This window comes from Yokenella regensburgei (assembly GCF_051486985.1).
Taxonomy (GTDB): Bacteria; Pseudomonadota; Gammaproteobacteria; order Enterobacterales; family Enterobacteriaceae; genus CBFFRJ01.
On the sequence record NZ_JAHVDV010000017.1, the window covers coordinates 51,929 to 103,066 of the forward strand.

47 protein-coding genes, 3 tRNA genes and 1 pseudogene (1 of these 51 running past the window's edge) are annotated in these 51,138 nt (G+C 52.6%); 26 read left to right on the forward strand and 25 right to left on the reverse strand.

The genetic code is table 11. The features are described 5' to 3' along the window. The 11 genes from fliI to rcsA form a co-directional block, all read left to right on the forward strand. Positions 1 to 91 carry the 3' portion of a flagellar protein export ATPase FliI gene (gene fliI / locus KXR87_RS13280; protein ID WP_437432716.1) on the forward strand. Its footprint begins 1,280 nt before the window's first position, so the window shows 91 of its 1,371 coding nt (coding positions 1,281–1,371); the start codon falls outside the window, past its left edge; it ends in the stop codon at positions 89 to 91. Between the two features lie 21 nt (positions 92 to 112). Then, entirely contained in the window at positions 113 to 556 is a 444-nt protein-coding gene (gene fliJ / locus KXR87_RS13285; RefSeq protein WP_437432717.1) for a flagellar export protein FliJ, read from the forward strand. Beyond that, the gene (gene fliK, locus KXR87_RS13290) at positions 553 to 1,788 is read left to right on the forward strand and encodes a flagellar hook length control protein FliK (protein ID WP_437432718.1); all 1,236 of its coding nucleotides are present in this window, start codon (positions 553 to 555) and stop codon (positions 1,786 to 1,788) included. Before fliJ ends, fliK begins: the two co-directional genes overlap by 4 nt. A gap of 104 nt (positions 1,789 to 1,892) precedes the next feature. Next, positions 1,893 to 2,369: a flagellar basal body-associated protein FliL gene (fliL, locus tag KXR87_RS13295; protein ID WP_437432719.1), complete on the forward strand. Its 477-nt coding sequence runs from the start codon at positions 1,893 to 1,895 to the stop codon at positions 2,367 to 2,369. 4 nt (positions 2,370 to 2,373) lie between these two features. Further along, entirely contained in the window at positions 2,374 to 3,378 is a 1,005-nt protein-coding gene (gene fliM, locus KXR87_RS13300; RefSeq protein ID WP_437432720.1) for a flagellar motor switch protein FliM, read from the forward strand. After that, positions 3,375 to 3,794, forward strand: a complete 420-nt coding sequence (gene fliN / locus KXR87_RS13305; protein ID WP_437432721.1) for a flagellar motor switch protein FliN — start codon at positions 3,375 to 3,377, stop codon at positions 3,792 to 3,794. The genes fliM and fliN overlap by 4 nt, the downstream gene beginning before the upstream one ends. A gap of 8 nt (positions 3,795 to 3,802) precedes the next feature. Continuing rightward, positions 3,803 to 4,177, forward strand: coding sequence for a flagellar biosynthetic protein FliO (gene fliO / locus KXR87_RS13310; RefSeq protein WP_437432722.1), 375 nt, complete (start codon positions 3,803 to 3,805; stop codon positions 4,175 to 4,177). After that, a complete protein-coding gene (gene fliP, locus KXR87_RS13315; RefSeq protein WP_437432723.1) occupies positions 4,177 to 4,914 on the forward strand; it encodes a flagellar type III secretion system pore protein FliP in 738 nt (245 codons plus the stop codon). Before fliO ends, fliP begins: the two co-directional genes overlap by 1 nt. A gap of 9 nt (positions 4,915 to 4,923) precedes the next feature. Beyond that, positions 4,924 to 5,193 (forward strand): flagellar biosynthesis protein FliQ, encoded by a 270-nt coding sequence (gene fliQ / locus KXR87_RS13320; protein WP_437432724.1) that lies wholly within the window; start codon positions 4,924 to 4,926, stop codon positions 5,191 to 5,193. Between the two features lie 6 nt (positions 5,194 to 5,199). Then, positions 5,200 to 5,994, forward strand: a complete 795-nt coding sequence (gene fliR / locus KXR87_RS13325) for a flagellar biosynthetic protein FliR (protein WP_437432725.1) — start codon at positions 5,200 to 5,202, stop codon at positions 5,992 to 5,994. Between the two features lie 271 nt (positions 5,995 to 6,265). Next, complete coding sequence (gene rcsA, locus KXR87_RS13330) at positions 6,266 to 6,889, forward strand: transcriptional regulator RcsA (RefSeq protein WP_437432726.1); 624 nt, start codon at positions 6,266 to 6,268, stop codon at positions 6,887 to 6,889. A gap of 41 nt (positions 6,890 to 6,930) precedes the next feature. Here rcsA and dsrB read toward each other — a convergent pair whose 3' ends face one another. Continuing rightward, positions 6,931 to 7,119, reverse strand: a complete 189-nt coding sequence (gene dsrB, locus KXR87_RS13335) for a protein DsrB (RefSeq protein ID WP_437432727.1) — start codon at positions 7,117 to 7,119, stop codon at positions 6,931 to 6,933. Positions 7,120 to 7,247: 128 nt separating this feature from the next. On the opposite strand from dsrB, the gene yodD reads away from it, so the two are divergent. Together yodD and KXR87_RS13345 are read left to right on the forward strand one after the other, a co-directional pair. Then, positions 7,248 to 7,472 carry a YodD family peroxide/acid resistance protein gene (gene yodD / locus KXR87_RS13340; protein WP_437432762.1) on the forward strand — a complete coding sequence of 75 codons (225 nt, stop codon included), beginning with the start codon at positions 7,248 to 7,250 and terminating at the stop codon, positions 7,470 to 7,472. A gap of 304 nt (positions 7,473 to 7,776) precedes the next feature. After that, positions 7,777 to 8,616, forward strand: a complete 840-nt coding sequence (locus KXR87_RS13345; protein ID WP_437432728.1) for a mannosyl-3-phosphoglycerate phosphatase-related protein — start codon at positions 7,777 to 7,779, stop codon at positions 8,614 to 8,616. Here KXR87_RS13345 and dgcQ read toward each other — a convergent pair. From dgcQ to KXR87_RS13360, 3 genes are all read right to left on the reverse strand, one after another. Further along, positions 8,571 to 10,286 carry a cellulose biosynthesis regulator diguanylate cyclase DgcQ gene (gene dgcQ / locus KXR87_RS13350; protein ID WP_437432729.1) on the reverse strand — a complete coding sequence of 572 codons (1,716 nt, stop codon included), beginning with the start codon at positions 10,284 to 10,286 and terminating at the stop codon, positions 8,571 to 8,573. The genes KXR87_RS13345 and dgcQ overlap by 46 nt on opposite strands. 95 nt (positions 10,287 to 10,381) lie before the next feature. Further along, a complete protein-coding gene (locus KXR87_RS13355; protein ID WP_437432730.1) occupies positions 10,382 to 10,564 on the reverse strand; it encodes a YodC family protein in 183 nt (60 codons plus the stop codon). A 79-nt stretch (positions 10,565 to 10,643) separates the two neighbouring features. Beyond that, entirely contained in the window at positions 10,644 to 11,555 is a 912-nt protein-coding gene (locus KXR87_RS13360; protein WP_437432731.1) for a DUF808 family protein, read from the reverse strand. Between the two features lie 186 nt (positions 11,556 to 11,741). On the opposite strand from KXR87_RS13360, the gene yedA reads away from it, so the two are divergent. Beyond that, complete coding sequence (yedA, locus tag KXR87_RS13365; protein WP_437432732.1) at positions 11,742 to 12,653, forward strand: drug/metabolite exporter YedA; 912 nt, start codon at positions 11,742 to 11,744, stop codon at positions 12,651 to 12,653. A gap of 7 nt (positions 12,654 to 12,660) precedes the next feature. On the opposite strand, the gene KXR87_RS13370 is transcribed toward yedA, so the two are convergent. Further along, the gene (locus tag KXR87_RS13370) at positions 12,661 to 13,122 is read right to left on the reverse strand and encodes a very short patch repair endonuclease (RefSeq protein ID WP_437432733.1); all 462 of its coding nucleotides are present in this window, start codon (positions 13,120 to 13,122) and stop codon (positions 12,661 to 12,663) included. A gap of 18 nt (positions 13,123 to 13,140) precedes the next feature. After that, on the reverse strand, positions 13,141 to 13,842 hold the full coding sequence (locus tag KXR87_RS13375) for a phosphohydrolase (RefSeq protein WP_437432734.1): 702 nt from the start codon (positions 13,840 to 13,842) through the stop codon (positions 13,141 to 13,143). Positions 13,843 to 14,432: 590 nt separating this feature from the next. On the opposite strand from KXR87_RS13375, the gene KXR87_RS13380 reads away from it, so the two are divergent. Then, on the forward strand, positions 14,433 to 15,512 hold the full coding sequence (locus tag KXR87_RS13380) for a porin (protein ID WP_437432735.1): 1,080 nt from the start codon (positions 14,433 to 14,435) through the stop codon (positions 15,510 to 15,512). Positions 15,513 to 15,806: 294 nt separating this feature from the next. On the opposite strand, the gene KXR87_RS13385 is transcribed toward KXR87_RS13380, so the two are convergent. Next, a tRNA-Ser gene (locus KXR87_RS13385) sits at positions 15,807 to 15,896 on the reverse strand. A gap of 93 nt (positions 15,897 to 15,989) precedes the next feature. On the opposite strand from KXR87_RS13385, the gene mtfA reads away from it, so the two are divergent. After that, positions 15,990 to 16,787 (forward strand): DgsA anti-repressor MtfA, encoded by a 798-nt coding sequence (mtfA, locus tag KXR87_RS13390; protein WP_437432736.1) that lies wholly within the window; start codon positions 15,990 to 15,992, stop codon positions 16,785 to 16,787. Between the two features lie 100 nt (positions 16,788 to 16,887). Further along, a tRNA-Asn gene (locus tag KXR87_RS13395) sits at positions 16,888 to 16,963 on the forward strand. 27 nt (positions 16,964 to 16,990) lie between these two features. On the opposite strand, the gene KXR87_RS13400 is transcribed toward KXR87_RS13395, so the two are convergent. Further along, positions 16,991 to 17,938, reverse strand: coding sequence for a LysR family transcriptional regulator (locus KXR87_RS13400; protein ID WP_437432737.1), 948 nt, complete (start codon positions 17,936 to 17,938; stop codon positions 16,991 to 16,993). A gap of 91 nt (positions 17,939 to 18,029) precedes the next feature. Here KXR87_RS13400 and KXR87_RS13405 point away from each other — a divergent pair, with 91 nt between their 5' ends. Further along, the gene (locus KXR87_RS13405) at positions 18,030 to 18,506 is read left to right on the forward strand and encodes an N-acetyltransferase family protein (protein ID WP_437432738.1); all 477 of its coding nucleotides are present in this window, start codon (positions 18,030 to 18,032) and stop codon (positions 18,504 to 18,506) included. Between the two features lie 54 nt (positions 18,507 to 18,560). Here KXR87_RS13405 and cbl read toward each other — a convergent pair whose 3' ends face one another. Both cbl and nac read right to left on the reverse strand, forming a co-directional pair. Continuing rightward, positions 18,561 to 19,511: an HTH-type transcriptional regulator Cbl gene (gene cbl / locus KXR87_RS13410; protein WP_437432739.1), complete on the reverse strand. Its 951-nt coding sequence runs from the start codon at positions 19,509 to 19,511 to the stop codon at positions 18,561 to 18,563. 101 nt (positions 19,512 to 19,612) lie between these two features. Then, positions 19,613 to 20,530, reverse strand: a complete 918-nt coding sequence (nac, locus tag KXR87_RS13415; protein ID WP_437432740.1) for a nitrogen assimilation transcriptional regulator NAC — start codon at positions 20,528 to 20,530, stop codon at positions 19,613 to 19,615. A 331-nt stretch (positions 20,531 to 20,861) separates the two neighbouring features. Between nac and KXR87_RS13420 the strand changes: the two genes are divergently transcribed. Continuing rightward, a tRNA-Asn gene (locus KXR87_RS13420) sits at positions 20,862 to 20,937 on the forward strand. 1,047 nt (positions 20,938 to 21,984) lie between these two features. On the opposite strand, the gene KXR87_RS13425 is transcribed toward KXR87_RS13420, so the two are convergent. The 15 genes and pseudogenes from KXR87_RS13425 to tssB all read right to left on the reverse strand — a co-directional run bounded on the left by KXR87_RS13425 (position 21,985) and on the right by tssB (position 41,515). Continuing rightward, positions 21,985 to 22,464 carry an Hcp family type VI secretion system effector gene (locus tag KXR87_RS13425; RefSeq protein ID WP_437432741.1) on the reverse strand — a complete coding sequence of 160 codons (480 nt, stop codon included), beginning with the start codon at positions 22,462 to 22,464 and terminating at the stop codon, positions 21,985 to 21,987. A 2-nt stretch (positions 22,465 to 22,466) separates the two neighbouring features. Further along, a complete protein-coding gene (locus KXR87_RS13430; RefSeq protein ID WP_437432742.1) occupies positions 22,467 to 23,846 on the reverse strand; it encodes a VasL domain-containing protein in 1,380 nt (459 codons plus the stop codon). Positions 23,847 to 23,856: 10 nt separating this feature from the next. Continuing rightward, positions 23,857 to 27,381, reverse strand: a complete 3,525-nt coding sequence (gene tssM, locus KXR87_RS13435; RefSeq protein WP_437432743.1) for a type VI secretion system membrane subunit TssM — start codon at positions 27,379 to 27,381, stop codon at positions 23,857 to 23,859. An 18-nt stretch (positions 27,382 to 27,399) separates the two neighbouring features. Further along, complete coding sequence (tssA, locus tag KXR87_RS13440; RefSeq protein ID WP_437432744.1) at positions 27,400 to 28,803, reverse strand: type VI secretion system protein TssA; 1,404 nt, start codon at positions 28,801 to 28,803, stop codon at positions 27,400 to 27,402. Positions 28,804 to 28,807: 4 nt separating this feature from the next. Then, positions 28,808 to 29,566 carry a type VI secretion system-associated protein VasI gene (vasI, locus tag KXR87_RS13445; protein WP_437432745.1) on the reverse strand — a complete coding sequence of 253 codons (759 nt, stop codon included), beginning with the start codon at positions 29,564 to 29,566 and terminating at the stop codon, positions 28,808 to 28,810. Further along, a complete protein-coding gene (gene tssH / locus KXR87_RS13450) occupies positions 29,563 to 32,226 on the reverse strand; it encodes a type VI secretion system ATPase TssH (protein WP_437432746.1) in 2,664 nt (887 codons plus the stop codon). Before tssH ends, vasI begins: the two co-directional genes overlap by 4 nt. A 9-nt stretch (positions 32,227 to 32,235) precedes the next feature. Further along, positions 32,236 to 33,045: a type IVB secretion system protein IcmH/DotU gene (gene icmH, locus KXR87_RS13455; RefSeq protein WP_437432747.1), complete on the reverse strand. Its 810-nt coding sequence runs from the start codon at positions 33,043 to 33,045 to the stop codon at positions 32,236 to 32,238. A 4-nt stretch (positions 33,046 to 33,049) separates the two neighbouring features. Continuing rightward, complete coding sequence (gene tssK, locus KXR87_RS13460) at positions 33,050 to 34,393, reverse strand: type VI secretion system baseplate subunit TssK (RefSeq protein ID WP_437432748.1); 1,344 nt, start codon at positions 34,391 to 34,393, stop codon at positions 33,050 to 33,052. A gap of 2 nt (positions 34,394 to 34,395) precedes the next feature. Beyond that, entirely contained in the window at positions 34,396 to 34,893 is a 498-nt protein-coding gene (gene tssJ / locus KXR87_RS13465; protein ID WP_437432763.1) for a type VI secretion system lipoprotein TssJ, read from the reverse strand. 32 nt (positions 34,894 to 34,925) lie between these two features. Next, on the reverse strand, positions 34,926 to 36,221 hold the full coding sequence (tagH, locus tag KXR87_RS13470) for a type VI secretion system-associated FHA domain protein TagH (RefSeq protein ID WP_437432749.1): 1,296 nt from the start codon (positions 36,219 to 36,221) through the stop codon (positions 34,926 to 34,928). 16 nt (positions 36,222 to 36,237) lie between these two features. Continuing rightward, positions 36,238 to 37,284: pseudogene (gene tssG / locus KXR87_RS13475) on the reverse strand (type VI secretion system baseplate subunit TssG). Next, a complete protein-coding gene (tssF, locus tag KXR87_RS13480) occupies positions 37,251 to 39,068 on the reverse strand; it encodes a type VI secretion system baseplate subunit TssF (protein ID WP_437432750.1) in 1,818 nt (605 codons plus the stop codon). Before tssF ends, tssG begins: the two are co-directional and overlap by 34 nt. A 5-nt stretch (positions 39,069 to 39,073) precedes the next feature. Then, positions 39,074 to 39,493, reverse strand: coding sequence for a type VI secretion system baseplate subunit TssE (gene tssE, locus KXR87_RS13485; protein ID WP_437432764.1), 420 nt, complete (start codon positions 39,491 to 39,493; stop codon positions 39,074 to 39,076). Positions 39,494 to 39,501: 8 nt separating this feature from the next. Further along, positions 39,502 to 40,986: a type VI secretion system contractile sheath large subunit gene (tssC, locus tag KXR87_RS13490; protein ID WP_437432751.1), complete on the reverse strand. Its 1,485-nt coding sequence runs from the start codon at positions 40,984 to 40,986 to the stop codon at positions 39,502 to 39,504. Between the two features lie 22 nt (positions 40,987 to 41,008). Then, positions 41,009 to 41,515, reverse strand: a complete 507-nt coding sequence (gene tssB / locus KXR87_RS13495) for a type VI secretion system contractile sheath small subunit (RefSeq protein ID WP_437432752.1) — start codon at positions 41,513 to 41,515, stop codon at positions 41,009 to 41,011. 679 nt (positions 41,516 to 42,194) lie between these two features. Here tssB and KXR87_RS13500 point away from each other — a divergent pair. From KXR87_RS13500 to KXR87_RS13530, 7 genes are all read left to right on the forward strand, one after another. Then, complete coding sequence (locus tag KXR87_RS13500; protein WP_001142965.1) at positions 42,195 to 42,713, forward strand: Hcp family type VI secretion system effector; 519 nt, start codon at positions 42,195 to 42,197, stop codon at positions 42,711 to 42,713. A gap of 359 nt (positions 42,714 to 43,072) precedes the next feature. Next, positions 43,073 to 43,717: a hypothetical protein gene (locus KXR87_RS13505; protein WP_437432753.1), complete on the forward strand. Its 645-nt coding sequence runs from the start codon at positions 43,073 to 43,075 to the stop codon at positions 43,715 to 43,717. Then, entirely contained in the window at positions 43,699 to 44,097 is a 399-nt protein-coding gene (locus KXR87_RS13510) for a hypothetical protein (protein ID WP_437432754.1), read from the forward strand. The genes KXR87_RS13505 and KXR87_RS13510 overlap by 19 nt, the downstream gene beginning before the upstream one ends. Before the next feature lie 173 nt (positions 44,098 to 44,270). Beyond that, complete coding sequence (locus KXR87_RS13515; protein ID WP_437432755.1) at positions 44,271 to 44,507, forward strand: hypothetical protein; 237 nt, start codon at positions 44,271 to 44,273, stop codon at positions 44,505 to 44,507. A 359-nt stretch (positions 44,508 to 44,866) separates the two neighbouring features. Further along, the gene (gene tssI, locus KXR87_RS13520; RefSeq protein WP_437432756.1) at positions 44,867 to 46,858 is read left to right on the forward strand and encodes a type VI secretion system tip protein TssI/VgrG; all 1,992 of its coding nucleotides are present in this window, start codon (positions 44,867 to 44,869) and stop codon (positions 46,856 to 46,858) included. A gap of 10 nt (positions 46,859 to 46,868) precedes the next feature. Further along, on the forward strand, positions 46,869 to 48,044 hold the full coding sequence (locus tag KXR87_RS13525; protein WP_437432757.1) for a DUF2169 family type VI secretion system accessory protein: 1,176 nt from the start codon (positions 46,869 to 46,871) through the stop codon (positions 48,042 to 48,044). Positions 48,045 to 48,046: 2 nt separating this feature from the next. Then, on the forward strand, positions 48,047 to 51,138 hold a 3,092-nt coding region (locus KXR87_RS13530), incomplete at its 3' end, for a PAAR-like domain-containing protein (RefSeq protein WP_437432758.1).

Here is a 51,138-nt window from a genome sequence, read left to right on the forward strand (position 1 = left end):
ACTGGAAGCGTTTTTGCAGCAAGGTATTTTTGAACGTGCAGGATGGGAAGATTCTGTTCAGTCCCTTGAACTTATCTTCCCGACGGTCTAATCCACCTGGAGAGCGACGATCATGACGCAAAATAGCGCGTTAACGACGCTAAAGGATCTGGCAGAAAAAGAAGTAGAAGACGCGGCACTGAAGCTTGGAGAAATGCGCCGCGGTTGTCAGCAAGCGGAAGAGCAGCTGCGTATGCTGATGGATTATCAGCATGAGTACCGTAATAACCTCAATACCGACATGAGTCACGGGATTGATGCTCAGCGCTGGCAAAACTATCAGCAATTTATTCTGACGCTGGAAAAAGCCATCGAACAACACCGTCAGCAGTTAGCGCAGTGGTCCCAGAAAGTGGACAGCGCCCTGGACTGCTGGCGAGAGAAAAAGCAACGCCTTCAGGCCTGGCAGACGTTGCAGGACAGACAGGCAGCCGCCCTTCTTCAGGCGGAAAACCGACTCGATCAAAAGAAAATGGATGAATTTGCCCAGCGCGCATCCCAGAGGAAATTTGAATGATCACCCTGCAAACAATGCTTACAACAGATGGGGATGCAACCGCAGGAAGCCTTAGCGGGAAAGCAGGCGGCGACGCAGCCCAGGATTTTCTTGCCCTGCTTGCCGGAGCGCTCGGCGGTGTAAACGCGGCCGGTGAAGATGCCGGTGCGACGCTTTCACTGACGGACCTGCAAAATGCGGGAGGAAAATCTGCGAAGAATCTGCGTGCGCTTGTTGCTGATAACACCGGCACACCGGCGCAAAAGCTGGCTGCATTGCTGGCCCGCGAGACATCAGACGCAGCGTCGCTGTCAGCCGATGAATCCGTCCAGATGCAGCATTTGTTGTCGGGTCTCTCGCCGACCGCGAAGAGTGATGTCCTTGCTGCGCTGACCAAAAACAGCAAGAGCAGCGATGACACGAAAACCACATTAAGTGACGAAGAGATGTCCGGCCTGAGTGCATTGATGGCGATGTTGCCTCATCAGCAAACGGCCCAGCTGACGCCGAAAGTCCAGACCACTGACGCCTCCGTGAGCGCCACAGTGGCGGCCTCCGGCACCCCTAATGCCTCCTCTCTGACCGGTAAAAACAGCGATCTCTCCGGACTTGCGACCCAGTCAAAAGCAGAGGGTGCACAAACGCAGCAAACCTTCTCCTCTCTGGATGATGCATTCCAGTCGGCCGCTGCTCTGGCGGTAAAGAAAGAGGCGGATAGTGCCAGCCAGACGGTGAACACAACCACCAGCCTTGCGCCGGTCATCAGCCAGGCATCATCAGCCCAGGCCAGCGCCCCGGTGTCGGCCGCGGTACTCAGCGCACCGCTTGGCAGCAATGAATGGCAACAGACATTGAGCCAGCATGTGACCCTCTTCACCCGTCAGGGGCAGCAAAACGCCGAACTGCATCTGCACCCGGAAGAGTTGGGCAAAATTCAAATCTCGCTTAAAATTGATGATAACAATATGGCGCAGTTGCAGATGGTGTCACAGCATAGCCATGTGCGCCAGGCGCTGGAAGCGGCCCTGCCCACCCTGCGCACCTCTCTGGCGGAAAGCGGGATCCAGTTGGGCCAGAGTAATATCAGCAGCGAAAGCTTTGCGGGTCAGCAGCACGCTTTCTCCGATCAACAACAGTCATCCCGGTCAGGCCGCAGCACGCCTTTTGCCACTGAAGATGATGAGCCGCTGATTACTCCGGCAAGCCTGCAATCTGCGGCTCGTGGTAACAGTGCGGTTGATATCTTTGCCTAAACGCCAGAGGTAGCATGATTATCCCCGTCTTTTCCACCCTTTGACGCGAACAGGACACGGGATAATCAGCCTATCAGCAGTACCTAACAGGAAGCATGTATCAGATGACTGACACCGCTATAACCAAAAAACGTAAGCGTTCAATCTGGATCCCGCTGTTGGTGTTAATCACCCTTGCTGCATGTGCCACGGCGGGCTATAGCTACTGGCGCATGCAACAGCACCCGGATTCGGATGCCAAAGCAGAAGCCGAAGCGCCACCACCGCCCCCGGCACCGGTCTTTTTCGCTCTGGATACTTTTACGGTCAATCTGGGCGATGCGGATCGTGTGTTGTACATCGGTATCACGCTGCGTCTGAAAGATGACCTGACGCGCGCAAGGCTGAGTGAGTATCTGCCGGAAGTTCGCAGCCGTTTGCTGCTGCTCTTCTCCCGTCAGGATGCGTCACAGCTAGCAACCAATGAGGGGAAAGAAAAACTTTCCGCCTCGATTAAAGAAGCGCTCGCAGCACCGTTAGTGCCAGGACAGCCGAAACAGGAAGTCACTGACGTGCTTTATACAGCTTTCATTTTGCGGTAAAGACATGGGCGATAGCATTCTTTCTCAGGCCGAAATCGATGCGCTGCTCAATGGAGACAGCGATAAGAGTGATGATCCGAAACCGGGTGTAGGTGGCGACACGGATATTCGCCCCTATGACCCTAATACCCAGCGTCGTGTCGTTCGTGAGCGACTGCAGGCGCTGGAGATCATCAACGAACGTTTCGCGCGTCAGTTCCGTATGGGGCTGTTCAACCTGTTGCGTCGTAGCCCGGATATTACCGTCGGTGCCATTCGCATTCAGCCGTACCATGAGTTTGCGCGTAACTTACCCGTACCCACTAACCTTAACCTTATCCATCTCAAACCGTTGCGCGGGACCGGACTCTTTGTCTTCTCTCCAAGCCTTGTGTTTATTGCCGTGGATAACCTGTTTGGTGGTGACGGACGTTTTCCGACGAAAGTGGAAGGTCGTGAGTTCACCCACACTGAGCAGCGCGTCATTAACCGTATGCTGAAGCTGGCGCTGGAAGGCTACAGTGACGCATGGAAAGCGATTCACCCGCTGGATGTTGAGTACGTTCGTTCAGAGATGCAGGTGAAATTTACCAATATCACCACCTCCCCTAACGATATTGTTGTCAACACGCCGTTCCATGTGGAAATTGGCAACCTGACCGGTGAATTTAATATTTGTTTGCCTTTTAGCATGATCGAACCGTTGCGCGAAGTGCTGGTGAACCCGCCGCTGGAGAACTCCCGTTCTGAAGATCAGAACTGGCGTGATAACCTGGTTCGCCAGGTGCAGCACTCCGAACTGGAGCTGATTGCTAATTTTGCTGATATATCACTGCGACTGTCGCAGATACTTAAGCTCAAACCCGGTGATGTCCTGCCGATCGATAAACCCGATCGCATCATTGCGCATGTGGACGGAGTGCCTGTACTCACCAGCCAGTACGGCACGCTTAACGGTCAGTACGCCTTGCGTGTCGAGCATTTGATAAACCCGATTTTGAATTCGCTGAATGAGGAACAGCCCAAATGAGTGATATGAACAATCCGTCCGATGACAACAACAATGCAATGGACGATCTGTGGGCTGACGCGTTAAACGAACAAAAAACCACCACCAGCGGCAACAAAAGCCCTGTAGATGCCGTGTTCCAGCAACTGGGCGGTGGTGATGTCAGCGGCAGTCTTCAGGATATCGATCTGATTATGGATATCCCGGTCAAACTGACTGTCGAACTGGGCCGCACCCGGATGACCATTAAAGAGCTGCTGCGTCTGACGCAGGGGTCAGTGGTCGCCCTGGACGGTCTGGCCGGTGAGCCTCTGGATATTTTGATCAACGGTTACCTTATCGCGCAGGGTGAGGTTGTGGTGGTGGCAGATAAATACGGTGTTCGTATTACCGATATCATCACCCCGACCGAACGTATGCGCCGTCTGAGCCGCTAAGTCCCGATATGAAAACCCAGGCCACGGTGACACAACCGTCTGCCGTACCCGGTTCGCCACTGCTGCAAGTCAGTGGCGCACTGGTGCTGATTATTGCCCTGATACTCGCTGCGGCCTGGATTGCCAAACGCACCGGCTTTGCGGGTAAAAACGCAGGCGCTCGCGGGTTGAAAATCAGCGCCAGTACCTCCGTTGGCCCGCGCGAGCGAGTGGTCATCGTCGATGTCGATGATGCGCGACTGGTACTGGGGGTCACGGCCGGGCAAATCAATCTGCTTCATAAACTGCCTCCTGCACCTGTCGAACCTGAGAAGGTGAACGAGAAGACCCCGGACTTTCAGTCCGTGATGAAGAATTTGCTTAAGCGTTCCGGGAGATCCTGATGCGCCGTTTGTTACCTTTCGCGCTGGCCGGCTTAGGCCTGGTCGCCCCTGCCGCTTTTGCCCAGCTTCCCGGACTCGTCAGCCAACCCCTCGCAGGCGGAGGCCAGACCTGGTCTTTACCGGTGCAGACGCTGGTTTTTATCACCTCCCTGACCTTCCTGCCCGCCATTTTGCTGATGATGACCAGTTTCACTCGCATCATTATCGTCTTTGGCCTGCTGCGAAATGCGCTGGGTACGCCTTCTGCGCCGCCAAACCAGGTATTGCTCGGACTGGCGCTGTTTCTGACCTTTTTTATTATGTCTCCGGTCATCGATAAAATTTATACCGAGGCCTATCAGCCTTTCACTGAGAGCAAGATTTCGGTGGATGTGGCACTGGAGCGCGGGGCACAGCCGCTGCGTGAATTTATGATGCGCCAGACCCGCGAAGCTGACCTTGCGCTCTTTGCCCGTCTGGCAAACAGCCCGCCAATTCAGGGCCCTGAAGCCGTGCCGATGCGGATACTGCTCCCCGCCTATGTGACCAGCGAACTGAAGACGGCGTTTCAGATTGGCTTTACCATTTTTATTCCGTTTCTGATTATTGATCTGGTTATCGCCAGCGTGCTGATGGCGCTCGGGATGATGATGGTGCCTCCGGCCACCATTGCGTTGCCCTTTAAGCTGATGCTGTTTGTGCTGGTGGACGGATGGCAACTGCTGGTCGGTTCACTGGCCCAGAGCTTTTACAGTTAGGAGTAAAGAATGACACCCGAATCAGTCATGATGATGGGCACCGAGGCCATGAAAGTGGCGCTTGCCCTCGCTGCCCCGCTCCTGCTTATCGCGCTGGTGACCGGTCTTATCATCAGTATCCTGCAGGCTGCGACCCAGATTAACGAAATGACGCTGTCATTCATTCCAAAAATCATCGCGGTATTCGTGGCGATCATCGTTGCCGGCCCGTGGATGCTGAACCTGCTGCTGGATTACATGCGCTCCCTGTTTACTAACCTGCCGTACATCATCGGGTAAGCGGCAATGTTGCAGGTTTCCAGCGATCAGTGGCTTGCCTGGCTCAGTATGTATTTCTGGCCATTCGTTCGCATCATGGCGTTAATTATGACCGCCCCTATTCTGAGCGAGCGGAGTATCCCGAGGCGGGTGAAAGTGGGTCTGGGCCTGATGATTACGTTTATTGTCGCCCCGACGCTGCCTGTCAATAACACCACTATCTTTTCCGCAAGTGCCGTCTGGATGATCTTCCAGCAAATGCTGATCGGCATTGCGCTGGGCTTTACGATGCAGTTCGCTTTTGCCGCCATTCGTACCGCTGGGGAGTTGATCGGCTTGTCGATGGGCCTCTCCTTCGCCACCTTTGTCGACCCCACTAACCACCTCAACATGCCGGTTCTGGCGCGACTGGTAGATATGCTGGTGTTACTGCTGTTCATGACCTTTAACGGCCATTTATGGCTCATTTCGATGCTGGTGGACACCTTTCACACGCTGCCTGTCGGCGGCGATCCTATCAACAGTAATGCGTTTATGGCACTGACGCGTGCGGCTGGCATGATTTTCCTGAATGGACTGATGCTGGCGTTGCCCATTATTACCTTGCTGCTCACAGCTAACCTTGCGTTAGGTTTGCTCAACAGAATGGCCCCCCAGCTGTCCGTGTTTGTGATCGGCTTTCCCATTACCTTAAGCGTTGGCATGTTGCTCATGATGGCAATGATGCCGCTTATTGCTCCTTTCTCCGAACGTTTATTTAGCGAGATATTCAATCTGTTAGCGGATATTGTGAGCGAGTTACCCCGAAATACTATTCCCTGACGACCTCATGGACATCTTGAGGATAATCCTAAAGTGAAACTGGCGTAATACCCCCCACGATATACCCCACGCGGTTTAATTGTTTTTAGCACTCTCACATAACCTAAGATTTACTTTACTTTAAGATGATTCCTGGCAAATTATACGTAACTTTACGGGATAGTGGTTTCGCCTGAGGTCTACATCCTGCTCATTGTTATTACTATTTTGTTTTGTGATTCAGACCTTTGGCGAGGGTGAATTATCGTTACGCATTGAGTGAGGGTATGCCATGTCAACGATTATCATGGATTTATGCAGTTATACCCGCCTGGGACTAACGGGGTATCTGGCGAGTCGGGGGGTTAAGAAGCGAGAAATCAACGATGTAAATACCGTTGAAGAACTTGAATCAGTATGTTCCGCGCTACAGCCATCGGTGGTGTTTATTAATGAGGATTGCTTTATTCACGACCCGGTAAGCAGTCAACATATCAAAGAAATCATTAATCAACATCCTCGTACTTTATTTATCGTTTTTATGGCAATAGCCAATATTCATTTTGATGAATATCTGTTAGTCAGAAAAAACTTATTGATCAGTTCAAAATCTATTAAGCCTGAATCTCTGGATGTCTTTTTAGCCGATTATCTTAGTAAAGAAAAAAAGAATATTGCCCTTGCTAATTTACCTACGCTTTCCCTGAGTCGCACGGAATCAAGCATGCTGAAGATGTGGATGTCCGGGCAGGATACGATTCAGATTTCGGATCAAATGAATATCAAGGCAAAAACGGTCTCATCACATAAGGGAAATATTAAAAGGAAAATTAAAACGCATAATAAGCAAGTGATCTATCACGTGGTCCGCCTGACGGACAATGTTACCAGCGGTATTTTCGTCAATATGCGCTAAACCCAAGGGCTTCACCCTCCTTGCCGGGAGGGCGAATTTAACTATTCGACTTTTTCGACAAAAACCCCGTCCGGATGGTCCTTTTCATTAAAGAACCAGATACCGAGCGGGTAATCATCAAGCGAAACCAGGTACATTGTCCCTTCACTGAATTCTTCTATCGCCAGCACCACTCCCGGGCGGCGTGGACCACCGTCCGTCTTGACCGTCACACGATCGTTAACCTTCATAACGCTCCTCCTGTCTGATTTGTGCCAGTGTAGAACAATTCTCATTACCTGACAGCGTCCTGGCGTTCAGCTGGCTATTTTTTCTACCGACTATACTTAATCCTGGCTCAGCCGATGAGGTAAGCATGATGAAAACCGACAAAGCGAACAACGGCACCGTCAAAGGTGACGTGGACGTGGATGCGTTGCTGGCTGCAATCAATGAGATTAGCGAAAGTAACGTCCGGCGCGTGGACGACAGCGAAGGAGAGCGGGTCAGCGTCGATGGACGGGAGTTTCATACCTGGCGTGAACTGGCGGAGGCTTTTGAACTGGATGTCCATGATTTCAGCATCAGCGAGTTAACCCGCTGAAATAAAAAATCCCGGTCATGAGTGACCGGGACAAAGCTTGCTCTCGCAAGAAGCACTTAAAAATTCGTTACATCAGGGAATCTGATGTAGCACGCACTGTATCCGCAAACTATTTGCAAGACAAGGATATATTTGGGGTCTCAATCATTAGTTTTGAAATATATTTCAGGCACATAATTACGCAAACGTAAGGCTGGCGCGTCCTCCAACCCGCATCTTGCTAAGGCGGGCGGAAAGCGGCGTGGCTAAATTGAGATTTGTCTTAGCAGTAAATGCCTGGCTGATAACAACTACAGGAGTTTGTATGCCCACATTACACGATGCGCTGCTGGTATTTTCCGATGTTGATGGCACCCTGATGGACAATCATACCGGGGAATGGCAGGCGGCCGCCCCCTGGCTTACACGCCTGCGCGACCAGCAAATTCCGCTCATTCTCTGTAGCAGCAAAACGGCGGCTGAGATGGTCGCGATTCAGCGCATTCTGGGTCTTCAGGGCTTGCCCTTTATTGCCGAAAACGGGGCGGTTATCCAGCTGGATGAACACTGGCAGGACAGCGCTGATTATCCACGTATTATTCAGGGCGCGTCACACGACGAAATCTTTAGCGTGCTGTCTCAACTGCGCGAACGGGATGGGGTTAAGTTTACCGCCTTGAGCGAGCTGGATGAGCATGCGCTGGAAGAGGTAACCGGACTTCCCCCTGCTCAGGCGGGGCTGGCACGTTTGCAGGAGGCGTCGGAAACGGTCATCTGGCGCGACAGTGACGAACAGCTGGAGACATTTAATACTACGCTGGCAAGCCTGGGTCTGCGCTTCGTACAGGGGGCGCGATTCTGGCACGTACTTGATGAACGCGCCGGGAAAGATCGGGCGGTGAACTGGCTGACGCGTCAGTATCACCATTATCACAACCGCGCTTTCACTACGCTTGGACTGGGAGATGGGCCTAATGACGCCCCCTTACTGGACAACGTCGATTTTGCCATTGTGGTTAAAGGATTAAACCGTCAGGGTATTGAGCTGCGGGATGACACTCCCTCGCGCGTTTATCACACCACCCTTGAAGGCGCGGCAGGCTGGCGCGAGGGGATGGATCACATGCTGGGTGGCGCGGACGATGCGTCCTGCGCACAAACCTGATTACGACCAGAACGTTTGGCGACGTATAAACGGCTGTCGGCAACGGATTGCAGGTACTGAAAATCATAGTTACTGGTTTCCTGGGCGCTGCTCACCCCGAATGAGGCGCTGATACGGATGGTCTGACTTTTGGTCACCAGGATCTCTTTGCCACTGATGCGCGCCCGAATGCGCTCTGCAATGCGGGCAGCCTCCTCAAGGGTACTACCGGGGAGAAGAACGCAAAACTCTTCCCCGCCTACCCGACCTGCCATGTCAGGCTCGCGCAGGGAGCTACCGATCAGGCGTGCGGCATGCGACAGCACCAAATCCCCTGCCTGATGACCGTAACGGTCATTAATATGTTTAAAGTGATCCAGATCGATTTGAATCACCGAGAAAGGAAGCTGATTCGCCACGCCTTCGGCAGAGAGCACCTTTGCCCGCTCGAATAGCGCCCCCCGGTTCGGGAGCCGGGTGAGCGGATCGTACCAGGCCTGCCACTGCAATGTGTGCTGCAGGCGGTACATATTGCTGACCATCCTGCGGATAACGCCCCAGGCAATCAGCAACATACAGGTAAAGAGCAGCCATAACAGGGCCAGCGCAATGCTTATCGAACCAAAATCCCCCCCGAGTCCTTCCCGCAGGGTGTGAACGCGCAGCATGACACCCTCAAAATGCCTTAGCTTTTCCCAGCTGACAAAACGCGCTCCCACGCGCATCCAGCCCGTCATTTCACGACTCATCGCCTGGTTGAGGGTGTGACGTTCGTCAGGGGTGAAGCCATGAAGCTGCTCATCCGCGGAGGAGAGCGAGCTCGCCAGCAGTGACCATTGACTGTCATACAGCTGATAGTCACCATCTTTTTCCGTCTGTCGCGCCTCGACCAGAATCTGGCGCAATGATGTAACGGTGAAACTCATGGCTAGCACGCCATACCAGTAATTTTGGTAATCGAGCGGCACACTGGCGGTGACAACGGCGTCATTATTGCCAGCCTGATGAGCCTGATCGGTAAACCAGCGCACGCCGCGCCCCGTATTACGCGCTTCACGCTGTTGGCTAAACCACGCCCGGGTCAGCAACTGGTAGTACTCGCGGGTAATAGTGTCACGGGGCGTGACCGGGTTCGTAGAGAGATAGAAGCCCGCGCGGGAAACGTACCAGGCCTGACGCGGGCGCATCACCGATGTCGAGGCCAGCCGGAACAGATAACCCAGCTCAAGGGCGGCGGTGAGTTCGTTATGCAGGAGTTCGTTATCGCGGCTCAGTAAGGGGCTCTGATCGACAGAGTAATCTGACACGCCATACAGCGGGAGTGTTCGTCGGTTATCCAGTTCAATCTGCCAGTCAGGAAGCATTCTCTGACCTTCAAATTTTCCCTGCACATTACGTAACACCTCAAAGGCGAGCGGCGTTTGCAGCGCGCCCTGCATACCGTTGCGGAAAAAAATCAGGCGATCGACGCCGACCTGTAACTGCCTGTCCAGCTCATTGCTGACGTTATCCAGTGCATTGCGCTCGCTGGCAATATAGGCATCCCGGAGAACCACCACTTCTCGCCATGTGAGGAGAGTGGAGCAGACGAGGACGATAACGAAGCAAAGGTTAACCACCCAACTGGGATCGAACCCTTTTTTTAGCCTCTCAAGCCTCGAAGGGCTTTTTACGACGCTGGTCTGTCGCACAGTCACTCCCTGGGATGGTGAAAGGTAGCATTACGTTGCCCGCAGACGATGCGACCCTAAATGAAAACGCCCGGGCATGCCGGGCATTTCAATGGCTATGCTTGTTCGCAAGCGCACTGTCGGGTGCCAGAAACCAGCTCCTCTTCCCGAAAGGCTTCACGTTTTACGGCATATCCGTCATACCAGCGGCATTCAACCATGCCACTGGCATAACCGGTCACTATCATGGCAGGGCCGCCGTTTTTCGCTGTCACTTCATCACTGACCAAAAAGACCATTATTGCCTCCGGCATCAGGGTGAAACGTTTTCACCTTAGACGACATTGTCATGAATTGCGTAACAACGGACCTCCCTTTTTATGATTTTCCTTTGCGCAGTCCGGAGACGGCTTTGACCGCCAGCAGCACGATGGCGCCTACCACCAGCCCCGTTAACAGGTTTGCCAGCATGGGCAGCAGGGCCTGTAAAATGGCAGGGTAACCGGCAGCAAAGGACTCGATAGCATGGTGCAACGGTGCTATACCATGTACCACGATCCCCCCGCCCACCAGAAACATAGCCAGCGTACCGACGACCGATAAAACTTTCATCAGCCAGGGGGCGACAATTAACAGTCCCTTGCCGATGACCTGCGCCAGCATGGCTTTCTTTTCAACCAGCCAGTAACCCATGTCATCCAGCTTAACGATGATACCGACCAGGCCATATACTCCCAGCGTCACTATCAGCGCAATGCCTGACAGCACCAGAACCTGGTTGAGCAGAGGCGCCTCCGCCACAATACCCAGCGTGATAGCGACGATTTCGGCTGAGAGGATAAAGTCCGTACGTATTGCGCCTTTCACCTTGTCACGCTCAAATACTTTAGGATCCTGCGCGGCTATCGCCTGAAGACGCTGTTGTCTCACTTCCGGGCTTTCGGGGTGCTTACGCGCATGGAGGGTATGAACCACTTTCTCCAGCCCTTCAAAACACAAAAAGGCCCCGCCCACCATCAATAAAGGCGTAACCGCCCAGGGGATAAACGCACTGATGAGCAACGCCAGCGGAACCAGAATGACTTTATTAAGCAGCGAGCCTTTCGCTACGCTCCAGACCACCGGCAGCTCACGGTTTGCACGTACCCCCGTCACCTGCTGCGCGTTCAGGGAGAGATCATCCCCCAGTACACCTGCTGTCTTCTTTGCCGCCAGTTTACCCATCACTGAAATGTCATCCAGCAGTGTGGCAATGTCATCCAGAAGAGTTAATAAGCTACTTCCTGCCAAAATATCCTTCCTTATTAAAAGCCGTCATGATCGATTCACCACCTAAGTATGATGTAAAAAGCGAGGTACGAAAATCGCTTGAGCACTGGCAACAGAAATTTAACAGTAAAACACCACTCGCCTCTCGCAAGTCCGATAGTTTTCGCGTTAACTATATGCTTCCTTTTTATTTCGCAGTGAGGGAGTATGCGATTCCGGCACGTTCTACCGCTTCTGGGTTCACTTTTTGCACTTTATATTATCTGGGGTTCCACCTATTTTGTTATCCGCATAGGCGTTGAGAGCTGGCCACCGTTTTTGATGGCAGGGACACGTTTTCTCTCAGCCGGACTGTTGCTGACCGCCTTTTTACTGCTGACCGGACACAAACTTCCTCCGCTTCGGCCCCTTCTGAATGCCGCCCTGATTGGCGTACTGCTGCTTGCTGTAGGTAATGGTTTTGTCACCGTGGCCGAACATCAGAATGTGCCTTCCGGTATTGCTGCGGTGGTCGTTGCGACGGTGCCCCTGTTCACGCTCTGCTTTAGCCACTTCTTTGGTATCAAAACGCGCAAGCTTGAGTGGATGGGGATTGCGATTGGTCTTGCCGGCATCATTTTGCTTAACAGCGGAGGTAACCTCAGCGGTAATCCCTGGGGTGCACTGATGATCCTTGTCGGATCCATGAGCTGGGCCTTCGGCTCTGTCTACGGTTCACGTATCACACTGCCCATCGGTATGATGGCTGGTGCCATCGAGATGCTGGCGGCAGGCATTGTACTGCTGGCCGCCTCGTGGCTGTCCGGTGAACGCCTGACGACACTGCCGACCACCGAAGGGTTTTTAGCCGTGGGCTATCTGGCGCTATTTGGTTCTATTATCGCCATTAATGCCTACATGTATCTCATCCGTAATGTCAGCCCGGCCGTGGCGACCAGCTACGCGTATGTTAATCCGGTTGTGGCTGTGTTACTGGGCACAGGTTTCGGCGGAGAATATCTCTCATCAACCGAGTGGATAGCGCTGGGCATTATTATCATGGCCGTCGTGCTGGTGACCCTTGGGAAATATCTCTTCCCGGCTCGTCCGGTTATCACTGCCTGCAAAACTGAGAAATAAGCCCCGGTTAGTGAATGCCCTGAGTGTCGATCTGCGCGGCGTCACCGCCTTCGCAGATCCACTCTTCAACGCGTTCTGACAGCGCCGGGGCTGACAGTTTCAGACGCCCACGTAATGCACACTCCCAGACCACCATCACCCGCCAGCCTTGTTCGCGCAGCAGGGCGATGTCGCGCTTGTCACGCTCAACGTTTTTACCAATTTTCTCCAGCCAGAAATCCGTGCGCGTCGCCGGCACCTTAAAGAGATAGCAGTCATGGTGATGCCAAAAACAACCGTGGGTAAAAATGACGCAGCGCTGCTCATCCAGCACAAAATCGGGCCGCCCTGCGAGATCCGCCGCCTGAACACGGTAGGCCAGTCCCAGATCATCGAGTAACGTGGCGAGGCGCTTCTCAATAGCCGTATCACGGGTCGCAATCGCGCGCATATTTTTACTGCGTGTCGCTTTATCATGAACGTCAGCCATCACCTGCCTCGCTATCACTCATTCAGAGTATGAGGGACGAAAGCGTGTGAGTATGCTCTCGTCCGTGCCGTAAAAATCGCCGCGCAGTTCAGCGGCCAGTTTCGCCATAAACTGCACCAGATACCCGGCGTTATGGCGAGCCAGCTCACGCCCTTTTGCTGTCTGCATCGTCTGCGGAAGCGAGAGCAGCTTGGTGCGAAAGTGGTCCAGGGCATACTGTTTATCGTTCAGCACACGATGGTCCGCAAAAGGATCATTGCCGTCGAATAAGGCTACGCCAAGTGCGCCGGACACGGCAAAAACTCGTGCCAGCCCTATTGCGCCCAGTGCTTCAAGGCGATCGGCATCCTGTACTATTCTGGCCTCCGGCGTTTGCGGCACAATGCCGGCGCTGAAGCTGTGCGCCTCAATGGCATGCATTATCCCGTCGTAGCATTCGCAGGGAAAATCAGGGAAGTCGGTTTGCAGAATGTCGCGGGCTTTGCGTGCAGCCATTTGCGATGCCTGATGGCGTTGCGGATGATTTTTGGGCAGGCTCACGATGTCGTGAAAGTAACAGGCAGCCAGAATGATCCGCTCGTCCACGGATTCCCCTTCACATAAATGCTGCGCCGTTTGCCATACCCGGCGAAAATGGGTCACATCGTGCGCGGCATCGGCCCCGGTATAATGTTGATGCAGCCAGGCGTCAAAACGTGGCTGCCACTGCGTTACCGTCATTATCTTTCCGTTTTATCAGCACCTTCACCCCTTCTTTTTTGTATCCGCTCAGGCGGGTGAAACAGCCTGAGTGCATTTTCGGTGGAGCTTATCTGTTTTAATATTTTAATGAATAATTTCAGCCTTTGCATTTGAAGAATGAATTATTTAATTTTCAGACACAGATCTGTATTTTTCCGCCAACCTGTGACATTATTTGCAGGCTAACTGCATTGAGTAGCTTCTGATTTATTAACACTTACTTTTGCCTTCCTCAGGAATACCCGAACGTCAGTTCGGGTTTTTTTCATATAGACCCAGCAAATAGTTCATAAAAATATATTCACAACCAACATTTCATACATTAAGGCATTGTAAAATTCGCCATCCATAACTTAAATCACATTTGATTCAATCATTGCATGAATATGCTTAATTATTTGAATTCATGGCAAAAATATAACTCCTTGATGAAATATTTTGCAATATTTAAACCCATTTAGTTACATCTTTGTCGTAAATTTAAATGAACTTCATAGAATAGTATCAAGCTGTAATTTCGGATGAAGTTACTGACATTCATAAAAATTATGATCTTAAGGGAATAGATTATGAAAAGAAAAGCACTGGCACTGGTAATTCCAGCGTTATTAGCCGCAGGCGCAGTTAACGCAGCAGAAATTTATAATAAAAACGGTAATAAAGTTGATTTTTACGGCAAAGTCGTTGGTGAACGAGTCTGGACAAACACCGATAACAGCAATAGCGAAAATGCCGATACCTCTTATGCGCGTATTGGTATTAAGGGTGAAACCCAGATAAATTCCGAACTCACAGGCTTCGGTCAGTGGGAATATAATATGAAGGCGAATACCCCTGAAGGCACCCAGGATGAGAGCACCCGTCTGGCGTTCGCAGGGCTGAAGTTCGGTCAGTTTGGCTCATTTGATTATGGTCGTAACTACGGCGTGGCCTATGATGTGGCGGCCTACACCGATATGCTGGTCGAATGGGGTGGTGACTCCTGGGCTGCAGCCGATAACTTTATGAATGGTCGTACCAACGGCGTTGCCACCTACCGCGTGACCGATTTCTTCGGTGAGGTTGAAGGCCTGAACCTGGCGCTGCAGTATCAGGGTAAAAACGATAGTGATCATAGCGTGACCCAGCAGAATGGCGACGGCTACGCGATGTCTGCCTCCTATGATTATGAAGGCTTTGGTGTTGCTGCAACCTATGGCAAATCCGATCGTACCGACGAGCAGTCCTTAGACCGTAAAGGCGACAACGCTGAAGTCTGGTCAATTGCTGCGAAATATGATGCTAACGATATTTATGCCGCAATGATGTACGGCGAAACCCGTAACATGACCGTCGAAACAGATAAACAGTTCGCCAACAAAACACAAAACTTCGAAGCCGTTGTGCAGTATCAGTTTGACTTCGGTCTGCGTCCATCACTCGGCTATGTTTACTCTAAGGGCGATGATCTGAGCCGTCGCGGTAAATTCAAAGGCGGCGATGCCTCGCGCGTGAATTACATTGAAGTGGGTACCTGGTACTATTTCAATAAAAATATGAACGTTTACGCGGCCTATCAGTTCAATCTGCTGGATGACACTCACTACGTCAAAGAAACCGGCACCAATAAAGATGACCAGTTCGCGCTGGGTATCGTTTACCAGTTCTAAACTTATCCCCGCTCACTCAAGCCCGCAGACTGCGGGCTTTTTATGCCTGCCCCTGCATCGCCCTCTTTACTCTGGCACCCTCGTCGGATTTGCACTTCATTACGCTACCGGTTTTCTGGCTACGCTTTAAAAAAGAAGAGAGGCCACAAAATGAGAAAAAGGATTTCACTTCGCGGCGAATAAAAGCGTAGATTGCGTTACGTTTATGAGAGCTATGCACATGACAGGTTTGTCCATGATGTGTAACATTCATGGCCTTCAGGCGGGAGATTTCGGAAGGAAATCAATAAGAAGTGGCGGAGAGAGGGGGATTTGAACCCCCGGTAGAGTTGCCCCTACTCCGGTTTTCGAGACCGGTCCGTTCAGCCGCTCCGGCATCTCTCCGTTTCAATGGTTGCCATCATGCCAGGTTATTTGGCATTTTAACAGCCCCTCTCCCGTGAATGGGGTTCAAGTGGCGAGTTTGCGAGCAAAGCGATGATAAAGTGGCCCTGGAAAACGAAAGAAACTTCCCAAGACGCTGAATTTCCGTGGGAAGATGCGCTGAATATCCCTCTACTGGCGAGTCTGACTTTAGAAGAGCAAACGAAGCTGGTGCATCTGGCTTACCGTTTTTTGCAACAGAAACGGTTGGTTGCGCTGCAGGGTTTCGAGCTTGATGCCCTCAAGAGCGCCCGGATTAGCCTGATATTTTGCCTGCCCGTGCTCGAACTCGGTCTCGAGTGGCTGGACGGCTTTCATGAAGTCCTCATCTACCCTGCCCCGTTTGTGGTGGATGACGAATGGGAAGATGACATCGGGCTTGTGCACAGCCAGCGCATGGTCCAGTCAGGCCAGAGCTGGCAGCAGGGTCCTGTTGTCCTCAACTGGCTGGATATCCAGGACTCTTTTGATGCTTCGGGTTTCAACCTGATCATTCACGAAGTCGCCCATAAACTCGATGCCCGCAACGGCGACCGTGCAAACGGCATCCCTTATATTGCGTTGCGTGAAGTTGCCGGATGGGAACACGACCTGCGTGCCGCAATGGACAACATTCAGGATGAAATCGATCTGGTGGGAGAAAGCGCGGCGAGTATCGATGCTTATGCCGCAACCGATCCCGCTGAATGTTTTGCGGTCTTGTCCGAATACTTTTTCAGTGCCCCGGAACTCTTTGCCCCTCGTTTTCCGCTGCTCTGGCAACGGTTCTGTGCCTTTTATGGTCAGGATCCCTTAACCCGGCTGCGCGACAGGCCCCATGCACCAGATACGCATGAGAAACGCGTACATTAAAACCACAGCCTGCGGTTTAATTAATCAATTGAATCAGCAGGTTAAATTTAGCGTTGACACACCCCGACGTGGCAAGTAATATGCGCCCCGTTCACACGATTCCTCTGTAGTTCAGTCGGTAGAACGGCGGACTGTTAATCCGTATGTCACTGGTTCGAGTCCAGTCAGAGGAGCCAAATTTTAAAAAGCCCGCTTAAGGCATCTTAAGCGGGCTTTTTGCTCTCTTTCGCGCAAATTTCCTGTCTCAGTACCAGCAACGTCTGCTTCAGCCAGTCCGTTACCGCCCGTTTACCGCTGCGCTTATGTGAATAAATTCTCACTTCAAACGCCGGTACGTTAAAGGGTAAAGGAAATATCTTCACCGGAGCGGCGGAAGACAATTTTTCTGCCGCATAGCGCGGCATCGCCATCAGCAGGTCACTCTGCGCAACCATAAAAGGCGCACTGAGCATAGAGGGTGTTTTTACCGTCACCTGACGCGCATGGCCCATCTGCGCAAGCTGCAGATCCAGTATCCCCATTTTCTCATTCCAGGGGGTCACCACTACATGCCGCGCGGCGAGATACTCATCCAGCGTTAACCCGTTGCGGGCACGATTGCTGATAACCACATATTCATCCTCAAACCAGCCTATCTCATCGAGTTCAGGATGACCCCTGTCATCAGGGGCGCTGAAACCCAGCGCCAGATCGATCTCTCCGGCCAGTAATTCGGTAAGCGCCGGGCTGTGGGGTAAATAGCGGAGCTCAAAACGCAGACCCGGCGCCTGCTTCTGTAAGTGGTTCATCAACGCAGGGAAGATACAAAATGCCGTAAAATCCGTAATGGCAATCTGCAGGCAGTCCGTACTGGCCGAAGGAACAAATGCCGGTTGTGGCGTCAGCTCCTGATTAAGGAATTTGAGGGCGGAGGCAATCGACGCTGCGAGCGATGTTGCATACACGCTGGGGCACATGGTGTGGCCCTCACGGAAGAAAAGCGGATCGTTAAGGCTCACCCGCAGTCTCGAAAGCGCATGGCTCAGTGCTGACGTGCTCATCGCCAGCTCCTCTGCCGCCAGCCTTACCGAACGATGTCGGTAGATGGCATCGAACACCAGCAAAAGGTTTAAATCGAGACGCCGCAGAACTGAATGCATAATATTCATCAACCAGTGATTTCATTGCACTTAATTCTTTTAACGATAACGCTTATGCTTGGCGCTATCAATGTTGACCACCCATGAAAGGACAGAAATATCAATGAGTACCCTCATCCGCCAGGCACGCCCGGCTGACGCCCAGGCCATTTACGACATGATTTATGAGCTGGCCGTGTATGAAAAAGCCCCAGAAGAGGTTGTGACGACGCCGGATGAGATCGCCGCCACCCTGTTTGGTGAAGGCAGTAAAACGGAAGCGTTGATTTGCGAAATCGAAGGAAAAATCGCGGGCTATGCCGTCTTCTTTACCAGTTACTCAACCTGGCTCGGTCGCAACGGTATCTACATGGAAGATTTATATATTTCTCCGGATTTTCGTGGCAAAGGGGCCGGCAAGGCGCTACTTAAGCACATTGCGCAATGCGCCGTACAACGAAAATGTGGCCGCCTTGAGTGGAGCGTGCTGGACTGGAATCAGCCGGCCATTGATTTTTATCTCAGTATCGGTGCACTTCCCCAGAGTGAATGGGTGCGTTATCGCCTTGACGGTGATGCGCTACGCAAATTTGCCGAATAACGCCAGTTCATTCATACCCGCCCGCGACAGCATAGCTGCGCGGGGAAAAGGTTATTAGATCTGGTAATCAATGGCCTCTTCATCGGCTTCCATAACCTGGCGTTTTATATCCTCAACGGACAGGCCCGCATTACAAAGCTCAATAAAGCGCCAGACATAGTTACGTTGTAACTGACCCCGTTTTAACCCAAGCCACACCGTGTTGGCATCAAACAAATGACGGGTATCGAGCCGGACAAGTTTACCCTCCTCATTCTCGCCGCTTGACTGCTCGGCAACCAGGCCCACCCCCAGCCCCAGCTCAACATAGGTTTTGATAACATCTGAATCCTGCGCGCTCAGTACCACATCCGGTAGCAGCCCTTTTCGGCCAAACGCTTCATCAATACGGGAACGCCCGGTAATGCCCTGACGATAGGTTATCAGCGGCCAACGGCTGATCTCCTCGAGTGTGAGCGGCGAACATTGCACCAGCGGATGATCCTGGGGCACCAGTAGGCTATGATGCCACCGGAACCAGGGAAATGCCGCCAGCGAAGGGTCCGTGCTCAGGCGTTCACTGGCAATGCCAATGTCTGCACCACCGTTGTGCAATAACGCCTCAATCTCCTGGGGCGTCCCCTGGATGAGTTCAAGACGCACTTCAGGAAACAAAGCGCGGAAAGATTTTATCACCGACGGCAGGCTGTAACGCGCCTGGGTATGGGTCGTGGCGATAGTCAGAACGCCTGAGGTATCGTTGGTGAAGAGATCGGCAAGGCGACGCACATTGCTGGCTTCATTGAGAATGCGTTCGGCAATGACCAGTAGCGCTTTACCCGGCTCGGTCATGCCCAACAGACGTTTACCGCGACGGATGAAAATCTCAATCCCCAGCTCTTCTTCAAGCTCCCGGATATGACGACTGACACCCGACTGTGATGTGTAAAGCATATTGGCAACGTCGGTAAGATTAAAATCCCGGCGCGCCGCTTCCCGGATAATTTTCAGTTGCTGGAAATTCACCCTTCCCTCCAGGGCCATCAGACATGACGGTATTGTTAAAGTCTGAGGCCTGAGAGAACAAATAATAAAAACCCGCATCTTATTCCGTTATGGAATAAAACTTAACTCACCAGCTGTAGTTCATGGTTATCCAGCGTCGGACGGCTGACCAGAGACATAAGAATTTCTTTTACCGCCTGTGCCTGGGGAGAGAGCGCGCCTCGCGCGGAGACATTGAGCGATAAGGGCAGGCTCATTGATGGTGTGGTAATTCTCGCCATCCAGCCTCCTGCCGCGCTGCTCAAAGAACGCGCAGCGGACTCCGGCAGAACCGTAACGCCCATCCCGCTGGCTATCGCCGCTGTCAGCGTAGAAATAGATTCGATTTCGCCGATGATTTTTGCCGTCAGGCGGCGCAGGGAGAAGGCTTCATCCACCCGCAGGCGAACGGCACTGTAATCACGCGGCAGGAACAGATTCATTTCAGCGACCGCGGTTAAGTCCACACTCTGCCCGGGGCAGTCCCGCGTTCCCACCAGATAAAGATCCTCCTTCAGTAGCGGAAGGCTGGTTATCCCCGTGCCGGGTGCGCGCTCATACAGTACGGCCATGTCCAGTTGGCCGCTCAACAATTTTTCGTTCAGCACCGCACCGCTATTCTCATGCAGATAGACCGTCACCTCCGGCAGTTCATTACGCACCGCCTGCAACAGCGGCATGGTGACAGAAGAGGCCGCCGTACCCGGTGCAAGGCCTATAGAGACCTGCCCGCGCAGACACTGCCCTACATTATTTACCGCCATCTGGGCCTGCTCACATTGCCGCAGGATAGTACGCGCATGGGTATAGAGAATTTTTCCCGCTTCAGTGGGGGTAACGCCGCGTTTGGTGCGGATGAGTAATTGCTGGTCCAGCTCACCTTCAAGCGTGGCCACCTGCTGACTCAGCGCTGGCTGTGCAATGTGAAGTACTTCTGCAGCCTGCGTCAGGCTTCCGATATCAACGATTTTGACGAAGTATTTCAGGCGTCTTAGGTTCATTTTGCCTCCTGTTCGGGATACCAGTGCCACGGTGGGCATTTATGTTGTCGGAGGAGTTGCAAGATGCTTGCCAGTTTTTGGCAAGAATTTCCGTTATGCCTAAGGGGCTGGATAATAAGAGATTCTGATAAAAGCAGCGATAGTGATAACTGAAACACGGGTTCGTTATTTGCCCCATAAGAGACGCTTCTGCTTCATGATGGTGCAATACCGGGCCAGATGCTTAACCTGCGCGCGGTTTGCTGAAATTGTCAGCAAACAGTTCGCGGGAAACGTTACAGCCTTTGACAAGGTTTAATGGCATCGCTAATATGCGCCCCGTTCACACGATTCCTCTGTAGTTCAGTCGGTAGAACGGCGGACTGTTAATCCGTATGTCACTGGTTCGAGTCCAGTCAGAGGAGCCAAATTCTTGTTTTCATGCCACTTTGCGAATCACTAACGATTCAATAAGTTAGCCTGAAAAACCTTCCCGGTGTATTTTCACTTCTCTCTCCGTTTTAAGCAAAGCTGTTGGTTTGAGGCAGTGTCACGTTCCTCGATGACGAAGTGATCGCTGCTGTCTCTAGCGGCTCAAAAACACGCAACTTAACCGCACCCGCACGATCCTTTAGCGTAACCGGCTCAGGCGGTCCGTAGTGCGAGTCACCCCGGTGTTACACGCCTCTGTTCACCTGAGCGTCGCTTTAAATGAAGAGAAGGTGCATCATTTCTGACATAAAATCTGGCCGGGCCCACCCATACGAAAGGAACTGAGATTATATTGATGTATACAACATTGACGTCGTTACTTGATGCAATATTAAATCATTCAATCTTCAAGTAATAATAAAAGAATATTTTTAAAACACCCATGATAATGTAAGTGTAACAGCTTTCGATATCAATATGGATAATTCACTACTGCAATCTGATAATAAAAGATGAATAAAATAAAAACGTTGTAAAATTGCAAGAAAACACATAGCGCTACGAAGCCTCCATATATCTCCTTAAAAGAAATCTTTAATAACCTTTTCATTTCAACATTGCCTGCAACAACCGAACTGCAATATCCCCCGACATTGTTAAAAGCGATAAATAATATATTCCCGGGCAAGCCACACCCTATCTGGAGGGAAAGCACCTCAGATGATTAACATATCTGTTTTGACGACACTTCTGGTTTATCCTTTTTAAAGGCCTGCATCGTGAACGCTTACAATAGCCTAACAGGATATTGAAAAAGCCAACCAGACTCCGCTTTTATCAAGTGATTTCTGACAAAAATCGTCAATGACAGACTCCTCCTGATAGCAATGTAAACATGCATAATTTCAGGACCAACGTGCAGCCTCATTTAAATGCAATCATCCCTCTGTCGGACGTCAGAGCAATAATGTCTTTACTGTTAGGTACTGTTTTGGCATAAGCTGAATCATCCCTGGAGGCTCCACGGCAAAAAAGAGTATTTCTCAGAAAAGCCGCTCTTCCCACAGGCTGTAGGTGCTGGTTCCGGCGATACAGTGCTCCCAGCTAATACTCTCATAGGTCAACGATAATGACTCTTCGGGTTGTCCGTGACTATCGGTAACGGCGTGAGGAACGATCAGATCAATTTTTGCTATCCGGGCGTTAATCAGTTTCAGGTTATAGTACAGTTCATTTATCCCGAAACGGTTAGTACGGTAGAAATCAAAATCACAGGTCAGGCACTCATTTTCCGAGATGGCCTTATTCAGCAGGGGAGAAGATTTATCCATCGGCTTACGCACCGTCATCATCAGATGATTGACGTTTTGCGCTCGGCTCAAACTATGATTCATGCTCAGCACCATAATCTGGTCCATGTGGTCAATCTGCGCCTTATTACCAATAGACGCCAGTGATGAGCAGCCCGCTGAAATCAGCCCCTGAAGTTGTCCGTTCAGCGTCAGATACGTTACGTTTGCCATAATTATTTCCTCTCCATGTGTGGTACCTGTTTGCCGGAGCCGTCATTGTTCTCCGGGTCTTGCAATATGTTGTTTTTCAGCAGCAGCCAGCGACTTAATACGCCCTCCAGCCGTTCATTAATCTCTTTTTCGAGCGCGTCAGTGCTCTGCCCTTTGGCATGAACATCCTGGAACTGCGTTAATAGTGACTCCAGCGGAGTTTCCTGACCCAGCCCCCGCTCCGCCTGCCAGATAACATTTTTGATATACGAAAGCGTCAGCCCCTGTTTTTCCCGCTGCATCACCAGATCGGCGAAAGCATGCAAATCCTGACGGGTCTGTAGCCATCCACGCAGTTGCGGACTGTGCTGTGCGCGGGTTTTCAGCGTTTCATTCCACTGCGCCGTAGCCTGTTGCTGCTGCAGACTCTCTGGCCAGCGGCTGTCCGCTGCCTGCGTCATTTGTATGCCTGTCTCCAGCGATTGGAGCGGCGAGGCATCAGGAAGCTGTTGTAGCCTTTGCCCGTAGCTGTTCAGATCAGGGGCGACCAGCCAGGCGGTGGCAGCTCCCTGCGCAGTATCTTTCACCCGCGCCAGTTGTTGCTGCATCGGGTATACCAGCCACCACCAGAGCGCGGCAGCAACCACTACCGTAAAGGCCGCCCCCGCAATAAATTCTTTAACGCTATGGCGCGACACGCGCCGCGCTTTGCCATCGGCGAAAGCATGATGATGCACTGCTACCTTCATTTCCGGCAGGTCAGGCAAGGGCGGGAATATCTCCGCTACGGTCGATGTGGAAGGGGGGGCGCTTTCCGGGGCATACACCAGCGTTCTGACCGTGGTTTTCGCCTGTGAGTCCATGCCGTTGCGGGGTTGTGGCTCCAGTCGCTTACGCGTGTTTTGCACAAAATAGAGCAGATTTTCTACCCGCGGCTGACGTTTCAGTTCTACCTGCTGGAGTTTGTCACAGATAAGCTGCAATGCCCTTTCAGTACGGTACAACAAGGGCAAATCAGCTAAAGCAAAAGAGAGTTGCTGGCGCAATATATTGCCGGTACGGGTATTAAACCAGTCCAGCATCTCAGTACGTGCCGAATCGCCCTGCGGCCAGAATTTGTCCCAGTCATGGCTTATCATCGCCGCCAGCAGTTCCGTACCTTCACTGAAACCCGCCAGTCCCTGCGTGCGGGTACGCGCCAGGGTGTAATAAATAGCGGTATGTAAATCCACACCACTGGTCTTAAAGATGGTCAGCGCCAGCGACTCCACCAGTTTCCAGTTCAGTTCCGGCTGCGACGGGTGGCTGGCTTTGTTAATCTCTTCACGGATAGCACTGAACTCCGGCAGATCACGTGGGTCGCTGCCGGTCACAATCCTTTGCGTGAGTGCATCATTGCTCATCTCTGTCTCCTTAGTACAGCGTATCCGGCAGGCGGAACTGACTGAATAGTCCACCGCTGAACGGGTTATCATGGCTGTCGGTATGCACCCGATACACCATTGCCCCACCGTCCACGTTAAAGCGCACGCTGAAAGTGCCGGACTGCACGCCTGTGAGCTGACCAGCGCCAAAAAGCCTGAACTGTGCCCATGGCCCGCCAAAAGCGATGCTGCGCGGAGCGCTGCCGCTGGTGCTAATTAGCGTCAGCTTGCTTTCATTCCCCTCGCGCATATTATTTGGCCAGACCAGATGCGCCGTATAGTGACGTCCCTGGCTGTAATCAACCAGCTGACCGTCCAGGTTCAACACGCTGCGCCGTTTGTTGCCGGAAAGAGACACGGTTTCCACCGCAAACTGCGCGCCCAGGCCGTTCTGCTTGCTGAAGAAAGTGTCGCGGATTTTTTGCGCGGTCTTCAGTTGCGCCCGAATATCCTCACGAATAATCACCCTGTTATCCCCATCCTCCAGATTGAGATCGTTTTCCATAAACAATTTCAGGTTCTGCTGGTAGAACTTGTCCAGGATGCCCTCCGGCTCAAAGAAACGTTCAAAAGCCTCGAGCGAAGCATCCTGGGGTGAATGTGGATTGAACGGATAGCTTCCAGCCAACTGCTCGTTGAACGGTCTTACCACGCTATCGCGCCAGTCAACTTCCATGTAGTGAACGGCTTCCACCATCACGACATGCCAGGCCTGGTCTGCAAGTTTGCCTATCCAGCGGTTAAGCGGTGCAGGCAGGGTTTTCGCCATCTGCCGGGCGGCAAAAATGGGATCGCTGCTGTTCTGATCCAGCCGAAGCTGTACGGCCTTCAGCGCCGATTTGCCCGGCACTGGCGCGTTCTGTATCGCCAGCAGATAACGGTGTAATTCTGTCAGTTGCCGGTAGACAGCCTGTAGGGTGCTTTCTTTATTCTTTTGCCCCTCCAGAGCGCTGTTTTCAGAAGAAAATTCATGGCCCAGGCGGGCCAGAAGCTGATAGTCTGCTGCGCGCCCGGCATCTTCCCGCTCCTTATCATTCAGCTTTTCCGATAGCACAATGGCCTGTGTGTTGTCGCGCAATGCGCTCAAGGCCCGCTGGAGCGGCTGGTCGCCACTGATGATCTGTTCCAGCGCGCCGGTCAGTTGCGCAATGGATTCATAGTCACGCACGTTCAGGTTATCCATTCCGGCGCGCCAGGTGGCGGTATAGTCGCTGAGATACTGTTCGGTAAGCTGACGCTGGATTTCTGTCCGATCGGCATCGCTGTAGTGCACACTGTGGGTGAGATCCAACACCCAGGAGTCCAGCGCGGTCACTTCCACCAGTTCATCACGCTGCTTCACAAAATAGCGTTGCAGGCCATAACGGGTAAGTATCTGCGGCACAATCAGCCTGGCGTCATCCGCCGAAATAAACACCTGGTCAAATGTCGGCCCCACCTGAAAACGCAGGTTCAGGTCTGCAGGAAGCAGCCCCACCGCCCGCGTTTTCAGGCTCTGGTAAACACGCTGATAAGCCGGCAGTTTGCTCAGTTCATGCTGTGCGTCAGTGACGCGTTTTTCATACGGTGCCCAGCGACTGATGGCATCGCTTTCACCCTTCTCACGCTGTGTGTGCCAGTCGGTGTGCTTCAACGCATAGTCCAGATGGGAGATAAGTTGCGCCTGAATATCCCGTTGGCCATGAAACTTTTCGCTCCAGCGCTTCGCCATATACTGTTTCACCACCTCATCATTACGCCCGCTTTTATCCTCCAGCATCCGGATCACGCGCAGCACGGCCAGTTTTTGTTCGCCCCCCTGCGGCGCGGCCGCCAGATCCTTCATCAGGCCATTTAAGAGAGCCGGAAGATAGCGCTGTTCCAGCAGTTGCAGGTAGGTCTGCTCCACATACGGGCCAATGTTTCTGCCCTGATACAGACCGAAATCGGCAAGGGGGCTGCGGCTGCCCCAGTCGCCGTAAGCCAGGGTGGCATCGCGTACCGGGTTAAGCAGAGACAACTGAAGGTTGCCATACTCATCAATACCCTGTGGGGGCGGGACAGCCATAAAGGCCCTGGCCTGTTTAAGCACCTTGATACCAGACTGCCAGTTCTGGTTGTAGTAATGATGCCAGCCGCCTGTCAGCAGAACCACAAGCACGGCGCTACCCAGGGTGAACGCCATCATCCGACGGCGGGTGTTGCTAAGCCACACGCTGTTCTCCCCGGACAGATTGGGTTCAGCCAGCAATGCCTGCGGAAAGAGGTTGCGGGTAAAGTACGGGACGGAATCCACCAGAGGCCAGGCCGTGAGGGGGCTACTACCCAACCGGTACTGGCGGGCAGCAGACTGGATAAAAATATCATCCATCTGACCGCGTTGTAGCGAGGAAGTGAGGTATACACCACGCAGCATAACGTCCATATTTTCGCCGTCCAGCAGGTTGCTCAGCAGTGAGGCCAGCAGGTCATGACAACCCTGCATCTGGCGGACAAAGCTGAACAGCGCACTGCGGTTGTGGTTTTGTGCGAGCATCAGATCCGGCATGGCATTGTTGAGTTGTTCGCCCCATGTCTGCCAGAAGCTACTCAGCTGCGCGCGCCAGTCATCACTCTCGTGGGCGTGACGAGTGAAGGTGACGCCAAGAATGGCATCGCGTCCCTGCCTGTCCAGCGTCTCAAACAGCGTGGCGAAGCCAGCCAGCAGATCCAGCCGGGTCAGCACAACATAGACGGGTAACTGGCAGTGAAGATGCTGACGGATGTCCTGCAAACGGCTGCGCAGAAGTTGCACCAGTTGCTCCTGGCGACATTTATCGGCGGTCATCAGGTCAGGTAAGTCCAGGGTCAGGATCAGGCCGTTGAGTGGCTGGCGGGCGCGTTTTTGTCCCAGCCAGTCCAGCCAGTTTTCCCAAAGGCGACGGTGCAGTGTATCGGCATCTGTTTGTCCGCAGAGGCCGCCATCTGTATCAAATATTACGGCCTGTTTGCCAACGTGTGGCGTTATATACAGACGCTGTTCTGCTCCTCGCACGACTTCCGGGGTATAAATAATATCGGATGGGAATCCCTCACATAGCAGCGCGGTTTTACCGCTGCCTGCAGGGCCGATAACCATATACCAAGGCAACTGCCACAGGTAACGGCGGCTGTCGAGGTGGCGTTGCAGGCGCAGCAACCAGCGGTCGAGGTAGCGCTGCTGGAGGTTCAGTTCCACGCTTATGGGGTCCAGAGTTTCCTCACGCTGCTGCTTTTGGTGCCGTTCAAGCTGTTGCAGACGCCTCATCACTCTGATGATTATCCAGATCAGGGCAATCAGCCCCCAGGCGGCGGTCGCCAGCCAGCGGTTCACCAGTGGCTGCAGCCACTGTCTGTCATATATTGTCCACGTCGGGCCTTTCCACCATATCCATACCAGCAGAAAAATCCACGCCAGCACCAGCAGCCAGAGAGCGGAAACCTTAAACCGGGGCATCGCCGGTCGAAGCGTGGAACGCAGCCCGCTGAAGAGTCGGGGTGTCGGTAATCTGAACACAAAAGCTCCTGTTATTTCTTACTGTTCTGCCATGAATTTGCTTTCAAGCTGTTCCAGAAGGAGAGGTTCCCAGTCGGCCAGTTTCATCTGCAATCCCAGCCTTAACAGCACCCGGTAATGCTGTTGCGCCAGTTTTTCCATGCCCACCTCTTCCATGAACTGCGCGCCCATAAACTGGCGATAAAACTGGTCGCGGGGGGAGCCCTCTGGCAGCGCGTCCAGATAGCGCAGCGCGGCCTCCAGCCCCTGTCCGTTAAAACACTCGCGGGCGGCCTGCTGTTGCTTGCTGGGCGTTGCCACCGACGTGGCCTGGCGGTGATTGTCAGAAGAGGATGCCAGCCACTGTTTTGTCGTTTCGGCGATAAACGGCGTATGGTCGTTAAAGAGCAGAGTGGAAAGCCGGGGGAGCCGCGCCAGGAAACGGGCGACTTCATCGCGGATCGCCTCCGATACGTCGGTATAGCCAAGGCGTTGCGCAGCCTGTGCTGACAGGTGATGCCCGTCCAGCCAGTAGGGTGCCAGTAGCAGGCTTTTCTCCAGCTGCTGCCATAGCGCCACATCGGCACTGGCAAGCCGCATCTGGTAGTCTGCGACCATGTCGGCAGACACCGCCGCCAGCGGTGTTCGTCCGCTGCTCTCCGCCTGAGGCACGCTGGTAATGTTCTGCCACAGCGCGTGGCGACGCAGGCGGTAGCCTTGCGGGGAACCCGGTTGCCGCTCGCAGAGAATGGCAGCGACCTGCAGCAGCGTGTCGCGCCAGGCTTTATCGTCATGGCTGTCAATGTTCACGACTGGCGCGGGCGCGGCGGCTGGCGGAGCAGTGGGAGGCGCAACGGTTGCAGGGGGAGAGGCTGGCGATGCAGAAACAGGGATCGCCGGCGTGCAGTCGCGCAAAACCCGCTGACACAGTGAAAAGAGATCCTCCGCCGCCTTCGCCAGTTCCGGCGCATTATGCTGCTGCCAGCACCGTGCGAGTTTCGAAAGCTCTGCCAGCAATAAATCGCGTTGTGCCGTCCCTGCACTTTTTGCCAACGCCTCACTGGCTGCTTCAAAGCGTTTGACCACCTGAAGCGCAATGCGTTTCTTCTGTGTGGCGTTCTGCGGCGCGCCCACCGTCCAGTAATGTTCCACATATAAATTCAAAAGTCGTAAAGCGAGCAGCGGCTCGCCTGTATGTTGCAGGGTACGCAGCAGGTGTGCCAGCAGGCGAAAATCCTTGCTTTCTGATGCCAGAAGATCCAGCCCCTGCCGCTGGATTTCCGGGATATTAAGCTGGCTATGAGCCAGCGAACCGAGCTTGACGATTTCGCCGTCTATATACTCCCACGCGGGATTGTCATCTTTCAGGGGCGCAACCAGTTTTTCTTCCGGCAGGTTTTCCAGCAGGTGCGATATCCATATATCAGGATTACGTAAGTCCATATTGTTATTCTCCCGTCCAGTGGCAGGCATCGCGTAGCGGAACAATGGTTTTCGCCAGTCCGTCAATATTAAAAGTCAGTTTTCCACCATCGCTGCCCGTACCGATATCAATCGTCAGCGTTTTGCTGCCAAAAAGCTGCTTAATCTCATCAATACCGGATAAACCCCGACTGGACTCCAGCAAAGAGCCGTTTTCGCGGATAAACCAGTGGCTGCGAAACTGCCCGGTATCGGTATTCAGCGTCACTGGCAGGTCGTTTTCGGTCCGGGCATGGGTCAGCGCCACCTGCATCCGGGTGATGTTGTCTACACAACTGAACATCAGCACCGGGCGCGGTGGCACGCTGCCGATAGCGGGAGTGGTGATAATCACCATCGGGTGCTCACCGGGGCTTTGGGTCATCATCAGTGCCGTGGAGTTGTCCGGGCGCTGCTTCTCCTGGGCGAAGGCCCGCTTCCACTGTTCTCCTTCATAGCGAGCCTTCGACAGCGCACCAGTGAAGCCTTCCGGCTGCGCCGGTGCCAGAATGCGGTCATAGCAGTCCAGACGCTCCAGTGCTGCAGGCTCTTTCCTGCACGCGTTCATGGCGTTTACCGTAACCCGTGCATCTGCACCAGCAACGGCCTTAATATCCGCCGCCGTTGCCGCCGCGACGATAAGGGCGATGCCTGGAACCTTCTGCTGCGGCTGCGCCAAAGCCTGCTGCCCGGCAACCAGTGCGGCCAGCAGGGCAACAGACCGGTAAACCTGTGCGTGATTCACAGAGCGACGTCCTCTGTCTCAGGTTCCGGCGCATCATTGCTGGCAGCCGCCTCGTCGATATCGGCGGTAAATGCGCCCTTCGTCACACCGAGGCTTATCTTTGTGATCACCGCGTTTGCCGCCATTTTCTGCAATAGCAGAAGCGACAGCGGCGGCAGCATCTCGCCATCAATAACCGATTCCAGCATTCGCGCGCCGTTTTCCGCGCGGGTGACGCGCTGCATGATTTCGTCTGTCACCTCCGGCGCAATCACTACGTCTGTGTTAAAGCGCGAACGCAGTACGTTATCGAGGTGCGCCAGCTTGTCGGCGATAATGGTGGAGAGCGTCGCTCTGGAAAGCGGCAGGTACGGCACCACTTCCATGCGTGCCAGCAACGCAGGTTTGAAGAAATCCGTCAGTACCGGGTACAGCGCATCGTGCATTTCCTCAGGCCTGTCTGCATGGTCGACAATCACCTGGTAACCCAGGTTTGAGGTCAGGAAGAAAACGATATTCCTGCAGTCAATCAGGCGCCCTTCTCCGTCTGCCATCTCCCCTTTATCAAAGGCCTGGTAGAACAGGTTGAGCACATCCGGGTGGGCCTTTTCCACTTCGTCGAGCAGTACGACGGAATAGGGCTTCTGACGAATTGCTTCAGTGAGTACGCCACCCTCGCCGTAGCCGATATAACCAGGCGGTGAACCAATCAGCCGGGAAACGCTATGCTTTTCCTGGAATTCAGACATATTGATGGTGGTGAGATACTGACGCCCGCCGTAGAGCAGTTCAGCCAGCTGTAAAACGGTTTCGGTTTTACCCACACCACTCGGACCCGCAAGCAGAAACGCCCCCAGCGGTCTTCCCGGACGACGCAAATCCGCGCGCGCGGTCAGCAGGTGCTTATGCAGGTGTTTAATGGCTAAATCCTGGCCTTTAATGGTGCTGCCCAGCCACTGTGGCAGATCGGTTATCACCGCCATCTCATTCCGGGACAGACGATTAAGCGGCACGCCGGTCCATTCGGCAATTACCGCCGTAATCTGATGCTTATCGACGTGCGGAGAAACCAGCAATTGCGTGTTGTGCAGGGCATTAAGTTCGGCAATCAGCTGCGACAGGCGTTCAGCTGGAGAAAGTGCTGATGCTGCGTCGCGCGTGGTTTCAGTCTCTTCCAGTAGCCCCTTACGCAGCGCAATAATCTCCTGCACCAGCGTCCGCTGCTGACGCCAGGCTTCGTCCACCAGCTGAAGCTCTGTTTGCGCGTTTTCATACTGCGCGTGGACTTCCTCCAGCCGCGTGGTATCTGCGCGTAGACCAATACGAATTTCGCGTTCAAGCTGGCGGGTTTCCGCCTCACACTGACGACACAGAGTGGTCAGAGCCGAAATCTGCTTTGGTGGCGAGGAGAGATTAATCGCCACGCGGGCGCAGGCGGTATCCAGCACATCAATAGCCTTATCCGGCAACTGACGACCGGAGAGGTATCGCTCGCTTAACACTGCGGCAGCCTGCAAGGCTTCATCGTCAATCAACACGCCATGAGACTGCTCATACACCGCCGACAGGCCGCGCAGGATAATGGTCGCCTCAGCGGCATTCGGTTCACTGACTTTTACCAGCTGGAAGCGGCGCGACAGGGCAGCATCTTTCTCAAAGTATTTTTTGTATTCGCGCCAGGTGGTAGCGGCGATAGTTTTCAGCTCGCCACGCGCCAGCGCAGGCTTCAGCAGGTTGGAGATATCCAGTCCACCCTGCGCATTACCCGCACCAATCAGCGTATGCGCCTCGTCGATAAACAGGATAATCGGCTTCGCTGACTGAGTGACTTCCGCCATTAGTCCCTTAAAGCGTTTTTCAAACTCACCTTTTACCGATGCACCCGCCTGCAACGCCCCCAAATCCAGGGTCATGATCTCAGTATCGCGCAACGTGTCCGGCACCTGACCGGCAATAATGCGCAGCGCCAGCCCTTCGATTAAGGCGCTCTTACCGACACCCGCCTCTCCCACCACCACCGGGTTGTTCTTACGGCGACGGCAGAGAATGTCGATCATCAGATCAATTTCGTTATCACGGCACAGCACCGGATCGAGTCGTCCCTGACGGGCATCTTCGGTCATATTCCTGGTATAGCGGACAAGCAGGCTCTCGCCATCAACCACTGCGGCACTAAGGGTCTGATCGTTGGTATCCTGTATGACAGATTCGGCAGACGTTTGCGTCCATCCAGCAAAATTCTGCTGAAGCTGATCCCGGTTAATAGTAGTCAGTAACCGTGCAGCGGCAGGGGGTACGTAGCGCAGCGGCGAATGAAGCAGAGCGAGCAACAAAGCGCCGCCACGCAGCTCTGTTTGTTGCATTTCGGCCGAGGCCAGCAGCCAGGACTCTTTCAGCCACTCAACCAGCAGGGGCGAAAACGCGGGATAACCGTCAGCGGAACGGCTGGTGGCATCATTTTCCACTTTCAGCGCCTGGCGCAGCGCTTCTTTCCTGATTTCCGCTTTTTCTGCTATCACTCTGACGTCACTGCGTGGGATAGCGAGCATCTGGTCGAGAACGTGAGCAACGGTAATTTCCATCGCCTGCTGACTCATGCACTCTGACGCAGCCTGCTCCAGCGCCTGCCGTGAAAAAGTGTTGAGTCGTTTTACCAGAGTGGCTAAATCAATGTGGATCATGGGATGTCCTTATCGGAGTAACCTATTGAGCTGCAGCAGAATATCCTGCGTCTGGCTCTCCAGCCGAAGCAGGTAGAACAGATAAGCCGCTGTCAGAACGACGATGCTGCCGAGCAGCACATGTTTGATGGTAAGTCGTTTGATGAGGTGATAACGTCCGTCCTGGATTTTCTTATCCTGATGCAGTAGCGGGAAAGGGGCATCACCCCGCAGTTGATGCAGAACGTGGTGCAGGCGTCGATATATCTGCTCAAACTCACCCGGATCCTGCACCGCCACTTTGTAGCGTCCACGAAAACCGAGCGAAAAGCAGATGTATAAAAATTCAAGCAGATGCTGGTAACGTGCAGGCTCACGCATCAGCCGCTCCAGCAGGATAAAAACCTTCTCCCCGCCCCAGGCTTCATTATGGAAATGCACCAGCAACGACTGCCTGATCCATTCATTTTTATTTGACCAACCGTTGCCCAGCGCGGCTTCGTCAATAAAAGTGCACAGGATGTAGCGAAACGAAACAATCACACCAGGCTCATAGCCCTGCTCCTGAAGCAACTGCTCAACGGCCTGCACGTCAGTCACCACCTGGGTAAAGAGATGTTCCGGCATGGCGTTGCTGGTCATGCCAGCCACGCGCATAACCATGCCCAGTAGCGGCGTAGCAGCATCGATCATCGGGTTGAGGCTATGGCCACGAAGGGGGAGCCGATACTGGCGACGGCTCGTTTCTCCGTCTCGTTCAGGCCGCGCGGCACTGTCGTGAAGGCGGCTTTCCGCCAGATAATGATCGCTGCCGGACGCAGGAGCATGCTGTTCACTCATGCCATTAACCTCTTATCGCCCAGAGCTGCATATCAAGATCCGGGAAAGTGCCAGAGATATGTAGCCCCAGCGCACCGGCCTTCACCACGTCATTCCATGCAGCGGTGCCTTTTTCCAACTCGAAGTAAACGTACCCATCATGATAAGGCAGCTGCCGAGGCGCTGCGCTGAGCGGACGTAACGGGACACCTGGTACCTGGACGCTGACCACATTTCGTATCTTGTCGGTAGCTGCAATTTTCGACTGCTGAGTGAACTGAAGAATAATCTGGTTGCTCGGCATCCTCGCCCGAACAGCCAGCACAAAGGAGCCGGACTGTAACAACGTCGGATCGTTAATAGTGGCAAGATACACGCCGTCTGAAAAAATCAGCGGCAGGTTCTGTGCGCGTGGCATCAGGACAGTATTGAGTGCCCGGCGCAGTTCAGGGATCACTGTTTTAAATGACTGAGTAAGGTCCCGGTGGTTATAGACCTCCACCTCACAGGGCAGCCGGTTATTTTCGGTAAAGGTCATCAGCTCGCCCAGTAGCCGGACCAGATCCAGGTAAAAGGTCTCCGGATGCAGAGTATGCAGATGCGAGCAGTGGGTAAAGTGCATGTTATTGCGGTTGAGCATCTGTAACATCATGAACTCTGCCACATCAGCGATGCCACGTTGCTCAGGAGAACCAATACGTTTTGCCAGCTCGCTGGCACGGTTCTGAATAAGTCCCTGTACATCACCGGCAAACCCGGCTAAGACACGGCTGACCCGAATGGCCTGGCAGGTCGGGATAAAGCTGTCATCCAGCACCAGCGCACCCGTTGCCTGCGTGTTGCGGATACGGCACAGCGGCAACGTCACCATCGCGCTGAGATCTTCCGCACCGCTGACAATTCTGGGCATCAGACTGGCAACTACGATCTGCTGAACGTCGCCCTCATCAGAGTGCAAATCGCGCGCATCCACGCGGGTCGCGCTGTAACGTTCTGTGCCTTGTCCAGCGCTCTGGCGGCCACTGATTTCGCAGGTGATATCACTGACTACTGGCAGGGCGAGATAGATATCATGACTGCCCGGTTTTGAAAAATCGACCGGCTGGAAAGGAACGGGAAGATTATCCTGTTCAGGGATACTGAACACCGTGCCGTCCGGCATACAACCTGACGCGCTCGCGATCATGATTTTTCCCTGAGCCAGCAGCTCTGTATTGAGCACCAGCGAAGTGAATCCCCAGGCAAAATCGCCCTGCGCGTCCATACGTTGCTTCAGGTGGTATTCGTGATTTCGCTGCTGCTGCTGAAAATGCTGCGGCAAGGCGAACAACCCCTCCTGCCAGATAACCCTGTTCTTCATGGTTGCCATCGTCAGTAATCCTCTTGTTTCATTTCGATGCTGCTTTGTCTTACATGCACCAGCAGGCGGTAGCTGTGACCGGTGCCTTCCACCGGTACAATCTGCTTCCAGACGCTTACCCGATCATCTGAGAAGTACGCCACCACGCCGATAAACTGTGTTTTCTCATCCAGTTTCACTGGCGGCAGCGTTTTAACGGTGTCTGGCAGCAGGTTGAAATCCTGGTGGTCAAGATAATTTTTCCCCAGCACATCAGGCAGCGGCGTACTGGCTATCTGGTCATAGTCGGCGGCCTGAAGTTTCGAATCATCGGTCAGGTAAATGAGTTGCACGTCCACCGGTGCGGCTTCACCGTCTGCGTTCAGGTTGGTATCCGGCTCGGTCAGCAGCATGACGACCACTTCAGATGGCTGTGATTTCAGATCACCCACCTGGATATTTGGGTTGCTGATCACCTGCCCCAGCTTTTTGGCCGTTTCGCAACCTGTCAGGGTGACGGTAAATAACATCACCACCAGACAGAGACGAAAAAAACGCCCTGTCATGCTTCCGGCTCCCGCTGTTTTTCCCGCAGTACCCGGTCATAAACCTGAGCGTATACTTCGTTAAACAGCATCTCGAAACCCTGTTGGCGACTGGAGGCCAGCTCGTTGTAGTAGTGGCTGTACATCTGCCATGCCCCGGCATCATCCAGCTCCTGTCGCAACTCATGACTGCGGCGGTATTGCACAAAACGCTTTATCAGACTCTGCGGCGAGAACGCATCCAGCAGCACGCGCAACGACTCCACAATCGCCGCCCGGTTCGCCTCTTCGTGGTTGCGAATGTTACGCAGGCTTTCGCTTACGGCGGCAGGCGCAGCCAGATGTACCGGACTCTTGCCCTCAGAAAACATCACATCCAGCGCGCTGGCATAGTCCATATTCAGACGCAGCGGGTTATCCTCCAGCGGGCGCAGGTGTTTGTCTGACAAGCTGTTACGGCATTGCTGTAAATCGAGCAATCCTTTGATGGCTGCCTGTAATGTCCTTCCGGCCTCTTCAAGAAAATCATCAGCTTCTTGCGAGTTACGCACGGCAAGTGATGAGCCCAGCCCGCGTAACAGCGGGGCGACGGCAAGGTGGCGCTGTTTCATTTCCTCTGTAGAAGTTGCGCTGTCGCTTCTGCTCTGTGGGTCGGTATACTGCGGCGGTAGATCCATAAACGGTGTATTAATCGTATTGTCCTTTAGCGGCTCTGAGACTGGCACCGTAGAACCGGAGGGGGTCCCGGAAAACAGATCGCCCGGCGTTGTCAGGCTTTCGGCTCGCAACGCCTGCAGTGGGTCGGTGGAAAAACCGTTTATCACGGTATCGGCAAGCAGATGACGCTGGGGCATTCCCGGATAGGCAGGCTGACCATCGGTGCTCAATAATGTGTCGGCCAGGCGATCGCGGTTGGTAACAATGGTTTCCGGAGCGGCCATCTGCTCACGGTAGCTGACCAGATTGCCCTCATGGATAAATGCCTTCAGCGCCAGTGCGCCCAGACCGATTTCATCCCCCTGCCGAAGACGCACCAGGCCAGTATCCGCGGAGACCGATGCCAGGTTGATCATCAGCCCTGGCATCAGGCTACGCAGGCAAAATGCGCCATCATGCATGACAATCTGGCAGGCGCGACCAGCAATCGAACCGACCCGGTCCTGCACTGGCCAGCGGCATGTAGGGGCATGACCAATATCCCCGCCTTCAGCAGAGAAGAGGCATTTTGCGGCGCGTCCGCTCTCCAGCTCATTGCCGTTCATCACCTGCAACGTCAGTGATAACGCGGCAGGCTGTGGTTTTTCCTCAGCCATATGCGGCTCCATATAGTTAGTCCCTGATGTGGAGAGTGATGGAGGGTGGCGTTTTCGGTTTACCGATAAACGCCGTGCGTTTAATACAGGTGCAGCCAGGATCACCCAGCCGCATCCCCTGCGCCTGTTCCGGCGCCATACCCAGCTGTAAATCCTAGGCAAGCTGGTCGCGCAGCAAAAAGGAGATGAACATTTTCAGTGCGTCATGGTTATCGCCATCTGGTAAAAACGAGAGGTAGCGTGACATTGACAGGTTGCCTATTCGCAGCAGAAATTTACCGCTGCGATCCTGGACTCTGGCACCCAGCGTAAAATTGACGCCGACTACTGAGCGCCCGGGGACATACCCGGCGGTTTTCTTCTTCGGATGACGCACACCCAGCCGGTTTTGCTGGGCAGGATCGATTGACACTTTACGCAGAAGCCAGCTCTCAATAGCGACATCCGGCAGATCAAAGCAGTGGGAGACCAGATTGCAAACCACGTCTGGCGAGCGCCCGGGGGTAGCCAGAATACCAGCGTAGGCCAGCATCCGACTGTGGTTGATGGCCAGTTTGTCGCGCACGCTTTTATTACCCAGCCCAACCAGCGCGTACATGCGCTGTGAAAAAACGTCCGTACCGCCGTTGCGAAAGCAGATGTAATAGCGGTATTTACGCCAGGCGTGATAAGCAAACTGCGTCCAGCGGTGACTGAACAGGTCAAGAAATGCCGCAAGCCCCTCTTCATTCTGCGCAGACTCCCGCGCCATACGATCCAGGTAATAACCAGGCAGCGGCGACTGACTGCCGGAGAAGCCCAGAAATTTTGTGGTTAGCGTGAACTGTCCGGCATCATTGCGCGTCAGCGAGGTCAGGTCGCTGCAGGGAAAGGCAATACTGGGGTCAGATTTGAACAGAGCCACTTCCTGAGCAGGCTCAGTGCGCAGAGACGGTTCATGGCCCGGCTCGCCGTACCTGCGGTAGAGCGCATCCATCAGGACATAAAAATTCATCCCGCGTACATCTGCCGGAAAGCTGTCATGTGCCCCTACATCAGGGCGTGCTGGCCCGTGTGCTGCCATTCCCAGGCCTCCTGACTTTCCGTGTTGATGATTTTCAGACAATGAAATGAATTGATGCTGGCGTACAGGGCAAAGAAGTGCGACAGCACGGTACCCAGCAGATAAATCTCGCCTTCACAGACAAAGGGCGAAGGGTTTACCCAAATTGTGGTGGCAAGTCCCCGGACTGGTACACCTTTAAACAGGCGATCAATCGGGTGGGTATCGAGTTTTTCGATCGCATCAAGTTTCTGGCTGGAAAGCCGGGCTTGCTGTGGATGATGGATCCCGGGTAAATCGAAAGTACGCATCACCTGAATCAGCGCCTCGCGATCAAGCAGGGAGAGATAGTTCAGGTTCATGCAGGAAATCAGTGACCAGTGCATGTCGCCATCGGTAACCGGGTATAACGGGCGAGTCGGGCGCGTCACGTTGCTAAACGAAGCCACAGCCGGGTTTTTGCTGACAGCTTCACAGATGTCACCAGTATGCAGCGAAGCGGGCAGCATCCGGTTAGTACAGACCAGCGATGCGGTAAACACTTCTCCCTTCAGCCGGGACGGTTCCGGCAGGCTGCCATCGGCATGGACGAAAGCGATGGCATGTTCAAGCCCCTGGTGGAACAGGGAGGTTTTTGTCCGATGATGCCAGTAGATCACCTCGCGCTGGCGGCTGTACTCGATCTGGTGCTGAAAACCTTCAAATTCGGGCCACTGGCGGGAATGGTTGCCCTGCCCTGACTCTCGGATCTTACTGGAAACAGATTTTATCCTGAAAATATCACATGATTCGGGGTGCTGCTGGCTGGCACGAAGCGGATACTGGAACAGAGTGCCATTCGGGCTGACGGGTTCACCATAATGAAAAAAAAGGTTCACGGCAGGCGAACAGTAGGGTCGTAAGGACAGCTTACGAAGCTTGATATCCACCGGTAACGGCTGATTAAAATGCAGACGTAACGTAAAGGTGCGTACCGGAAAATCATCCGGAATTGGGGCAACGTCGCGCACATGGAAGAAGAAGAAGCTCTCTGGATAGCAAAAATACTCCTGGAGAGTACGATAGCCGTTATGGACGTTTTTTGGCCACGGCAATAGCGAATCTTCGCGCGTAAATCCGGCGGCTTCCAGCCACAAATTCGACAGAGGCAACCGTCTGTCTCCGGCGACCAGTTCGGCGTCCATCAGTCGTTCACTAAACCACAGGTAAAGCTGGTAGCGTGTGTAATCGTCCTCATTACCCAGCCAGAATGTGAGCTTATTTAAATCCAGCAGGTTCGGGGAAATATTCCCCCTGGTGAAAAAATCGACCTCAATGATCCCTTCTTTCAGAGTGCTGGTGTTACGCACATCCTGAACATTCAACGGTTGCAGCCAGGTATCGCGCGCGAGTGTAAAATGGCAGGCCGGCCGGGCACTTTGCTCATCATCAGACAATGCGCCCTGAGAGGACATTGGCGAACGGCCGGTACGGGTTTTGATCAACTCATCGCGTAAAACCTGAACCGGAGTCTGTAGCTCATTTTTGGGTTGGTATTCAATCACCGTCATAGCCGGTACAGGGCGAAGGTAATTGGGCCACAGCATATTGATTAAGCCGTGAGTAAACTCCGGGAATGCGTCCTCCAGTTTTTGTCGCAAGCCACCGGAAAGGAAGGCGTAGGCCTCCATCAGGCGTTCTACGTCTGGATCACCTTCTTTTTCAGTCAGAAAACGAGCCAGATGCGGTTTTTCACGCGCCAGTAGTTTGCCCAGTTGACGCAGGTAATCCAGTTCTTCGCGATAATAACGTTCTTCGAAGGCCATCAGGTTTACTCCACATTCCAGTGCTGGTGTTTATCCAGCAGAATGTCAAACTCCAGAACATCCTGCTGGTTGTTAAAATCCAGCGACGCCACAATATGAAAACGCAGCTCCAGCGGTGCATAGTGATCCTCTGCGACAGACATTACTGCTACGTCCGTAATACGGGGTTCGTAATGCAGAATGCAGTCTCTGATGGCCTGGAGCATCCCGTCCCGGATGTTGAGGCAGTCTGGGGATTCATCATTAAAATCAATGAGCCCCAGCTCCGGTGAGCCATAACAACTACCGGAACGGGTGTTGAGAATATTGCACAGGTTATTGCGTATCGAGTGTAACAACGCCGCTTTCTGGCACTGATGAGAAGGTGGATTTGCCGCCTCACAGATACGCTCAAAAAGACTGCTCCCGGACTCCCGCTCCGTTATCATGATGCTTATTCCCTGTCCAGACGCCCGACCAGGGACAGTTCAAACGACGCCCCCATGTACTTAAAGTGGGGACGGATGCTCAGGCCGACCTTATACCAGCCTGGATCGCCTTCCACTTCAGAGACGTCGATCTTCGCCTGACGCAACGGTTTACGGCTGCGAACATCGGCAGGCGGGTTTTCCTGGTCTGCAACATACTGACGTATCCAGGTATTCAGCTCGCGCTCAAGATCGCTCCTCTCTTTCCACGAACCGAGCTGTTCGCGTTGCAGCACTTTGATGTAATGCGCCAGTCTGTTGATAACAAAAAGATAAGGAAGCTGGGTGCCAAGTTTGTAGTTGGTTTCGGCCTCTTTCCCTTCCGGAGTGTTGGGGAAAACTTTTGGTTTCTGCACCGAGTTGGCGGAGAAAAATGCAGCATTATCAGAATTTTTGCGCATCGTCAGGGTGATAAACCCCTGCTCTGCCAGTTCATACTCCCGCCTGTCGGTGATGAGAATTTCGGTCGGAATTTTGGCCTGAAGCTGACCCATTGATTCATATAAATGCACCGGTAAATCTTTTACCGCGCCACCGCTTTGCGGGCCGACGATATTGGGGCACCAGCGCGTGGACATAAAACTTTCAGCCATGTTGGCGGCCAGAAGAAACGCAGTATTCCCCCACAAATAGTGTTCGTGGTTTTTACTTACATCTTCATGATAATTAAAGTTTTTAGTCGGATTTTCATCCGGTGCGTAAGGATGGCGCAACAGGAAGCGAGGTGCCGTCAGGCCGAGATTTCGCGCGTCCTCTGACTCACGTAATGATCGCCATTTGGTATAAGCCGGGCCTTCAAAAATAGCAGCAACATCCTTAATGCCGGGGAGTTCGGTAAATGAATCCAGCCCAAAGAATTCCGGTGATACTGAAGAGAGAAACGGGCAGTGCGCCATTGCGCTGACGGCGCTAATGTATTTGAGCAGCTTCATATCGGCAGTAGTGTTATCGAAACCGTAATTGCCAATCACGGCGGCGAATGGCTCACCACCAAACTGACCGAAACCGCTGGAGTAAACGTGCCTGTAGAACCCAGACTGAGTAATTTCAGGTGCAAATTCAAAATCATCCAGCAGCTCTTCTTTGGTAGCATGCATAACGTGAATTTTAATATTTTCACGTGGATCGGCATGGTCAACCAACAGTTTCAGTGAGCGCAGAAACGACTCCAGCTCCTGGAATTCCGGGGCGTGGAGAATAAGATCCATCTGATGCCCCATGCGCGCATCAATATCGGCAATCATTGCATTGACTGCCAGAATATCAACAGGCTCTGCTTGATCATCGCGTTGCAAAAGTGCGCTAATAAAGGCCGTTACCCCCTGGCGAGCGATATCATAACTTTCGGATTCCGGTTTAAAACGGGTCTGCGCCATGATTTCATCAAGCAGACCAGGTGCAGTGACCGGCGCGAAGGAAGCAGATACTTCCGGTGAGATGGTTTCTGACATACTGAAATCCTTGTACAAAGTGTTATTTCTGGCCAGCAAGGCCCAGCTCCGCGATCAATTGCTCGCGACTTTCTTCGTTATCCAGTAACGCCTTAATCTGGGCGCGGAAAGCAGGCAAATTACCCATCGGTCCCTTCAACGCAACCAGCGCTTCACGCAGTTCCAGTAGCTTTTTAAGTTCCGGTACCTGGGTGGTGATGTTGTCTGGCGCCAGATCGGCGAGGGATTTCACTTTCAGGTTGACGCTCATGCGTGCATCAGGCGTTTCACTAAGCGCAGAGGGAACTGAGAATTCACGTTTGATACCCGCCTGCTCCAGGACAGCGTTAAAATTATTACGGTTGATAGCAACGGGTTGCCGCTCATCCAGTGGTGTGTCATCCCGCCCTCCGGTCAGATCACCCGTTACCAACAGGTTTAGCGGCAGCTCAATTTCCGCCGTCTGATTTCCTGTTTTTGACTGAAATTTAATATTCACTCGTTCTTTAGGGGCAATACTGCCGCCACCGTCATTTTTTCTGCTGCTCATGAAAATAGTCCATCAGGTTTCAGGTTAGCGTTTTCGCCATGAAAATGGCACTGTTAGCGAAGCATAAAAAATACCAAAAAATTCGCGTTAATGGCGATAATAAATAAAGTCAGGCACTGCTTTCAAGTCGATATTCTACCCGTGAAGAATTATTTTGAAAATGCTTTTTTCATTTAAAAAAGAAAGGTATCATTAAATTAATCTAACGCACCTCGGCACGCAGTGGAACCATAAAAACCCTTATAAAACAATTAGTTATTCATATTTATTGCTTTGCAACGCATTGATTCAAATGCTCTTTTTATTAATTTTTCATGGGCCTTATAAATGAATTAACCTGGATGCATATAATATTTCTATTTAATTCATACAAAGTCATTTAAAGCGACAATGTATTTATTAAATTACAATAAAATTTTATGGATATAATATTTATTCATGATTCAAAGATGCCCATTAAAAATATCATGAAGATGCATGTTAATGACCAGCACCTGGATGTCTGAATACGCATCTAAATACACACTTGACGATTTTCGTTTTACCTGCCGGGGTAAATTTATTTACCTGAGGTGGGTACGAAAAAGCGGTTCCTGGAGAGAACCACAACACGTTACCTGCCGAAAGCTAATGGCAGAGGACGGCATTAGTCGCTGAGACTACCCAGAAGGAGTTAAACATGCCAACACCATGTTACATATCAATTACAGGCCAGACCCAGGGCAATATCACTGCAGGGGCTTTCACCGCGGATTCCGTGGGCAACATCTACGTACAGGGTCATGAAGACGAGATGCTGGTACAGGAATTCCTGCATAACGTAACAGTCCCTACTGATCCGCAGTCCGGTCAGCCAAGCGGTCAGCGCGCCCACAAGCCGTTCATTTTTACCGTAGCGCTGAACAAGGCTGTCCCGCTGATGTACAACGCACTGGCATCCGGTGAAATGCTGCCAAAAGTAGAAATGCACTGGTGGCGCACCTCTGTCGAAGGTAAACAGGAGCATTACTTCACCACGCGCTTGACCGACGCGACCATTGTGGATATGAACCTGCATATGCCGCATTGCCAGGACCCGACACAGCGTGAATTCACGCAGTTGCTCGCGGTAAAACTGGCCTACCGCAAAATCGAGTGGGAACACGTCAAATCGGGCACCTCCGGTGCTGATGACTGGCGTGCGCCGCTGGAAGCATAAATGCAGATTATGTGAACTTACAGCACCCTGCCCTTATGTGCAGCGTGCTGTTTTTGCTTGTGCAAGAAGAAAAAAGCTCGCGTCATTAAGGAGTTGCATTTTTTCTGGAGATGGCGGATGCCGGAAACTTCGGCGGTAGCATGCCTGAACACATCCGAATGCAAGCTTCACACCGTACTGCCACATTTGCTGTCCGGTAGTCGTGTCTGTTTCTGCGAACCACGGCGGTCAAAATATCACTAAGAGTTTGCATTTAATACTTCAGGTAGACAGACAGGAGGCTGACACCTTTGTCGTTGTAAGTTTTTGGTTAATACAAAGCGAATCCAAACCGTTTACACTGCATAGAGTGATAAGTGATGTCAATTTATAAATTAGGAAGCGATGACCCGAATGTTTTTACTGATGCTGGTGCAGGAGAGTGGTGTAAAATACCTCAAAGCGCATCTACGTTAGCATATAAAAGAGCTATTCAAGCGGTGATAGCATTACCTGTTATACCAAATCTTATATTTGGAAAGCATTCAATCGAACATTTCAATTATTATCTTAATATGACAGGTGATGATTATAAATTAAAAAATATGCCAGAATTACTTAAGAATTCCATAGTTCTGAGCGAAGCATATGCAAAAGAACTTAACGAGGCGCGAGAGTTTTGTGAATCATTACCACCTGAAAAATACTATATCACTTCATCTGCAACGAGTGGCGGATATTTTCAGAAGGAAAGGGATTTATACTATGCTATCGGTGGCTTTCAGTATTGGGGTAAGGGTTATGTGAATATTGAGGATTCATATGATAGAATTTATTACACTCTCGACTTTGAATTTCACATACATGATAGATACAACTGGGATAAGGGTAAGAGTATCCTTGGTTTCCTTTCGGATGATTTCTTTGGCGAGTTTCACCGAGAGTGTTTCGCCAAGGAGTTTAATATTTACGGGATTTATAAAACAGAAAAAGAAACTCCAATATCATGGTTTACAGCAAAATGAAATCTTTAATATACAAAGGATACGCTCTAATTTATATTTTTCTGATTTTTACAGGTGCAATTTATTTTAAAGAATATTATATGGTATACCGTAATCTTATCGCCGTAACCTGGGGAGATGGCCCATATGGTAAAGCAATGTATGGTGTGTATGTTTACACAGGTGCGAAAAAAAAGGGTACGGTTGAGATAAAGCTCAGAATCTACACAGGTCGACAGGATTTTTATTTTATCTCTTATTATAGAGATTTTGGTGTCATTGGAATGGTCGATAACAAGAATGAACTTGATGCATGGAGCGATATTGTTTGGCAAACTGAAGGCGTGAGAATTGGTAAAGAATTTTTCATCTCAAAAAAAATTTTAGGTGAGCATCGATGATATTTAAGTTTGGAAAAATAAAAGATAAAGTACATGCTTTTTTAATTGTATCTTTATCACTATTTACGATTTATTTTGTTTTTCAAAACCATTTTTATCATACTAAAATAATTTCCATAAGCTGGTCTACGAAAGATTTTGACATTATTCATAAGTATGGCATCGCCGTCTATATGGGTGATATACAGAATGACAGAATACAGATAAAAGCAGAACTCTATTCAGATAAAAACAGGATCATTTCACATAAATTAGGCGTAATTGGTTTATCCAGATTTAACATTAATGACAGTAACTTTTCAGACGTTATAGACCAGTGGGGAAAGATAACCTGGACACCTGAAGGTGTTTATATTGGGAAGAACACTCCATTATATTTTATTTCAGAAAGTGAGTTGAGAAAACTATGATAACGCATAACCAGTGAATTTGAATTTTTGATCGACAAACATAAAAATAACATGCAAACACATCCGTTTTTTTGGCAGCAAAGAAGTTGGCGAAGAGTGTTTTTTGTACAAAAGACACATCACCGTCTATCAAATATATAAGACCAGACTTCTGATAAACAGCACTTTGTTTTATCGAATACAAAAGCCTTTTCTACCCAGGCAGCTGTAGAAATAATAGTTGAAACACATCAAAGAACAAACATAAAAAACCAATTGAGTTAGAAATTAATGTAGTACAGATAGCTTACAGATATAGCATTCATGATTATTAAACCTGATTATTTTTCACAATTACATTCTTCAGTACAGAGGCAATTATGTCATTACAAGGTCTGCGTTTTACACTTCAGGTAGACGGACAGGAGGTAGATACTTTTGCCGTCGTGAGCTTCTGGTTAACACAACACTACTCCGAACCATTTACATTAGATATTAATGTCGCCAGCAAGCTATTTACTCTGGAAGCAAAAAACTTATTGGAAAAAAAGGTAATTTTAACTATCTGGCAAGGAATTCAGGTATTGCGTTGCGTCACCGGGGTGGTGACTGGCTTCGGGATGAAGGAGAATAATCGCTGGCAGATGCAATATTGTCTCCGTATTCAGCCCCCCTTATGGCGCTGTAGTCTGCGACAGAACTTTCGTATTTTCCAGCAACAGAATATTCAGACGATTTCTTCCACCCTGCTGGAGGAAAATGGCGTGACAGACTGGATGCCTTCCTTTAATGAAGACCACCCGCCCCGTGAATTTTGCGTGCAGTATGGCGAAAGCGATCTGGCATTTTTGTCTCGCCTGTGGGCGGAGGAAGGGATTTTCTTCTATGACAAACTGTCACCAGACAGTTCAGAGCAAAAACTGACATTATGTGACGATGTAGCCGGACTCTCTCAGACAGCAGATGCCATTACTTTCAACCCGAACACTACAACGGAAGTCACCACCGAATGTATCAGCACCTTCACTTATGAAGCCAATATCCGCCCCTCCTCCGTACTGAGTAAAGATTACACTTTTAAAACCCCAGACTGGGAAGGTAAGTATAACCAGCAAGGCCGGAATCTAAATAACCAGCTCACACAGTATGAAATCTTCGATTATCCAGGGCGATTCAAGGATGAGTCGCACGGGCAGGCGTTTTCCCGATACCAGATGGACGGCCTGCGTAACAGTGCGGAGAGAGCCGGTGGCTCCAGCAACTCACCAAAACTGTGGCCTGGGACGCGATTTACGCTGAAAAATCATCCTCAGGAAACCCTGAACCGGGAGTGGCAGGTGGTCAGCAGCGTTCTTTCAGGGGAACAGCCCCAGGCGCTTCATGGCAGCCAGAGGCGGGGCACCACGCTGCACAATCATTTTGCTGCAATCCCGGCAGACAGAACCTGGCGTTCCACTCCGCATCCTAAACCTACAGTTGACGGTCCCCAGAGTGCCATCGTCACCGGCCCGGCGGGAGAAGAGATCTTCTGCGACGAACATGGTCGTGTGCGGGTGAAATTCCACTGGGACAGATATAACCAAAAAGACGAGAACAGTTCCTGTTGGGTCCGTGTCTCCCAGGCCTGGGCGGGACCGGGATTCGGTAATCTCGCTATTCCGCGTATCAATCAAGAAGTGATCGTAGATTTCCTCAACGGCGACCCGGATCAGCCCATCATCATGGGACGCACCTATCACCAGGATAATCGTTCTCCGGGCAGCCTACCCGCCACTAAAACGCAAATGACCATCCGCTCGAAAACCTATAAAGGTGAAGGGTTTAACGAACTGCGTTTTGAGGATGCCACTGCGAATGAACATATCTACATGCATGCACAGAAGGATATGCAGACCGAAGTGCTGAATGACAAAACCACCAGGGTAAACCATGACCATACCGAGACAGTGGACAATAACCAACAAGTGACCGTGAAAGTGGGGCAAACCATTAACGTAGGCACTAAAAAAGAGGGCGGTCATGACCAGAAAACAACAGTGGCAAACGATCAGGAAATTACTGTTCACAATGACCAGAAGCTGCATGTCATCCATGATCGCCGAAAAAATGTGGACAACAACCAGTTTATTACAGTGACAGGGAATGACACCGAAACCGTGATAAAGGATCAGAACGTCAACGTTAAGCAAAGCTACACCCTTGATGTCACCAGGGAAACGAAGGTCATTTCAGGCGATCTTATTGAGCTTGTCTGTGGTGCCTGCTCAATCAAAATGGAAAAAAGTGGGAAAGTGACGATTACCGGGACAGAGTTTGACTTCACCGCAGGCGGCCCGGTGCATATCAACGGCAAAGACGTATTCATTAACTGAGGCGTGAAAAATGGAATTTCGCAATCTGACGCCATTCTCAGTGATGCAGTACGCCATGGACGACAAACACAACGAACGTCATCGCGTGGTAGTCATGAAAACCGGCTTTCGTCTTTTTAAAGATGAAGACGGCCAATGGCAGACCCAATTATTAGAAAACCCGGTACTCCCATTATGCATGGAAGATGAATATGCCGGGGAAATCAACCGCTCACCGGTACTGCGCGAAAGCGATCTTGCCCCCCTGAAACCCGCCTGCGATATAATTATCACTGGCACCGCTTACACGCCTGGCGGCGTTGCTGTGCCGGAGATGACGGCAGGGTTGCTGATCCGCTCATCGACAGGCAAGGTGCTGACAGATAAAAAGCTGCGCATAACCGGCAGACGGTTTTATCAGCGCCAGATGTTAACCGGACAGTGGTATGAAACTGAACCGGAGCCGTTCACTTCCCTGCCCCTCGATTACCGCTACGCCTTTGGTGGCGAATGTCTTGTCGAACCCGACAGCGAATACGCTGATCGTATCCCGCAGGAGTACCGTCTTACTAAATCGCAGCAGCAGGAACATCCCAGAGCAGGCAACCCGCCGCTGGCGCATATGGCCTGTCCGGTAAACCCACTCGGGCTGGGCTACACGCAGGCGTGGTATCTGCGGGCCTGCGAGCTACAGCAGATTGAAGCTCCCCGCATGATGGTACTGACCAGTCCTTTCACCCTGAAGCAGTTCACTGAGTGCCTGAACGGGAAAGCCGACTGGCTTGCGCCGGAATACCAGCCTGCGGGTTTTGGCGTGATTAGCCGTGCCTGGCTGCCACGCCTGTCACTGGCGGGCACCTATGACCAGCAATGGCTTGAGACCCGACACCCCGATTTACCGGATGATTTTAATTTCAGCTACTGGAACTGCGCCCCGGATGATCAACGGATCCCTTTCCCTCTGCCGGGTCTGGCGTTCGTGCTGACGGGGTTCAGCCCGGAGGGTGATATCCGTTTTGCCCTGCCGCCGCACGAGGGACGAATTTTACTGCGCCTGAATAACGGTGGCCTTGTGCCGCAGAAGATGCACCTCGACACGCTGAACATTGACACAAATACGCTCACCGTAGAGATGACCTGGCGCTATGTCATGCGCTTCGACATTGAAGCCCGCGTGACAGAGGTTCGCTACAACACAGGGATGTAAAAATGGCTATTAATTATATTTCGCGCAAGGACAGCGCATGGGTCGTTATCAGTTTAACACCGGATGTCTGTAAAACGCCGCGTGGTGACTCAACGCCCCCGATCCCCTATTCCGTTACCGCTAATATGGATGACTCAGTGGACACGGTTCCTTCGGTAAAAGCGAATAGTCGCCCCATACTGGTTCTGGATCAGAGCTATATCCCGCAGACAAAAGGGGACAAACCCGGCACGGCAAAGGGCGTCGCCAGCCGAACCGTGGGCGATATTTGCGAGCCGTTACAGCACAGTACGACGGTAAAAGTGGGAGGCAAAGCGGTTCTGCGGCATGGTGATACGTTCTGGATGAACAACCGCAACACCACCGGAATGATCTTCGGCCAGCCCCCCGCCATGAACGTACTTTCAGGTTTTGCTGACGCCGGCGTTAAGCCCGAGACCCCCGAAGAAAAAAGCTTCCTCGACGCCCTGTTCAGTGCTTTTGCGCATGAAGGCGCGTCCCGCAGGAACGCCACGCAAAACATGGTCGAAACACGAAATGCCTGGTCTGATGCCTTCACCGACCACACTAACGACGGAACAATGAACAGTGAGGCAATCGGGCGGATGTTATATGCATCGGGCTACTACGGCCTCTCTCCTGAGACCGCGCGTAATATTGCCGGGCAGATCGGTGGCGAGGCACTCCAGACCTACGAAGCTATCGACACGCCAGAGAATCGCGGTCTGATGATTGCCGTCCAGGCAATTGCCGGTGCGGCGTTGTTGAGTAAAGCCAATGGCATGAGCGGCAACAGGGATGGCGCGAACGTCAAGGGGAAAAAAAAGAAACAGGGCGATGAAGGCGAAGGGACTTGTTCAAGATACGGCACCTGCGAAGGTGACCCGGTAAACGTCGGCACCGGTGATTTTATCCAGCAACTCAGCGTCCTGACACTTCCCGGCTCGCTGCCGCTGACCCTCTCACGCTTCTACCGCTCCCGTGCCACGGTCGGCGGTATATTTGGCCCGAAATGGACGGATGACTGGTCTGTCTCATTGAAAATAGTCGGCAGCAACCTGCACTTTACCGATCATGAAGGCGTGGTGCTTTATTACCCTGTCGCCTGGGATGGTGTGTTCCACAACGCGGTTAACTCGCGTCAGGCAAACCTGCGGCTCTCCGGAAAACTGGGGGAAACGCTCTCCTTGTTTGACCGCCACTCCCGGCAGACACGCTGTTTCTCGCCCGCAGACCAGGGTGAGTACCGGCTCTGCGCCCTGCACGACGCCTGCGGCAACCGGGCTGAGTTTATCCACACCGACGGGCGGCTGACCGCCATCCAGCACAGCGACGGTCACACGCTCGCGCTGGGCTGGCAGGACGGGCAACTGCGCAGCATTGACCTCGTCGCACCGCAGCCGCAGCGGTTGGTTACCTGTGAGTATGATGAGCACGGCTTTCTTGTCCGCTGCGACACCTTCCAGTTCTCCCGTCTGTGGCATGAGTATTCGCCGGAGGGGTTTATGACCCGCTGGCGGGATACGGCTAAAACCTGCGTCGACATCAGCTATGACACCCTGGGCCGGGCCATCGGCACCCTGTCAACAGCAGGGTATTATGACGACCGGTTTATCTATAACGACGAAGAATACTGCACCACTTACATCGACGCCGAAGGCGGTGAGACCCGCTACTGGTATGACGACGACGGTCTGGTCACCCGCCGCCTCGACCCGCTCGGGCGCGAGAGCTTCACCGTCCGGGAGAACACACGGCTCATTTCCCACACCGACGCAGCCGGGCGGACCACCGCGTATGACTACAATGATGACGGCGACGTCAGCCGGGTCAATCTGCCGGGCGGTTACAGCCTGTATTATGACTACAACGATGCCGGGCAACTCACCCGCCTGGCCGCACCGGGTAATCAGGTCTGGCAGTGGGCGTATGATGAACGGGGCAGCATGGTCAGCCTCACCGACCCGCAGGGCCGGCAGCAGCAGTTCAGCTACAGCGAGCAGGGCGATTTACTCCGGCAGGTGATGCCCGGCGGCGCAGGCTGGCAGTGGGATTACGATGCGCTGCACCAGGTACGAAAAACCATCGCCCCCGACGGCGGCGTGACGCACACTGAGCAGGACGTCCTGGGTCGCCTGCTGAGCGTGCAGGACCCGCTGGGATTCACCACGCAGTTCCGCCAGAGCAAAACGCATGCCGGTCCACTGGGCAGTGTGGAAGAGGTTAACCGACCGGACGGCGTGCGGGAGCTGATGCGCCACAACAGCGAAAAGCTGCCGGAAAGTTTTACCGACGGAGAAGGCAGAACCACACGCTATGAGTACGGCGCGTTCGACCTGCTCACCGCCCTCATCCGCCCGGACGGCGAACGGCTCGAATGCCGCTACGACAAGCTCACCCGTCTGACCGAAATCATCAATGCCGAAGGTGAGCACTACCGTCTGGAATACGACAAAGCCGGGCAGCTCATCAGCGAAACCGACTTCACCGGGCGCACGCTGCGCTATCAGTATGATGCCGCAGGCCGCTGCATCCGCACCACCTTCCCGGACGGCACGCATCTCAACCGGCGCTTTAACGTCACCGACCAGGTGACAGACGAAACGGTCACGCACGGCGACAGCGACCGCACGCTGAGCCACACCACCTTCCGCTATGACAGCCTGTGTCGTCTGGTGGAGGCGAAAAACACTGATGCCACGGTGGCGTATGAATATAACGAGGCCAGCCGGGTTGTGGCGGAAACCCTCAACGGCAGGCGGACTGAGTACCGTTACGATGCGCAGCAGGATTATGTCGCACAGCGCACCACTGCCGGTATCACGGAGCATTTCAGCCGTGGTCTGACGGGAGAGCTGAAAGCGTGGCAGATAGCAGACCACGCCCCGCTGACCGTTGAACACGACCTGCGCGGCCAGGAAATCCGCCGGGCCAGCGCCGCCGGTTTTGACCAGCGGCAGGGCTGGACGCAGACCGGGATGCTGGCAGAGCAGCACAGCAGTGCCCTGCACCGCCAGTACCTGTATGACAAAGCGTACAACCTGACGATGACGGCCGACTCCCACCGGGGCACGATGGTCAACAGCCTGACGGC

Excerpts from the sequence above, each read along its gene's own strand:
- fliQ (WP_437432724.1), top strand. The coding sequence starts at position 4,924 with ATGACACCCGAATCAGTCATGATGATGGGCACCGAGGCCATGAAAGTG.
- KXR87_RS13430 (WP_437432742.1), bottom strand. The coding sequence starts at position 23,846 with ATGAGCAATGATGCACTCACGCAAAGGATTGTGACCGGCAGCGACCCA.
- yedA (WP_437432732.1), top strand. The coding sequence starts at position 11,742 with ATGCGATTCCGGCACGTTCTACCGCTTCTGGGTTCACTTTTTGCACTT.
- tssJ (WP_437432763.1), bottom strand. The coding sequence starts at position 34,893 with ATGTTATTTACCGTCACCCTGACAGGTTGCGAAACGGCCAAAAAGCTG.
- KXR87_RS13370 (WP_437432733.1), bottom strand. The coding sequence starts at position 13,122 with ATGGCTGACGTTCATGATAAAGCGACACGCAGTAAAAATATGCGCGCG.
- tssA (WP_437432744.1), bottom strand. The coding sequence starts at position 28,803 with ATGGACTTACGTAATCCTGATATATGGATATCGCACCTGCTGGAAAAC.
- fliP (WP_437432723.1), top strand. The coding sequence starts at position 4,177 with ATGCGCCGTTTGTTACCTTTCGCGCTGGCCGGCTTAGGCCTGGTCGCC.
- rcsA (WP_437432726.1), top strand. The coding sequence starts at position 6,266 with ATGTCAACGATTATCATGGATTTATGCAGTTATACCCGCCTGGGACTA.
- fliJ (WP_437432717.1), top strand. The coding sequence starts at position 113 with ATGACGCAAAATAGCGCGTTAACGACGCTAAAGGATCTGGCAGAAAAA.
- fliK (WP_437432718.1), top strand. The coding sequence starts at position 553 with ATGATCACCCTGCAAACAATGCTTACAACAGATGGGGATGCAACCGCA.
- mtfA (WP_437432736.1), top strand. The coding sequence starts at position 15,990 with ATGATAAAGTGGCCCTGGAAAACGAAAGAAACTTCCCAAGACGCTGAA.
- KXR87_RS13525 (WP_437432757.1), top strand. The coding sequence starts at position 46,869 with ATGGAATTTCGCAATCTGACGCCATTCTCAGTGATGCAGTACGCCATG.
- dsrB (WP_437432727.1), bottom strand. The coding sequence starts at position 7,119 with ATGAAGGTTAACGATCGTGTGACGGTCAAGACGGACGGTGGTCCACGC.
- fliO (WP_437432722.1), top strand. The coding sequence starts at position 3,803 with ATGAAAACCCAGGCCACGGTGACACAACCGTCTGCCGTACCCGGTTCG.
- fliM (WP_437432720.1), top strand. The coding sequence starts at position 2,374 with ATGGGCGATAGCATTCTTTCTCAGGCCGAAATCGATGCGCTGCTCAAT.
- KXR87_RS13375 (WP_437432734.1), bottom strand. The coding sequence starts at position 13,842 with ATGACGGTAACGCAGTGGCAGCCACGTTTTGACGCCTGGCTGCATCAA.
- KXR87_RS13505 (WP_437432753.1), top strand. The coding sequence starts at position 43,073 with ATGTCAATTTATAAATTAGGAAGCGATGACCCGAATGTTTTTACTGAT.
- KXR87_RS13405 (WP_437432738.1), top strand. The coding sequence starts at position 18,030 with ATGAGTACCCTCATCCGCCAGGCACGCCCGGCTGACGCCCAGGCCATT.
- tssH (WP_437432746.1), bottom strand. The coding sequence starts at position 32,226 with ATGATCCACATTGATTTAGCCACTCTGGTAAAACGACTCAACACTTTT.
- KXR87_RS13515 (WP_437432755.1), top strand. The coding sequence starts at position 44,271 with ATGGGTGATATACAGAATGACAGAATACAGATAAAAGCAGAACTCTAT.
- tssC (WP_437432751.1), bottom strand. The coding sequence starts at position 40,986 with ATGTCAGAAACCATCTCACCGGAAGTATCTGCTTCCTTCGCGCCGGTC.
- nac (WP_437432740.1), bottom strand. The coding sequence starts at position 20,530 with ATGAACCTAAGACGCCTGAAATACTTCGTCAAAATCGTTGATATCGGA.
- tssF (WP_437432750.1), bottom strand. The coding sequence starts at position 39,068 with ATGGCCTTCGAAGAACGTTATTATCGCGAAGAACTGGATTACCTGCGT.
- KXR87_RS13510 (WP_437432754.1), top strand. The coding sequence starts at position 43,699 with ATGGTTTACAGCAAAATGAAATCTTTAATATACAAAGGATACGCTCTA.
- fliN (WP_437432721.1), top strand. The coding sequence starts at position 3,375 with ATGAGTGATATGAACAATCCGTCCGATGACAACAACAATGCAATGGAC.
- fliL (WP_437432719.1), top strand. The coding sequence starts at position 1,893 with ATGACTGACACCGCTATAACCAAAAAACGTAAGCGTTCAATCTGGATC.
- tssB (WP_437432752.1), bottom strand. The coding sequence starts at position 41,515 with ATGAGCAGCAGAAAAAATGACGGTGGCGGCAGTATTGCCCCTAAAGAA.
- tagH (WP_437432749.1), bottom strand. The coding sequence starts at position 36,221 with ATGGCTGAGGAAAAACCACAGCCTGCCGCGTTATCACTGACGTTGCAG.
- KXR87_RS13380 (WP_437432735.1), top strand. The coding sequence starts at position 14,433 with ATGAAAAGAAAAGCACTGGCACTGGTAATTCCAGCGTTATTAGCCGCA.
- yodD (WP_437432762.1), top strand. The coding sequence starts at position 7,248 with ATGAAAACCGACAAAGCGAACAACGGCACCGTCAAAGGTGACGTGGAC.
- icmH (WP_437432747.1), bottom strand. The coding sequence starts at position 33,045 with ATGAGTGAACAGCATGCTCCTGCGTCCGGCAGCGATCATTATCTGGCG.
- KXR87_RS13345 (WP_437432728.1), top strand. The coding sequence starts at position 7,777 with ATGCCCACATTACACGATGCGCTGCTGGTATTTTCCGATGTTGATGGC.
- KXR87_RS13355 (WP_437432730.1), bottom strand. The coding sequence starts at position 10,564 with ATGGTCTTTTTGGTCAGTGATGAAGTGACAGCGAAAAACGGCGGCCCT.
- tssK (WP_437432748.1), bottom strand. The coding sequence starts at position 34,393 with ATGGCAACCATGAAGAACAGGGTTATCTGGCAGGAGGGGTTGTTCGCC.
- KXR87_RS13425 (WP_437432741.1), bottom strand. The coding sequence starts at position 22,464 with ATGGCAAACGTAACGTATCTGACGCTGAACGGACAACTTCAGGGGCTG.
- tssI (WP_437432756.1), top strand. The coding sequence starts at position 44,867 with ATGTCATTACAAGGTCTGCGTTTTACACTTCAGGTAGACGGACAGGAG.
- fliR (WP_437432725.1), top strand. The coding sequence starts at position 5,200 with ATGTTGCAGGTTTCCAGCGATCAGTGGCTTGCCTGGCTCAGTATGTAT.
- KXR87_RS13500 (WP_001142965.1), top strand. The coding sequence starts at position 42,195 with ATGCCAACACCATGTTACATATCAATTACAGGCCAGACCCAGGGCAAT.